Raw genomic sequence first — 50292 nt, forward strand, 5'->3', positions numbered from 1 at the left:
GTTTCTATATCTTCTGATCCTGCCAACGTCTTATTGTCATACCCAAACGCATGTTTATCTAACATATGTTCGATGAACATGCGTTCTTTTTTTGACTGCTCCAAAAACGCAATTTCCTAGAAAGTGAAAAAGGTATCAACGAGCTTGTCATTGATACCTAAGACGATTATATCACTCAAATTGAGATACCCATTAAAACGGAATAGTGCGGGCTACTGTCTTTCCAGCAATGTTTCCCGAGCATACGACAGGCAAAATTAAAGTCCTTGCTCTCAAGATATTGAACGGCCCCTTCTGCTGTTTTGACAAAATGGGCGCCTTCTTCTGCTTCTTTGAAGCTCAGCACAACAACCTCCAGGTTTTCAAATACATCTTTCATAAAAAGAACCTTTGGAAAGCATGGCATCCATGGCAGTAACCCTTATTTGTTCCGGTGTGTCCGGAATGCTCGACTCCCCTCGTTGATATTGACAACCCTCCCCTTAAATGCTAATATTTTTCTGGTAAAAATGCCTATAAAAAGGCGCTTGGTTCTCCGCGCCGGAAAGGATCAATTGTCATGAATACTCTAAAGAAAATATATTGCAGGACGTTTCAGACCGGATTAAAAATTGCCCTTCCGTTCCTGCCTTACCGGACACCAAAGGTTGTAGGAAGTGTGACTGCCCTGCCGGAAGTGATCCGCAGAAAAAACTGCAGTAAAGTCCTGATCATCACAGATGCAGGCATACGGAAGCTCGGCCTGACTGTGCGCCTGGAAAAGGCGCTGGATCGTGACGGGATTCCTTACTGTATCTACGATAAGACCGTAGCCAATCCTACTACTGTGAATGTGTCCGAGGCCATCGATCTTTATAAAACAGAAGGCTGTGACTGTATTATCGGGTTCGGCGGTGGTTCCAGTATGGACTGCGCCAAGGCAGTCGGAGCCTGCATCGCCAAACCAAAGCAGACGCTTGCAAAAATGAAGGGAATTCTGAAAGTCCACAAAAAGCTGCCGCTTCTGATGGCTGTTCCGACTACTGCCGGTACCGGAAGTGAGACGACGCTAGCTGCAGTAATCACAGACGCCCAGACACGTCACAAATATGCGATCAACGATTTCCCGCTGATCCCGCGGTATGCGGTTCTGGATCCGAAAGTCACGTTAAGTCTGCCTCCATTTATCACCGCAACTACCGGTATGGATGCTCTGACCCACGCTGTGGAAGCATACATCGGCAATTCCACTACTTACGGAACACGCAAAGACGCTCTTATGGCTGTTAAACTGATTTTTGAAAACATTGATACGGTATATGAAGATGGAAGCAACGTGGAGGCACGGCGTAACATGCTGCGGGCTTCTTTCTATGCCGGATGTGCATTTACCAAATCCTATGTAGGATATGTCCATGCCATTGCCCATTCTCTTGGCGGGGAATACAATGTACCACATGGTCTTGCAAATGCAGTCATTCTTCCAATGGTGTTAAAGGCCTATGGCGAAACGATTCATAAAAAGCTTGCACGTCTGGCTGTCGCCGCCGGTCTGGCCGACAAGGACACGCCTTGTGACGAGGCCGCCGAACGCTTTATTTCGGCCATTCAGGATATGAAAAAGAGATTTGGCATCGGTGATTATATTCCGGAAATCCGGGAAACCGATGTTCCTAAGCTGGCGCATTACGCCGACAAGGAGGCCAATCCGCTCTATCCGGTTCCGGTACTGATGAATGCGGCAGAGCTTGAGACCTTTTACTATATGCTGATGCCTGAGCCGGCAGATTCAGCAGAAGATTTTGAAGAATCAAATGAACCTGTTGTTGAGGAAGGAGTGACAAAACATGACGGAACAGGAAATTAAAGACCTTGTTACCAGACAGAGGAAATACTTTCAAACCGGAGCGACACTTCCGGTCAGTGCGCGGACTGCTGCACTTCGCAAACTATATGCTGCCATCTCTTCCAATGAAAAAGAAATTCATAACGCACTGAAAAAAGATCTTGGAAAAAGCGCGTTTGAAAGCTACTTGTGTGAAACCGGACTCGTTCTGGAGGAAATCAGCTACATGCTGAAACATGTACAACGGTTTGCAGGCGAAAAGAGAGTTCGTACTCCGCTGGCTCAGTTTCATTCCAGAAGTTATCAGAAACCGTCACCTTACGGTGTTGTACTCATTATGAGCCCATGGAATTATCCGTTTATGCTGACGCTGTCCCCGCTGGTGGATGCCCTTGCTGCAGGAAATACCGCTGTCGTAAAACCAAGCGCCTATTCTCCGTACACAAGCGAAGCGCTTCAAACCATCCTGTCGCAGTGTTTTGATCCTCAGTATGTGTCTGTTGTAACCGGAGGCCGGGCTGAGAATACCTGTCTTTTGAAGGAACATTTTGACTATATTTTCTTTACCGGAAGTCAGGCTGTTGGAAAAGAGGTCATGCGAAACGCGGCAGAACATCTGACGCCTGTCACCTTAGAGCTGGGCGGAAAGAGCCCTTGTATTGTAGATCAGACTGCCGATATCAAACTGGCAGCAAGACGAATCGTATTCGGAAAATATCTGAACTGCGGACAGACCTGTGTTGCACCGGACTATATTTACTGCCACCGTGCTGTTAAGGACAGGCTGATCAAAGAAGTGCAAAAGCAGATTCAAAAGCAGTATGGAAAACAGCCGCTTCGGAATCCAAATTACGGTAAAATCATCAACGAAAAACATTTTGACCGGATTCTTGGGCTGATTGACGAGAAAAAGGTTGTGCATGGTGGAAACTTCGATCGGAAAACACTCCGCATCGAGCCTACGGTTCTGGATCATGTGACCTTTCAGGATGCAGTCATGCAGGAGGAAATCTTCGGACCTCTCATGCCGGTTCTGACATTTGACAACCTGGATGACGTGATCCGTAAAATCAATTCCATGCCTCATCCGCTGGCGCTGTACTTCTTTACTTCCGACAAAGCGGCGGCAAAAAAAGTGACTTCCCGCTGCGGATTCGGCGGAGGCTGCATCAATGATACGATCATCCATCTTGCCACTACCGAAATGGGATTTGGAGGATTTGGTGAAAGTGGCATGGGCGCTTACCATGGAAAGATCGGCTTTGACACCTTCTCCCACTATAAGAGTATCGTAGATAAGAAAACCTGGATTGACCTGCCGATGCGTTATCAGCCATACCAGAAGCTGCATGAAAAAATGGTACGCTTCTTCCTGAAATAGCCTTTCCGGGAACAAGATTTAAAATCACAACACTTTTTCTATATTCAAAAACCTGCCGCACGCTATGATGTGCGACAGGTTTTTTCATCATCCGAACACTCTTCGGGTGTGCTTATTTTACCTCAACCAGTTCGATCCGGAAATTCAGTTCTTTTCCTGCCATCTCATGGTTTGCGTCAAATGTGATAGATGTCTCATCTTTTTCAACGACAGTCACCGGAATTGGCTGGCCATACTGACCGCTGAGGTAAACTTTCTCACCCGGCTCCAGATCTTCTGATCCCGGCAGCTGTGCCATTTCAATCATGAAAATGGCATTTGGATCCGGCATGCCGTATGCTTCTTCCGGCATGAGATGAATATCAACAATCTCTCCCACTTCCATATTAGCGACAGCAGCATCAAATCCACGGATCATCTGTCCTGCACCGCAGATAAATTCCAGCGGTTCTCCACGGTCATAAGAAGAATCAAACTGGGTACCATCGTTGAAAGTTCCTCTATAATGTGTTTTACAGATTTTACCTGTATTGCGTCCGGTAATCGGAGGCTGGTGGGATCCGCATCCGGCACAGCTTCCGCAGCTGCCGCCGCAGGAATGTTCTTCGTCATGCTGACCACAGTCATGTTCTTCTCCGTGATGTCCGCAGCTGTGTTCCTCGTCATGGTGGTGGTCACAGGTTGCACCGGAGGAAGTCAGTTCTCCCTTCAGATATGCTTCTACTGCCTGATCCACATCGCCTTCCGCTCCGGAACATAATTCGATACCTGCTTCTTCCAGGGCTGCCTGCGCTCCGCCGCCGATTCCGCCGCAGATCAGTACATTGACACCCTGTTCTGCCAGCAGGCCTGCCAGTGCGCCATGTCCTGTTCCATTAGAACCGATCACTTCACTGGAAACCACGTTCTGACCTTCTACTTCGTAAATTTTGAAATTCTCTGTTTTTCCAAAATGCTGAAAAATGTTTCCGTTATCATAGGTTACTGCTATTTTCATGTTTTCTTTTCTCCTCATTTATTTCTATTTGTAAATCTGGCTATTCTATTATAAAACATCATCCGCTGATTTCCAAGTCTTTATGCCAGAATCTGCTCCGGATGAAAATTCAGGTAATCTCCCGACACAAGGAAATAACGGACTCCCCGGTAAGTCCCCCGGATGCTGTCTCCAAATCTCTGTTCTCCATGGCAGTGGGAATACACGACCACTTCCACCCCGTACTCTTCCGCAATCCGGGTAAATGGCGAGGTCTTCTCCAAAACATTGGTCGGCGGATAATGCAGAAACATCACAAACTTCCGGTATCCGGCCTCTTCCGCCTGGCGGAAAGACTCCCGAAGCCGCTCCATTTCTCTTGCAACGAGCTTTTTCGCCTGCTCTTCGCGTTCCTCATCCCATCCAAGGATTCTCCCCTGAAAATCCAGATAGAATGGTCCTTCAAACGTATATCCCTTCGTCCCTACCAGCGCATAGTCCTGATAGGCGGCAAAATTATTCTGCAAAAAGAAGAGCCGTCCATCATATTCCTCATTCAGCCGTCTGGTCTTCTTCGCATCCCAGAACATATCGTGATTGCCCCGAAGCAGAATCTTCCGCCCCGGCAGCCGTTCGATGAAATCAAGATCCTCCCGGCATTCTGAAAGCTTCCTGCCCCAGGAATGATCGCCGGTCAGCACAAGGGTATCCTCCGGCCTCACGATGCGATTCACGTACTTTTCTATTTTACGTTCATGGTGTTTCCACACTTTTCCAAATGCGTCCATCGGCTTGTCTGCCTGAAAGCTTAAATGCAGATCCCCTAATGCATACAATGCCATCCGGAATCACCTCCCCCTGCCCAAATAAATGCTAGAAATCGTACCGGCGGATTTCGCAGTTTTTCACTCCAAATGTCGCGTATTCTTCGTTCGTCATGTCGGTAAAATACGACTGTACAACTCTGGCGATTCCGTTGTGCGCAACCAGAATGTACGTCTTTTCGTCTGACTCTGCCTTGATGTCATCCAGCAGATTATAGATTCTCTGGGCCAGCTGGAGCGTCGATTCTCCGTTTCCATGGTGGCTGGCAAACTGTTCTTTTTCCTTCTGGAAATCAGCGGCATTTCTTGGAGATGTACCCTCCCATTTGCCGAAATGCTGCTCGATCAGCCGCGGTTCTGCCTTTGCCGGAATCCCCATGATTTCAGAAATATGCCGTGCTGTCTCTGCTGCCCGGACAAGCGGCGAATACAGGATTTCATCCGCCCGGATGCCTTCTTCCAGAAATTTCCTGCCTGTCTCCACAGCCTGCTGATGACCGTACTCGGTCAGTTCACTATCTGTCCTTCCACAGATCTTACCTTCTACGTTCCAAACGGTCTGCCCGTGTCTTACAAAATAAAAATGTCCCATATCTGTTTCTCTCCTGTTTTATTTTCCATCTGAAAGGAACCGTTCCACTGCCCGGTTGAATGTCTCTGGATTTTTTGCCGCAATGAAGTGATCCCCTCTTATGCAGACGAATTTTGCCCCCGGGATACTTTTGGCGATCAGCAGGGAATGCCGATGCCGGATCATGTCATTCTTTCCTACAAGAACCAGTGTCTTAGAAGAAATTCTGCTCAGATCTTCCGGACGGATATACGGATCCTTCACCATAAGTCCCAGTAGCTCCTTTTGCTTTTTCGCCTTTTGGGAAACCGGCGCAAAAAGCGATGCCGCGCCATACCCCGCCCAGATCGGCAGTACAATCAATGTCTTCATTCCGGAAGGATAAAGATTTGCGCCGTTCAAAATGAGTCTTCTCACTTTCTGTGGATATTGAAGTGCAAACACCAGTGCCGTATTTCCCCCATCACTGAACCCGAGAATGTCTGCCCGCTCAATTCCCTTTTCTTCCATGAAGTCATGCAGATCCTCCGCAAACTGCCGAATGGTAAACGGGGCATTTCCTCGCGGACTTTGCCCGTGTCCTCTCGTATCGATTGCGATTACTTTTCGTGTTTTAGCAAAATGCCTGATCTGACGGGCAAAGTAGCGGCTTTCTTCCCCGTTTCCGTGCAGTAAAATCAGCGGTTCTCCTGTTCCTCTTTCGATGGAATAGAGCTGGATGTCACTCATCTTGTCCCTCCCGCTTTTATAAGCTGCCAAACAGTTCTTTTGCTTTTTCCATTCTTTCCACGACCGGAACATCGAACGGACATCGTGTCTCGCAGCCTTTGCAAGCAATGCAGTCTTTTGCATTGGCTGAAAGTCCTTCATAATGCGCCTTGACTGTTGCCGGCACTTCTTCCTGCATGGCAGCCAGATCATAGAGTTTGTTCACCATGGCAATATCGATCCCTGCCGGGCAAGGTGCACAGTGTCCACAATATGTGCATTGTCCACTGTAGGCATGATGCGGTGCCCTGGCCAGCACGCTTGCATAATCCTTTTCCTCTTCTGTGGCGTTCTCATAAGCAACCGCCTCCTTGACATGTTCTGTCGTATCATATCCTGCCAGCACACTTGCCACACCCGGTCTTGTAAGGGCATAGTGAATACACTGAACCGGAGTCAGGGCCACTCCAAACGGAGAAGTCTTTTCGGAAAAAAGACGTCCTCCCGCATATCCTTTCATAACAGTGATTCCAACACCCCGCTGTTCACAAATCTGATACAGCTCCGCCCGTTCCGGATCGATGCCCTGAAGATGTTCCTCATAAGACTCCGCAAAGTATGTATTCAGATCTTCGCTTGCCGGAAGCAGATCAAACGCCGGATTGATACTGAACAAAATCATCTCAATTTCGCCGCTTAATGCCGCAAGCTTTGCCACTTTCGGATTGTGAGTACTCATTCCAATATGGTGAATGATTCCCTTTTCTTTCTGTTCCTTTACATAAGCCAGAAATTCTCCTTCCATGATCCGGTGAAATTCTGCCTCTTCATCCACAAAATGAATCATGCCAAGGTCAATATAATCTGTCTGAAGGCGTGTCAGAAGATCCTGAAATGCTTCTTTTACCTTCGCAAGATCCCGGGTGCGGACATACTGTCCGTTCTGCCATGTTGATCCAAAATGCCCCTGAATGATCCATTTTTCTCTTTTCCCCTCCAGTGCTTTCCCGATATTGGAGCGTACATTCGGCTCCGACATCCAGCAGTCCAGAATGTTGATTCCATAGCTTTCGCAACAGTCAATAATCTCTTTTACTTCTGCTTCGTTGTGGCGCTCCAGCCACTCTGCTCCTAATCCAATTTCACTGACCTTTAATCCTGTATTTCCCAATTCACGATATCTCATTTCGTTTCCCTCCTGATGTTTCCGGCTTTTTAACCTATTCGTTTCCACTCCAGTAAATTCTTTTCTCAAACCCGCCTCGTTTTCTTCGTTTCTCATCTCGTACTTTAAGCAGATCTTCTCTGGAATATCCTCTGGCCTTACAGATGGCGGATAACACTTCCAGAATATCTGCCAGTTCTTCCAGAGACTTATCCGCCTGATACTCTGCCACCTCTTCCTGCAGCTTTCTATCCAGTTCATTCAGATACTCTTCCCGATTCAGAATACGGGTGACAGGCGTCTTTCCATCTGCCCGAATGATATCCGGGATGTTGTCCCGGACCAGTTTTCCTTCTCTCATTGTGTCACGTCCTTTATAATTCATCGTATTCACTGTTTCTTGCTTTTTCTGAATCATTTCATCCAGATCCAGTCCACTTACTCCATTATATCATTCCCACTTTCTTTATAAAAGACGAAAAGCTCCAATCCTTTAACAGTTCCCGGTATACACATACTTCAGGTATTTCTCTGCAATCTGCTTCATCCTGTACACCTGCCTGACCTCTGTTGCTTGCCGGTCGGTCATCTGATATCTTGGGAAAAATCTGGACACATGCAGTGGGATCTCCGTGCTCAGTGAGGCAATCCATGCTGCCTCCTGTTCCATTTCTTCTTTTGAATCATTTTCACCCGGCACAATGAGTGTCGTCAGTTCCACATGGCAGTCCTTTGCCGCTCTTTCAATAAACGCTTTTACCGTATTCAGATTTCCACCAAGTTTTCTGTAATAATCTTCTGTAAATCCTTTCAAATCAATATTCATCGCATCTATATATGGTAAAATTTCTTCCAGGATTTCCAGTTCCACTGATCCATTGGTGACCACTACCGTTTTCATTCCATTTTGTTTTACCAGACAGGCTGTGTCCCGGACAAATTCGTATCCTACAAGCGGTTCGTTGTAAGTAAATGCCACTCCGATATTTCCGGCATTTTGATACCCGGAAACAAGCCGGGCCAGCTGAGCCGGTGTCACGTCCTGCCATCCAATCTCCGTCTGTCCGGCCATGGAAATCTCATGATTCTGGCAGAACGGGCAGAAAAGATTGCACCCAAAGCTTCCTACCGAAAGGATTTTGCTTCCCGGATAAAACCGGGCCAACGGTTTCTTTTCGATCGGATCCAGCATTGCGGATGTTACTTTTCCGTAATTCACACTGATAATCTTGCCATTTTCGTTCTTTCTTGCCCTGCATCTGCCGTACTGTCCTTCCAGAAGCGCGCAATGATGCATACAGACCGGGCATACTTTCCTGCCATCGGATGAATTTCCCATCTCATTACGTTTTTCTTCTCTGCTCAAAAATGTCTCACCACCTCAAAGCGTTCCAGTTTGATATCTTCTGCCTCTTCCGGGATACCTGCTTTTCTTTTCGCAATGGCAATCTGCTCGTCTACGGTATCAACTCCTTCCAGATTCGGAAGCAGAAGTCCCCGTTTGATTCCTTTGCTTACGATAACGCCGTAGCGTTTCACATCCAGCTGTTCCGGCGAAGCAATTTCTTCCGTCTCTCCCAGAACATCCACACTGTACACAAGCCGGTCCAGTTCTTCTGCTTCTACTGCGTCAAATCTCGGATCTTTCACCGCTGCGCTGATAGCATTCTCAACAATCTCCTCCGCAAGCGTTCCCCGTACCGGCGCAATTGTCCCGATGCACCCGCGCAGTCTTCCCTCTTCTTTGAGAGATACAAAGGCTCCAGCCCTCTTGTGATACAATTCTTCCGGCAGACCTTCCGGAATGGAAATCTTCCTGCCGGTCCTCACATATGTTTCGATTGTCTGCCGTGCAAGCTTTACATAAGGATCTTCCTTTTCGCTCCGCTCTTTTGCTTCTTTTTTCACATTTTCCTCATGCTGATGCAAAAAATCTCTTTGCGGATCCATACCTTCTACTTCAAAGATGCAGATCCCATATCCCACTCCAAATGGGCCTTCATAGGAAAGTCTTTTCGCACGAACTTTTCTACGGTCCAGCGCTCCTGCCAGGATCAGGAACGACCGCTGTCCGCACTCTGCCGCCTGTCCGCAGAAATCTTCTGTAAAATCAAAGAGTTTTCCAAACTCTGCACTTCCCATCACCTGCATGATCCGCTCATCATATTCCGGTCCTTCTTTCCGGAAGCCATACGGACCGTCTGCCTTTAATCTATGAGACAGATCCCCGCTTCCGATCACCACAATTTTTCTGCCACACAGTTCCGCCGCTTTCTGAATACATTGCCCAAGCATGTAGTGCATTGAAAACGGGAGTCCGGAAAGGCCAATCCGAACCACCTTGTATTCCCGGTCATAATGATTGAGAAACCAGAGCGGAATCATAGTGCCGTGATCCAGCCTTCTGTCCTGCTCACCCAATGTTCCTGCCGGAATCTCCCTTGCCTGCGCTTCCTGCGACAGTACTTTCACAAATTCGGTATCATACTGCACCGGAATCTTCACTTGAGAAGCCCCAAACCTACCAAAGCTTCCTTCCGCGCTTTTCCCCGGCGAAATATGAAAATAGTCTGCATACATTACCGTGTGCGGTGATAACACCACAACAGTATCCGGCTTCCACTCTGCAATCTTTTTTACCGCTTTGTGGTATGAAGCAATCGTATCCTGAATTCCCCGTTCCTGTCCGCGTCCAACCTCCGGTATGATCAAAGGCGGATGAGGTACCATCACTGCTCCTGTTACTGCCATCGTCTCTCCTCCTTCCTTTTATTTTCCATGGCTGTTCTGTTTTTTCCTGTTTCAGCAAGCATTTCCAACTCTTTTTCAAGTTCCGGCGGAATGCTTCGGGCACTTCGCACCGGACCGACTCCATAAAGTTTCATCCGTTCTCTATTCATTTCATCCGGCATAAATCGATGCTTCAATTTCAGTTCCATGGTCCGGCTCTTATCCTGATTCCCTCCCGGATCTTCAAATCCTCCTGTACCGGTTACTTCACACTGATACAAAACAGCAGAAACCGGTGCTGCCATATAAATATAGACCAGATCTCCGGTATGAATATTGCCACGCTGATGCCAGTCAATAGTGCTGCTTTCTGCAAAAGCTGCTTCCAAATCAAAGTATCCGGGATTAGCAGGGATCAGCCAGGCCCGTTTCCTTTCACAGTGCAGCTTTTCTTTTGGCTTTTTACTCGCTGTCAGAAGATAGCTTTGATCCAGCAGTGCAAGAATCTGCTCTTTTTCTACCGTTCCATCAAGAAGAATGGAAATCCAGTTTTTCTTATTCATATGATACCCCGGCAGAATTCCCTTGCCTGACACCAGAAATCCAGCCATATCCGGATCACACTTTACATTCAGTACTTCGATATATCCTGTCCCGTGTAGTCCCATGCTCTCCTTTCGGACTTCCAGCATCACCCCGTACCATTTTCTATTATCATTATGACGCAGCACAAAATCCGGAGTTTTCCATGGATAATCCGGGCTTGTGCCGTAAGTATGCAGGACATAGTCCAGGATTTCTTTTTTCAGACACGCTTTTTGCGATTCTGCCCTCTTCATCTTGATCACCTCTTTTTTATTTTAACACTATGCTTCAGAGGTTTCATCTGCTTTCCAAAAGAAAATGACACAGAGTCCCGTTCTCTCTGTGTCATCTTGTACTGCTGTTTTTGTATGATCATTCCGGTATCAGGAAAGAATGGTCCGAACCATCTTTTCATCAAATTGAACCGATTTCACATGATCAACTTCAATCTGATAAAGTGCGTTTGCCGCAAGGTGCTCTGCCGCCTGCTCCAGATCCCGGATACCGCTTGTCTCTTTGTGCAGGTCGATGACTGCATCCAGACCATCATCCGTCAGTGTGCATTCATTCTCCTGCATGCCGATTCTTTTCAGTACCTTTGGAAGTGCATACTGAGAGAAAATCACCTTTTTCTCCTCCGGTGTGTAATCCGGAAGCTCAATTACCGCAAACCGGGACATGAGCGGCGCGCTGATCTGATCTTTATCGTTGGCCGTCGCAATCGGATAAACTCCTACGGTCGGAATCATACATTCGATATAATTATCTGTAAATCCAAGGTTATCAAGCAGTGTCAAAAGCACATCTGCCGGATTGCCGTTCCCTTTTCCGGATGCCGCCTTGTCAAGCTCATTGATGATAAATACAAGGTTGGATTCCCCTGCCATGGAAAAAGCATCCATAATGATTCCCGGCTTTGCATTGGCATAAATCCGTGAGCTCCCGGTCAGCTGTTCCGGATCGTTGATGGAACTCATATCCAACGTAGTCCATGGGAGTTTCAAAATCCTTGCTACCGCATAGGCAATCTGAGACTTTCCGGTTCCCGCAGGTCCTACCAGAAGCAGACCGTAGGCCGGAAGGGTGTGAGTCCGGTTGATCTGGATAATCGTTTCAATAATCCGCTGCTTTACCTGCTCCATTCCATAAAGTTCCTCATCCAGAATTCTCCTTGCTTCTTTCGGATCAATTGCCTGGAAATAATTTCCTTTCCACTGGATGTTCATCATAATAGAAAGCGCTCTCTGTGCATGCCGGCGCTCCTCCGCTGAAACCTCGTGAGAGCGGGCTACAGCAAGGTTTCTCCTTGCCCAGAGCCGGATATTATCCGGAAGCGTCCTACCGGCACAGGTGATAAAGTCCGTAATACTCTGGATACTGGTCAGCTTCATGCTGTCTCCTGTCTCCTCCTCATCTTCATCCGGGATTTCTTCGGACGGTGCATCACTTGTAAGAAGACGTTCAATCATAAACTGCAGGAAGCCATCCTCCGCTGAAAGCTTGGATCCTCCGCCAAAGGCAATCTCACGGATCTTATACACAGCATATCCGTCCTCCCGGTCCGCCCCGGAAAGCCGGACATTAATATGATTTTCTCCCATCCATTTGAGAAGACTTACAAAACGGGCATCAATCTGTAAAATATCGGCGCTGACCGTTCCTTCTTCTCCTTTGAATTCAAAGGCAGTCCGGCGGACCGGATTCGTAAATACTCCGATCGAATGGTGCTGAAGCTTTCCCTTACTGTTGTCAAGTACAAGCATCGGGTGCTCCGTCGATGCTTCCTGTTCGCTGGAATAAAATACTGTATAAGTACATTCCGGTGTTTTTCCCTCTTCCGGCGTATTATTAAAATCAAAAACTGGCATGGTGCATACTCCTGTCTTTTGTCGAATTTTCTTTAGTTTAGCATAAAATAGGAGATGGTACAATCCATGTTTCTTTTTCCATATATGGAAAAGTAATGATTCAGTATTTCCTGTTTTCTATGATCTCTTTGATTTTCCTCGCCTCTTCTGTCAATGGATGAATTTTCCCAAGAATGCCGCGGTAGAACTCCCTGATATCCGGATCCTGCAAAACGGAATAAACCTGACTGTTTTTCTCTGCTGTCTGCAAAAGCACTTCTCTTTCCTCCGGGGTCCAGTCATCAATTTTTCTGAGTTTCCGGATAACCGAGTGGGTACTGGCAAAATTCGGGCTGTTTTCCAGCTCCATGAGCAATCCGGCCTTTTCCCGGTCTTCTTCGCTGCTTTTTCTATCTGCTTCAATCCTTTCCCTTTTACACTGGTAATGAAGTGCTTCCAGAGATTCGTTGGCTGCTGTCCGGTCGATAATGGATTTTACAAGACGATCCAGCTCTGAATTTTCTGTGTAATCCGCCGGAGCGAAATATCGAATCCTTCCGTCACGCATCATTTTATATACTTTGGCTTTATCCTCTGTCTGTGCGTCATACACACCGATCGAGTGCCCGCCGTATGTCGTAACCAGTTTCATGCATGGAATATCCGTATCACTATCTCCGATATAAACAATGTTTCTGAATGGTACACGGATTTCTTCCGGTGAAAAAGATTCATTCACTGCCGGATCGTTAATGTCCAGCACTCCTTTCTCAATTCGGAACAAAAACTGTGTTTTACTTGTATAATTGATCACCTGGGCAGGCCAGACCGCTACGTCATGATCATTAAAGTAAAAGGAACTTGCATATATTTTTTCAAATGCTCCTGACCTGGCAACGGAAGTGCCTTCAATCATTTCTTTAAGTCCGGAAGAAATAATATAGTGTTCCACAATCACACCCTGTTCTTTCCCGTACTTGCGGATGCGCTCAAACCATTGTTCTACACCCGGGAACAGCTTTACATTGGCACCGTATTCTGCCAGCTTCCTGCGGGTGAAAAGCACTTTCCCTTCCGCCTCCTGTTTCATCAGATACATATATGCGAGATTCTGATCCATCTCATTTTCCGCAGCAAGGATATTGGATTTTTTCCAGAATTCCGGAATATCATAACCAACCGATTGGATATATCCCTGCGCCTGCATATCATCCGGCGACACTGTCTTGTCAAAGTCATAACAGATCGCAACAACCGGCCTGTCTTCTTTTTGTTTTCTTACATATTCTTTTTCTGACAAAAGTTCTTTCCTCCTCCTTTCATTAATTCCACCAGATATTTCTGCGCTTTTTCAGTATAGAAAAAGATCTCATACGGATTCCCTTTTTCACTGATCCGTTCTTCCGGCTCAATTCCGGCCTTTCTTCCTTTTTCTGTCAATACTGTTCTGGCATATCCGTTATGAAACTGTTGTTTCAGACAGCCTTCTGCCAGAAGTCTTTCTGCAAGCCATTTATTTGTCAAACGTTTCATCTGTTTTTCATCTCTTAATTCATTCACCTGCGAAACAAATTCGCTTAATGTCATTCTTGGTGTATACTGAATGCCAAGAAGAATCTCTTTCGTCAACCGAAAGTCTTCTTTTCGCCCTTTTCCCCGCCTTTCCGTCAATGGAATTTCATCTTCCGGACCTGAATTTTGATTTTCTGCTGTATCCCGCTGCCCTCCGGTTACGCTTTGAATTTTTTGTAAAATAGCTTCTCCGTACTGCTCTGCTTTCCGTTCACCCATGCCATTTACTTTCAGAAGTTCTTCTTTTGTAAACGGCATGCGTACGCACAGATCACGAAGCGTTTTATCCGAAGCCACCATATATGGAGGTATCGACCGTCTTCTTGCAAGTTCTGCGCGAAGTTCCCGCAGTGATTCAAACAACTCTTTCCCCTTTTCCGATAAATCCATCGCGAGAACGGATTTTTTACTGTCCCGCTTTTTCTCTTCTTCTTTTTTATATGCGATGATAAAAGGAGTATTTTGCTCCATCAATTCTCCAGAAGTTCCCGTCAGATGGAGGATGGCATACTTATCCTCCGTCTGTCTCAGATATCCTCGCTCCACCATTGTACGGATAATTTCCTTGATCCTCGTCTGTCCAAGCTTACTCTGTTTTCCATAAGCAGGGTTTTCTTCCATTCTGTAATTACGTATTTTTGCCGTGTTTTCTCCCAGAAGAGTCCCGGCGATCATGTTCATTCCAAACCTCTGTCCGGATGTCCTGACACATAGGATGACATCGGCTGCCGCTTCGGAAGCATCCATTTCTTCAAACTCTTCCTGACAGTTGGAACAGTTCCGGCACTGCTCTTTTGCCTTTTCTCCAAAATAATGAAGAATATATGCCCTGAGACATTTCGTCGTTGTGCAGTACATCTCCATCTTTCGCAGGCGGTCCATGTCCTGTGCCTGAATCGTCCTTAGTTCCTCTTCCGTATATTCTCTGTCCTGTTCCTTACTCTCCAGAAGGAATCGGTTAATGACCGTATCCTGCGGCGAATAATACAAAATACATTCTGCCGGTTCGCCGTCACGTCCTGCTCTTCCGGCCTCCTGATAGTAATTTTCCATACTCTGGGGCATATTGAAGTGAAGGACAAACCGTACATTGGATTTGTCAATCCCCATCCCAAACGCATTGGTGGCAATCATTACCTTTGTCCGGTCATAAATGAAGTCCTCCTGACTGATTCTTCTTGCCTCCGTGCTCATTCCTGCATGATAACGCCCGACAGAAAATCCAGCGTTCTCCAGCTCCAGATATAATTCATCCACGCCCTTTCTGGTAGCACAGTAAATGATCCCGCTCTCTTCTATGTGATCTTCCAGATAACGGCGTATCCTCTCCTTTTTCTGCTTTGTTCTCTGTACTTCAAAGTACAGATTTTCTCTGTCGAATCCGGTTACCGTCTCATAAGGATGTTCCAGCTCCAAAGAAACGCGGATGTCAGTTCTGACCCGCTCGGTTGCAGTAGCTGTAAATGCCGAAACAACCGGGCGGACCGGAAGCATATGTACAAAAGACAGAATTCGAAGATAGCTTGGTCTGAAATCCTGACCCCACTGAGAGATACAGTGGGCTTCATCCACCGTAATCATGGAAATCTTCGCGTGACAGGCAAAATCCAAAAACCGGGGCGTCTCAAGACGCTCCGGCGCCACATAGATAATCTTATACTGTCCGGTCTTTGCAAGTTCCATCGCCTTTGCAATCTGGTTTTCCGTCAGTGCACTGTTAATATAGGCCGCATGTACACCAGCTTCATTCAACGCCTTCACCTGATCGATCATCAGGGAAATCAAAGGGGAAACGACAATTGTAATTCCAGGAAGCATCAATGCAGGAAGCTGATAGCAAAGAGATTTCCCTGCTCCGGTGGGCATGACTGCAAATACATCTCTTCCAGAAAGGATCTGTCTGATGACCGTCTCCTGTTCTGGTCGAAATGTGTCATAACCAAAGTAGGTTTTGAGGGTGGAGTGCAGTTGTTGGTCAAGTAACTCTTGCATCTATAAAACTTCTCCTTCTTCGTAACATGCAGCTATATAGTCTCTGGACTGATAATAGAAATCTGTATTATAGTCTGAAATCCGGGCATCAATCCATGAATGATATACTTCCCATAATCCCTCCAGAATTTCTTCATCTTCAAAGCAGTCTTCAATCAGCCTTTCATAAACTTCTCCGATATCCCAATAATCAGGGACTGTATATCTGCATATTTTCTCATTATCAAAATCGCCTATGGAGATCTTTGCTTCTTCTATAAACTCATCCGCTGTTTTTGCAATAGGTTCGCAGTGAAAAACATCCGCATATTCATAGATTCTCCCAATTCTTTCTTTCCCAAGAAAATCTGTTACTTCTTTTCTTCTCCTTTTTACATTCCTTCCGATATATTCAATCAGACTGCATGTATAAAATAGAGCATCATTGTTTTTACTCCCCATATATAACCTCCCGATACCCCGGATATCCATACGCGCTTTCAGCACTCTTCACCGCTTTTATGATTGCTTCGCTCATGACTTCCGCCGCGAGTGTTCCGACCAGATCCTGATCTGCCAGGATTTCCCCTGTGGATACCGCATAGATACTGTCTCCATCTGCTGTCGTATGAACCGGACGGATGGATCTTGCGTAACCGTCATGAGCCATTCCGGCAATTTTGCAGAGCGCAGACTTCTCAAACTTTGCGTTGGTGATAATTACTCCGATTGTAGTATTTCCTGTGAATTTATTCTCCACCACTTCTGTGCTGGCATACATTAACTCTTCTGTCACACGGAACGACCGATGATCTTCCGAGAGAAGCCCTGCCAGTTTCATTCCGGTTTTCCAGTCATAGATATCTCCAAGGGCATTCACTGCAACAATGGCACCGACCTGTAATGCTCCGATCTGGACAGCATAGCTTCCGATTCCGGACTTCATGCAGCAATCCATTCCTGCAAATTTGCCAACGGTTGCACCGCATCCTGCTCCGAAATTTCCATCCTGATAATTTCCCCGTTCTGCATTCAGGCACGCTTTATATCCCATCTCTGCATCCGGACGGACCAATGCGTCTCCCACGGTCAGATCAAACAGATCCGCCTGACAGACCAACGGTACTTTCGTAACACCGACATCAAATCCAATATCATGTTCTTCCAGATAGCGCATCACTCCATCAGCCGCGCCAAGGCCAAAAGCGCTGCCGCCTGCAAGGACGATACCGTGAATCGCGTTTGCTGCCGCAAGCGGTTTCAGAAGCTCCGATTCTCTTGATGCCGGTCCTCCTCCCCGCACATCCAGTCCTGCACACATTCCCTGCCCGGACTCTGACAGAATGACCGTACATCCGGTTCCTGCTTCTTTGTTTTCCGTCTGTCCAATCCGGATTCCTTTGATATCTGTAATTGTTATTTCCTTTTTCATCATCTTCTCCTTTTACTGCGATTCCTGCTCCAGACCTGCCATAAACAGCTCGTAAAAATCGTCTTCACCCGCCAGCATCGGGGAATTTTCCCCTCCGCCGTTGGTACTTCGCTTCATTGCCGCATGGAATTCTTCTCCCGCACATATCAGATCCATCTCATAAATTTCATATCCCAGTTCCCGGCAGGTTCTACAGAACGCGCCAAAGGGATCTTTCTCCTGTCTCGTTGCGAGAAGCTGCCTCCGGACTTTAGGATCATGAAATGCCCGGTGCTGGAGTGCATCCAACAATTCAACACAACTTGCCATTTTATCTTTTCTCCGCCTTTATTTAGTACTGTCCCATCCAGCTTTCCAGATCAGACTGGTTTAAACGACCGTTCAGCAGTCTACCGTCTTCTACCTCGGCATCTGGAACTGCTTTTCGTATCGCTTCTGCTGCTTTTTTAATTCCGCTTCCGCCAGATGTTGCAAATGGAACGATCATTTTCCCTCCGAAATCATAGGTCTCCAGAAACGTATTGATAATGGTCGGTGCCGTATACCACCAGATCGGAAATCCGATAAAAATCACGTCATAATCAGAAACTTTCGCCTCCTTGTCCGCCAAAGCCGGACGGAAAGAAGAATCCTGCATTTCAATCGTGCTTCTGCTGTTCTTGTCTGTCCAGTCCAAATCTGCTCTTGTATACGGAACTTCCGGTCTGATTTCATAGAGATCGGCATTTCCTGCTTCTGCCAGTTTTCTTGCTACTGCTTCTGTGACTCCGCTTGCGCTGAAATAAGTTACTAACTTTTTACTCATACTGATTTCCTCCTTAATATATATCCTGTCATTCACTGGACACCGGGCCTTTGCTACAGAAAAGCTCCGGTCCGGCTGTCCGGATTGGTCTTTACATTTTCCGGTGTTCCGGCCGCTACAACCGTACCGCCGTCTTTGCCGCCTCCCGGCCCCATATCAATGATATAATCCGCACATCGGATCACATCCAGATCATGTTCAATAACTACGACAGTCGCCCCATGATCAATCAGGGTCTGAAACACATCCATCAAAGTATTTACATCCAGCGGGTGAAGCCCGATCGTCGGCTCATCGAAAATAAAAACCGAATCCGACTGGGCTCTTCCCATCTCACTTGCCAGTTTCAGGCGCTGCGCCTCCCCTCCGGAAAGTCCGGGTGTTTCCTCTCCAAGCGTCAGATATCCAAGGCCCAGATCTTCCAGTATCTGAAGGCGCTGATGGACCAGCTTCAAATCTTTGCAGGCTGTGAGAGCAGTATGAACGTCCATCGCCATCAGTTCCGGCAACGAATAGGATTCTCCGCTCTTTGTCTGATAGTGGATGGTTTCCGCCTCTTTTGCATATCGTGTTCCCCGGCAGTCCGGGCATGGAATGTCCACATCAGGGAGAAACTGTACATCCAGGCTGATGACTCCGGTTCCATCGCAGACAGGGCAGCGCAGCTTTCCTGTATTGTAGGAAAAATCTCCCGCCTTATACCCTTTCTCCTTCGCGTCCAGAGTTTTTGCAAAAATCTTCCTGAGTTCGTCATGCACATTGGCATACGTTGCAACAGTGGAACGTACATTGATTCCGATCGGAGCCGCATCAATCAGCTTGACATGACTAATCCCTTCTGCCCGGATTTTCTTCACATGTTCCGGCAGCTTTCTCCCCTGAATATTGGCCGAAAGTGCGGGAACAAGACTTTCCAGTATCAATGTTGTTTTTCCGGATCCGGATACTCCGGTGACTACCGAGAGTTTTCCTTTTGGAATATCCACTTCCAATGGCTTGACTGTATGAATAGCATCCGTTGAAAGATGAATGAGTCCCTGATCAAACAGTTCTGTTTCCGAACATTTTTTGGATCTACGGATTCCAGAACGGCCGGATAAAAACGGACCAATCTGAGATTTTGGATGATTCATCAGTGTGTCCGGTGTTCCCTGCGCCAGAATTTCTCCGCCTTTTGCTCCCGCCTCCGGACCCATCTCGATCAACCAGTCAGCCTGCTTCAAAATCTGAGTATCGTGATCTACAAAAACTACGGAGTTACCGTCCTCAATCAGATCGTGCATGACACCAGTCAGCCCGGCAATATTTACCGGATGCAGACCAATGGATGGCTCATCCAGTACATACAGAACTCCTGTCGTCCGGTTTCGAACCGCTCTTGCAAGCTGCATTCTCTGCCGTTCTCCTGTCGATAAAGTGGAAGAAGCCCGGTCCAGAGACAGGTACCCAAGCCCCAGATCCAGAAGACGTCTTGCGGAAGTCTGGAATGATTCACAGATGCTCCCCGCCATCGGACGCATGGATTCGGGCAGCGAATCCGGCACCTGCTCTACCCATTTCACTGCTTCATTCAGTGTCATGGTACAGACTTCATCGAGAGAATATCCATTCAGTTTTGGCATTCTTGCCCTTTCCGAAAGTCTGGTTCCATGGCAGTCGGGACAGATATCTCTTTTTAGAAATTTTTCCACCCGCTTCATACCTTTTTCATCTTTTACCTTCGCGAGGGCATTTTCTACCGTATAAACAGCATTAAAATAAGTGAAATCCAATTCACCGCCCTGATCGGAGCTCTTGGGCTTATAAAAAATATGCTTTTTCACCGCCGGGCCATGATAAACGATCTCCTTTTCTTCTTCGGTCAGGTCCCGAAACGGAAGGTCTGTCCGGACGCCCATAGCACGGCAGACGTCTGTCATCAGTGACCACATCAGAGATTTCCAGGGCGCCACAGCACCTTCATCGATCGAAAGAGATTCATCCGGAATCAGCGTAGATTCATCTACTGTCCAGACCACACCTGTTCCGTCACATTTCGGGCATGCTCCCTGGCTGTTGAAAGCCAGTTCCTCCGCAGAAGGAGCATAAAACCTTGTATTGCAGACCGGACAGGTCAGTTCATGTCCTGCTGCGACTTCCAGCGTTGGCTCCAGGTAATGCCCGTTGGGACAACAGTGTCTGGCCAGCCTGGAAAACATCAAACGCAGACTGTTCAGAAGCTCTGTTCCGGTTCCAAACGTGCTTCTGATTCCCGGGACTGACGGTCTTTGATGCAGCGCAAGAGCTGCAGGCACATACAGTACTTCATCCACCTGAGCCCTGGATGCCTGAGTCATCCTCCGTCTTGTATAGGTGGATAGTGCTTCCAGATATCTTCGGGAACCTTCCGCATAGAGAACCCCCAGCGCAAGGGAGGATTTTCCGGATCCGGAGACACCGGCAATTCCTACAATCTGATTCAACGGAACATTTACATCAATATTCTTTAAATTGTGCACTCTGGCCCCACGTATTTCTATATTCTGAATCATATACCGCTCCTTTCTGACATTTACGTTATCACCATTTTACTTTACCGTCAAGCGCATCAAAAATGCTTTCTTTTCTTTCATCATCAAAAAAATTTCTGCCGGAACTGCTCTTGACAAATCCGGACATAGGATACTATTATAAAGAAACTCATGATACCAAGGAGGGAAAGAGCATGACAGAAAAAGAACTGATGCTGTCAGAACATTTATACATTGCAAAGGATATAGAACTGGCAAAGGACAATAAAAAAGCCCGGAAACTGACCAGGCTCATCAATGCGTCAACAGAAGAAGATACTGATGAACGGCTGACGCTCTTCCGGGAGCTTTTTGGGAGTGTCGGCGATCATTTCTGGGTGGAGCCACCGTTTCACACGGATTATGGCTGCCATACCTACATTGGAGAAAACTTTTATGCAAATTATGACTGTATCATTATTGATGTGGCCGAGGTCCATATCGGGGACAATGTATTCTTCGGTCCAAGAGTCGGCATTTACACAGCCGGTCATCCGATTGATCCTGTCATCCGCAATAAACAGCTGGAATACGGAAAAGAGATTCATATCGGAGACAATGTCTGGGTCGGCGGCAACACGGTGATCAATCCAGGCGTCACCATTGGAAACAACGTGGTAATCGGTTCCGGTTCCGTTGTAACAAAAGACATTCCTGACAATGTCGTCGCCGCAGGCGTTCCATGCCGGGTAATTCGGGAGATTACAGAACAGGATACTGCATACTGGAAAGAGCAGGAAGCCTTTTACTACGAACATATTGACAAGAAACGGAAAGAAAGGGACTGACAAACAGTCCCTTTTTCTTAGCAGTCCAATATGGCCTTGGCTATGGATCCATGGTCGTTTGCACTGGTATCAAGCATGCACACACCAGACCGGCTGATCGGTTATTCCAGTGCAGAATGATGCGGCAGATTACGGCCTGCATCTTCCGCAGGGATCGTATCCCATTTGGATCACATCTTCCCTGCTTCCGCTGTACTCCCTCGTATTAGAGGCTTTCATATCCCCGACACTTGCACAGTCCGGCTCATGAAACTTCATTGTATTTGTATTGAGTATATAAGTTTCCTCTGCTGCCTGACCGTTTTCTGTCCCTGCCTCTGTCTGTGTATCCTTCGCTTCACGGCTTTCTCCCGTGGCATAGTTTATCTCAATTCCCGGCTGTACATTATACACATAGACGTAGAAAGAAATACCTGCCCCGTCATCCTCCACAGACTCTGCTTCCATCAGAACACCGGACGCCACCAGATTGTCATCTTCAAAAACCGGTGTCACTTCGTACAGAACATGGTTATCCGTCTCTTTGATATAATCTGCTACCATATTTTCAAACGGAAGCATTCCTTCCGTATTCATATATCTGGTACCGGTAATCAGATTCTCTTCGTTTGCATTCTCCGCGGTCAGCTGAAAACCGATCAGATGGCAGCGATTATAAAGATATCCTCCGTCCACATCATCGTATTCCTTATTGATCCATCCCGACGGTTTGATCTCCGAAATACTTTCCCGGTCTTCTGTCGGCATCAATTCCTCTCCGATATTGGCCTTTGCCGTCCCGCATCGGCCAAGCTCGTCCAGTTCACTGTATTCTTCGTAAGCTTCCGTCTGAAGTTCCGAATCTGAAAAATCCGGTTCATTGTCTGCCACAACAGTATAGGGCTCGCCGCTGTATTCCGGCAATTCTTCAACAAGCGCTTCCGCTTCTTCCCGGACGGCAGTATCGATCTGCTCTGTTTTGTTTTCCAGACCGCCGGCAGATTCCCCGTGGGAATTTTCTGAAATACTTCCACAGGATGAAACCGTCAAAAGAAATATCAGACAGAAGACCGGAAGAAAAATCTGTTTTAGTCGCTTCATGACTTCTGCTCCGGACAGGAAAGAACTGCAATCTGTTTTTCCATATCAGGACGGACGATCAGTGTATTGGAATCATATGTGACCACCGGATCTTCTTCTTGTAAAAATCCATCCAGTGTCCCAATTACATCGTAACCGAATGTCTCACTTCTGTAGTGCATCGGAATGATGACTTTCGGATCCAACTCTTTTAAAAGTTCTCTGATTTCATCCGGCTCCATCGTATAAAAGCCTCCCACAGGTATCATTACTGCATCCAGACCTGTAAGTACTTCCATCTGCTCCGGGGGTGGCATACATCCGATATCTCCCAGATGAGCGATCCGGATTCCTTCCGATTCCAGAACAGTCATGATGTTGAACCCTCTTTTCTCTCCGCGGCAGTCGTCATGGAAACTTTCCAGACGGATCATCTGAAACGGACTGTCTTTCTTCTCTCTCCGAAGCTCCACCTTTTTCCTTGCATTGTGGTCGCCATGTTCATGGCTTGCGATGACTTCATCTGCCTGCAATGTTTCCAGTGTCAGACCCGGTACATTGTTATCCTCGTATGGATCAAAAACAATTGCATATCCATCCTTTGTAATTCTGAAACAGGAATGTCCAAACCACTCTACTTTTATTTCACGCATGCTTCTTTTCTCCCTTCTGTCATCTCCCGGAACATCTGATCCAGTTCCGGAAAGCTTTTCTTCATCCGGATCGGTCTGCCGTCATGATCCAGGAAACAGTGTCCAGAATGTCCGACAGCAACCTGCTCTCCCCGGCAGCTCATCTCGTAGGCGATCTTCATTTTCACACCATTATACTCTTCAATGTGTACCATAATTTCGACTACATCCTGAAATGTCGTTGTTTTCTTGAAATCACAGTCCACGTGAATAACAGGAGATACAATGCCTTCTTCCTCCATCCGGTCAAATCCCCATCCCGCCTGGTCAAGAAAATCCACTCTGGCTTCCTCCATCCAGCGGATATAATTGGAATGGTGCGTGATCCCCATCCGGTCAGTTTCATAATAATGAACTTTGTGTACATATGCATTCATAATAATCCCTCCTGTTTCTAAACAATTCCAGTCTTTTTATGCTTGTAATAATAATACCCGATAAAAATCACAGCGGTCAGGATCCAGGTCACCGGATAGCTGAAAATAATTGCCGAAATCGTCGGACTGATTTTCAGTGCAACCGCAAGCCAGACGATACGAAGCACACAGATTCCTCCCAGCGTAATGATAACCGGAACAATCACATCTCCGATTCCCCTGAGTGCTCCTGCAAGAATCTCAATAAAAACATAGACAATATACCATGGTGCAATCAGAACAAGCATGTCGCTTCCAATCTGAATGACATTGGCATCTGATGTAAACATACGGAACAGAAATCCTCTTGTAACAATCAAAAACACGACCATCACGAAAGCTGTTACAAGTTCCATTCCAAGGCAGACTTTTACACTTTTTTTAATGCGGTCTGTCTTTCCCGCTCCATAGTTCTGACCGACAAATGTTGTAATGGAAATTCCAAACGCTGTATTAATCATCCAGAAAATAGCATCCAGCTTTCCATATGCCGACCACGCCGCCGTTGTATCTGTCCCGAAGGAATTCAGAGACGCCTGAATCGCGATATTGGTAATCGCAAACAGAATCGATTCTATTCCGGTCGGAATACCAAGTTTAATCTGTCCGATAAACGCGGTACGGTAAAAACGGATTTTGGAAAGCTTCAGCTGTAACATTCCCTCTGAGCGCATCAGCTTCAGTGTTACAAGCACAGCGCTGAATGCCTGTGCCAGCAAAGTTGCAAGGGCAACTCCAAATACACCTTCATGAAAAACAATCACAAAGACGAGGTCCAGAACAATATTTACAATACAGCAGGCAATCAGAATATAAAGCGGTGTTCTGGAATCCCCCACTGCCCGCAGAATACTGGAACCAATATTGTAAACAAAAGTAAAAACAAGTCCTGAAAAATAAACCCGGAGGTAGACAGTCGAGTCATGTACAATCTCGGACGGTGTATTCATCATGCTGAGCATGGACGGCGCCAGCACAATTCCCAGAATACTGAGTCCGATTCCCCCGACTATAGCGATAGCGTAGGCGTTATGGATTCCCTGCCGTACAAATTTTGCATCTCTGGCCCCATAATACTGGGCAATAATGACCGATGCTCCGGAAGAAAGCCCTGTAAAGAAACCGACAACAAGGTTAATCATCTGGGCTGAGGATCCTCCTACACTTGCAAGTGCCCTGGTCCCTACAAACTGTCCGACTACCACCGTATCGATGGTATTGTAAAGCTGCTGAAAAAAGGTTCCGATCATAATCGGAAAAAAGAATACTAAAAGCTGTTTCCAGATCACTCCCTCTGTGATCTGATTTTTCATCTGAACTGTGTTTTCCATTTCAATCCTCTCTTCCTTCCACACCATTTCATTCCACTAAAAAGGTCCGTATCCGATCTGATTGGCAATCACTACCAGAAGAAATGCTGCTGCCATCATAGACACGTAAATTTTCCAACAGAACTTCATCCAGGCGCCATATCCTACTTTACAAAGTGAAAGCTGCACAAGACTTCCTCCCGGCCAGAAGCTGTTGGTAATCCCGTCACCGTACTGGTAGGTCAATACAAGCACCTGTTGATTAATATGAAGAATCTTTCCAAGCGGCTGAAGAATCGGCATAACCATAACTGCTTTACCGCTTCCGGATACCACAAAAAAATTAAATAGCGTAACAAATACAAAGATGGTAAGCAGTGCAAAAAACGGGCCTTTGTTTTCCAGAAAAACAGACATCCCATGGACAATCGTATCCATAATGCATGCCTGATTCATCAGTACCATAACTGCCTGTGCAAGTCCTACCGCAAATGCAGCGCCAAACACACGGACAGCCCCCTGACAGAACAGGTCACATGCCTTACTTGGATTCATTCGGAAGATAATCACGAGCGCAACACCAAGTATAAGATAAACTGCCGCGACCTGAGGGAATGACCACCCAAACCGGGTACATCCGATCCCCTGAACAACAATGACAATTCCAAACGCAAGAAGTCCAAGAACTCTCGGAACAGTCATTTTCTCTTTGATTTCCTCTCTGTCTTTTCCGGACCGGCTAAGGTATTCTTCTTTTAAAATACTGGTGTTCGGATTCTTCTTGATCTTTCTGCAGTACCGGTAAAGACCGGTCAGACCGATCAGATAAAACACAAGAAGTCCCGCACACCGGTAGGCCATTCCGGAAAAAATCGGCAGCCCTACGATCTGCTGTGCGACTCCGGTCGTAAACATATTCATCAGACCGGCCGTAAATCCTACTGTACTTCCGACAATCGCAAGACCGGCTCCTACCATCCGGTCATATCCCAGAGCAAATCCGATTGTGATGGCAAGCGGATAAAACGGATATGCCGCCTCTCCATAACCCAGAACCCCGAAGATTACAAAAATTGTATAAAAAATGAAAACGACAGAAAACTCTTTTCCTTTTGTCTTTTGCAGAATCTTTTCGATGCCGGCCGCAAATGCGCCGCTCACTTCAAGAAAGTAAATCACCCCGGAACAGATAAAAAGTGTTCCCATAATCGACGCACCGTTTACAAATCCATTATAGACAGCCTCGAAATAGTTCATAAACGTAATCGGATTCTCATTTTCCACATATCGGAAAGTATCCGGATCAATGATGTTCATGCCGGAGAGTGTATCCTCAACTCTCTCGTAGCTTCCGCTTGGTATCATATAAGAAAGCGCTGTAATCATCAGCATAATAAAAAGTAAAATAATAAAGACATGAGGCATATGAAAGCCTCTTGATCCTTTTCTGGTCTGATTCATGTTTTACTCCTCGTTCCTTTTTTTCTTCAGCCATGACACAGCCGCATCCGCGTAGATGGCTGCCCCGATCGGTAAAACCTCCTCGTCAAGTACCATGTGTGCATTGTGAAGCGGGGCATTCCCCTCTTTTCCCGCCCCGATAAACACAAACATTCCCGGTACTTCTCTTGTGACATATCCAAAATCTTCTGTCCCGCTCATCGGCGGAATTTCCTCTACATTTTCTCTGCCTGCAGTCTCTTCTAGAAAAGGCAGCATTTCTTTTACAAATTTTCTGTCGCTGTATGTACACGGCGTCTGAAATGCTGTCATTTCATAATCCCCGTTCCAGGCCCGTACATAATGGTCAATGACCTCCGGAATCCGTCTGCGTAGATGCTCCGATGCTCCTAAATCCAGAGTACGGACTCCAATATGGAGTTCTGCTGTATCAGGAATGATATTGACAGCTGTTCCTCCCTTTACGACTCCGCAGGTCAGAGTTGCCATGGCAGCCGGATCCACCTCTCTTGTCACAAGCAGGTTGACTGCCTGATATACCTGATTCAAAATCATCAACGGGTCCACGCAGATCTGAGGCTGGGAACTGTGTCCGCCTTTTCCTTTGATTTTTACAATAAAGGTATCAAGCGATGCAGAATTTACCCCTCTGCAGTAACCGACCCGCCCTGTTTCCTGAAGAGGCTGCACATGCAGTCCGAAAGCCGCATCAACATCCGGATTTCTCAAGGCGCCTCCCGCGACCATCATCTTTGCCCCCGCGCCCGTCTCTTCTCCCGGCTGAAATAAAAGCTTGACGGATCCGCAAAGTTCACTCTCCATTTCTTTCAAAATTCCTGCGGCCCCAAGAAGCATGGCTGCATGACTGTCATGTCCGCACACGTGTCCGTATCCATTCGTAGAACAATACGGAAGGCCCGTCTCCTCACGGATCGGAAGTGCGTCCATATCCGCCCTTAAAAGAATACACGGACTTCCCTGTCCGATCACTGCCGTAATTCCTACTGCTTTTTTCATCTCCGGAAATCCTGCTTCCATATAATCTGCAGTCATTTTTTCCGAAAGTTCTCCTCCACAGAAGTTCCATTTAATTCCCATCTCTGAGAGACGTTCACCGATATAGGAAACCGTCCCGGGAAGATCCATTCCGATTTCCGGATTCTGATGCAGGTATCTTCTGTCCCTGCAGATCTCTTCCCTCTTCTCTTGTGCACGCTTTCTAATCTGATTCATTCTTTCACTACTCCTTTTTTCTGGCGTTTCCCATATCTCCCATACATCCATCTTTTATTCTACACGATCCGGGCAAAATGTAAAATGTTTTTTTCTTCCGAAGACCATACTCAGAACAGAAGATCTCATATTGTACTTTTCTTTGGTCCATGTTATAGTAAAACAAAAAAGGAGCATATACGGTATGAAAGTCATTATTTATGGTTCTGATATTTGCGGAGACTGCCTTGATACAAAAGCATACTTAAAAGAGCATGCAGATGACAGTATCCAGTACAATTATTTTGATATTACAAAGTCAACAGCAAATCTGAAACGTTTTCTGAAGCTTCGCGACACAATGGATCTTTTTGAAGAAGTCCGGAACGGACATACGATCGGGATTCCTCTCTTCCAGTTCGAAGATGGAACCTACACATTGGATCCTGAAGAGGCTTATAAGAAAATGGAGATCTGATTTTCTTTCGCTGCGATTGTAAAGACAAACAAAACAGACTGCCCCGCAGTCTGTTTTTTATCGTTACGAACAGGAAACGGAATCCTGCTCCCGTGTATATGCTTTTCCCCTCACATCCTGAATCACAAGGAGCACTGCCCCTGCCAGAAGAGGAATGCTCCCGAACCAGACACTGTGAATTCCATACTGCAGCCATATCAGATAACAAAACCCGACACCAATATGAAAACTGAGAAGCGTACCTCCAAAAACAAGAGCCTTTTCCGCTTTCTCTTTACGGACTTTCTCTTCTTTTCTATATAGGAAGTATTCTGTTATGGCAAAGACGGTCTGTTTTAGATTATTTGTAGAAAAAATCGTGGAGCTTGTATATCCTTTTGCTCCCTGAAACACACACCACTGAAAAGCCGTGACAAAAAAAACCGGATAAAGCGCCATCACCGGATCCATATTCTCCGGAAAATATCCAACTGCCAGAATTGCAGAAGCGTCCAGAAAAATTGCCAGATACTTCAGATTCCATTGTACTTTTTTTGCGAGAACCGCCGCAACGACCATTGCGCTCATGTATACCAACAGTGCCGCCACCCTGGTCAGCACCTCCTCCGGATTCCTTCCCAGAACACTGCACACCAGCTCAATCAAGTTTGCTGTCTGCGCAGATCCGAACACCTTCATCCTTGCAAGTATGGCATATGCACCTACAAATCCTCCGAATACCGCCATGATAAAATGTACCGGCAGCTCAAACTCATTTGCTCTTTCCACAAAACCGCCCCCTGACTTCCACCTATTATAATCATCTTTTTTCTATTTGTAAAGCGTCCACCCTCCATTTAGAATAATTTTGGGGACGTGTACCGTTACACCGGAACACGTCCCCAAATATGATGTATGCGATTCTTTTAGTCCTTATCCCTCATCAGCTATGAGTTTTGATGTAGAAGGCGAACATGTCTATAAACTCTGCATTTGTTGGAATTCTTGTTATATTACAGCCCGCAATTTTGCTGAAGCCTTCCGGCCCGCTCTGCCTCCAGCATACTTCTATCGCTGTCCGGATATTCCGCTCTACACTCTGCGGAGTCACCTTCATCCTGAATGCCACCTCCGGATAAATATTCTTCGTTACATTCAGCATGAGGTTGTCGTTTTCCAGTACGATCTTTGTTGCCTCGGCCAGCTGCTGATATCCCTGATATTTTGAAGTCAAACCCAAACTTCTCAATGTTTCGTAAATCAGCTGCATGTTTTCCTCCTTCCAACCTCTGCTACTATCATAACGACTTTCTTTGAAAATAACAGGAAAAACTACACTTATCGACAAAATGCTGCTGAAAAACGACAAAAAGCTACATTCCTTTTTTCCATCGCTTCAATAGTCCGGTACCAAGAGGATATGGTCCGGTATGTACACCAATGGTGGCACCGATCTGAATATCTTCCCACTGTGCCACATGAAAACCGGCTTCTTCCAGTCTTTCCGCCAGCTGTTTTTTAAACTGCTCATACTCTTCCACCCACAGTCCGACTCCTGTCACAATATAATAATCCTCCGTATGAATGTCATGCTCTTCCATGTATGTCTCCATTTTTTCGATGAGCTTTAAAATTGATTTCTTCCTCCCCCGGCAAAGCTCTGCCGGTCCGAGCTCTCCGTCATAAAACTGCAGAAGAGGCTTGATCTTCAGCACGCTTCCTGCGACAGAAGCAGCTTTTCCGATTCTTCCACCATGTTCCAGATATTTTAAATCATCTGTTGTAAAGAAAATATGACCGCTTTTACGAATTTCCCCCAGACATCTGACTGCCTCATCGAGGGATTCTCCCGCATTACGGATTTCCACAGCTGCTTTTACAAGCATTCCCTGTAATGCAGTTGCAAGGGCCGAATCCAGAATCTCAATTCTTGCCCCCTCATACTGCTCTTCCACTACCTGTTTTGCATTGATGGCAGCCTGCATGGAGCCGCTCAGCTTCTTGGAAAGGCAGATACATAGTACCGGCATTCCGTCTTTGACAAATGGGACAAATGCATCCACATAGTCCTGAACAGATGGCATGGATGTCTTTGGAAAGCAGTCCGGATTGTCTGCCATCTTCTGATAAAAATCCGGAATAGAGATCTGGTTTCCCTCCTGATAATAATTTTCTCCGTCAAAAGAAATATAAAATGATACTATCTGTACCTGTTCCGCCTGCAAATATGCCTCAGGCAGATCACAGGAACTGTCACTTACAATACCAAACTGCATGATCCATCCTCCCGTATCTCTTGCTTTTCCCCAGTTTTTCTGCTAAACTACTGGCATATTACTAAATGTTACAATTGTAACATTTGCTTTTAGGGAAAGCAAGATACTTTTACATTTTTGTTACAAATCAGGAGGTTTTGTTCATGAATTCATCCAGCCGGGTACGCAAAGGCCCTTCTTTTACAAAACGCTGCATCATGGATGCGCTTTTGCAGCTGATGCACACAAAGGATTATGACGACATCACCATTACCGATATTACTGAAAGAGCCGGTGTATCCCGGATGTCCTATTACCGCAATTATCATTCCAAAGATGAGATTCTGATGGACTATATGTTTCGCATCATTAAAGAATATGCTTTGTCGCTTGCCAATGATTTTCCAGAACTTCAGAACGGCTTTCAGACTTATGATCACATTCTCCACGGTCTGCGCTATCTTCAGAAATATGCAGACTATGCGCTTTGCCTGAAAAAATCAAACCGCTCCGAAATCATCCTGCACGGTCTGGACTTTTATATGCTGACCATTGCGGGTATGGCAGATTCGGATTCCCCGAGGAAATACGAGCTCTACTACTATTCCGGAGCGCTTTATAATATTTTTCTGCACTGGATTGAGGATGGTATGAAGGAGGATATCGAAGTTATTGCTTCACTGATTTACCGTCATATTCAGAAAAACCCGTTTCTCTCCTCAGCTAATCAAGATTCTTCAGGACATCCTTCAGATCAACCGAAATAATCCGGTCGACACAGTTGACCGGGATGCCGCGGTAAACATAAGCACCGGATTCAAACAGCATATAGAGCCGTCCATCCTGAATACAGATCTGTTCCATACGGTTGGGAAGCGAAAAGCTTTTAATCTCTTCTTTCTTCTTCAGACTGTATTTCTCTGATTCAATGACAGATCTTTCATAAATACGGAGTTTGGAATCTGAAAATCCGTAGGACTGGGAAAGGAACAGATAGTTTCCGAACACCTCCAGTCCCTGAACCTGAGAAAGAATATCCGCCCATTCCTGGTCAATTGCAACATTGCTGAACAGTTCCCTCTCTCTGTTCAGCTCCTCATATTCCTCCTTATTCTGTTCATTGATTTCAAAATCCACCGAATACCGATTGATGATGCTGTCCCCGGAAAGAGAAAAATATCCAGCATAAAGGCTCCCTCCCCGAAATGCCATGAAAGAATTTCTTGCAAGCCCCTCCAACACATGGGTTTCCAAAAATGGAAGGGGCTTTTTTGTCTTGTCATACTGATAGTTTTCCAGAGCTTCCATTGTATACAAGCTTACCGCTGCCTCCCCGTTTAGCATATCTGAAACCCACAGCACCTGATTCAGGTTGTCATATGCAATGCCGCCGGCATGAGTCCTGTTTGGCATAATAATTTCTTTTACAAACCGCCCGGATTTTTTGTCAATCTGATACAGTACGGAATTGTGTTTTTTAGTATGGCAGTACGCGCTTACAAAAATAGAGTCTTCCGTCACATCCATTCCCTGCGGCGTCATGGAAGTGCAGATGTCTGACTGACCTGTTTTACTGTTTACCGTTCTGGTGGATTTCAGGCCAGGAATAATATAAGTACCAAAATTCTGTTCGAGAGAGAGGTGTTCCACCATCTCTTCTGTAAAGAAATCATCATATTGCATAAGAATTTCGGTCACTTCTGATAATGTATGAACGGCGGGAGCCGCATTGGTCCGATCCAGTACGGCAACCGGTTCATTCGCCTTGCGGTAAACACCAAAATAAAACACGACACAGCCAATCAGAAGAACAGCCGCTATCAGCAGGTTTTTCCAGGTGACTCCTTTCGCTTCTTGTGGTTTCATTCTTTTCACTTCTTTATTTTATCCACCATTCCAGAATCGTCTGAATCTGCTCATCCCAGTATTTCCACTGGTGATCTCCGCTGGAACTTGTGGTTGTAACTTCATATCCGAGCCGCTTCATTTCTTCCCACATATCCAGGTTGTTCTGATACAGGAAATCCTCCGTCCCGCACCAGGCAAACAGCCTTGGCTCCGGTTTCTGTTCTTCTTTCAGTTTCTTTGCCAGATATTTCAGATCATTTGACGATCCGGCAATCCTGTCCGGATTTCCAAAGATTCCTTCCCAGAAACCGGACGGTTTTCTCGCAATGTCCGCAGCCTCTTCTTTTACCCTTCTTGCTACATCCAGTACTCCGGACATAGATGCCGCTGCACCGAATGTCTCCGGTGCTCCAAGGCCAAGTTTCCACGCTCCGTATCCTCCCATGGAAAGTCCGGCTGCCAGCGTATCCTCCCTCTTTTCCGACAACTGTGGAAAAAATTCACGGCAGATTTTTGGAAGCTCCTGTGAAAAAAAAGTCCAGTAAGGAAGTCCGTATTTCGTATCTGTATAAAATCCAAGCCCTGCATCCGGCATAACTACCGCAATCCCGTATTCACTGACATATCGTTCAATGGACGTCCTCCGCTGCCAGGTTGTATGATCATCACTCATTCCATGGAGCAGATAGACTGTTTTGTATTTTCCAGCCTTTGCATTTCCTTTCATTCCAATCTGACTGGTCGTATTCTGCGGAAGGATCACATCCATATTCATACACTTTTCCAGAACTTCCGAGAAAAAATCCACATGTAATAATGCCATTTCCTTCTTCCTCCTTTTCCTCGCTTTTCTTACTTTTAATTATAGCTTAAAAACAAGAGCAGGGACACAGTAAAATACTGCATCCCTGAACTCTTCTCCTTCATCCTTAACAGGTTGCTCCGCCTTTCAAATGTTTCTGTGCAGCCAGATTTTCCTGCTTTCTTTCAAGAAGTTCATCAGAAAGAAGCTGACTCTGTACGTTTTCAAATCCGAGACGTTCAATCGTATCGGCAAAACGCTCTCCGGTAATTCCCTGTTCACGGAAGAGAAGAATTGCCTTTTCTACAACATCCAGTACTTCTTCTTCACTTGTAAATACCCTTTCCAGAGCACGTCCGTGAGCCACTTTCTTGCCCCATCTTCCTCCGATGTAAACTCTGTATCCTTCCGTCTCCGTATTCACTGCGCCAAATGGGCATTTCCCCACACAACGTCCGCAGTGATTACACTGACTTCCATCGATCCGGATCTTTCCGTCTTCCATCCTTGCCACATGGATCGGGCAGTTGTTTTCCACCTGGCAGACTTTACAGCCGCGGCACCTGGAGAGATCCACAGCCGGAACTCTCTGCCCGATAATTCCAAGATCATTAAGATCCGGTTTCACACAGTTATTCGGACATCCGCCTACCGCAATCTTGAACTTGTGCGGAAGCTTCACCTGATTGTAGCCGTGATAAAACCGCTCATGGATCACTTCCGACAGATGGAAGGTATCAATCAGTCCATACTGGCAGGTCGTTCCTTTACAGGATACCACCGGACGTACCTTCGATCCGGTACCGCCCGTTTCCAGTCCTGCATCCGCCAGGAATTCCCGCAGCGGTTCGATATTCGCATATGGTACTTTCTGAATCTCAATGGTAAGCCGGGAGGTCATGGTGATTTCCCCGCTTCCGAACTTCTCTGCCGCCTCGGCAATTACACGGCTTTCCTCCGCGGTAATCTTTCCGTTTCGTGTGATGACGCGGGCGTTAAAGCAGTCCTCGGTCCGCTTATCCTGAAGAAATCCCAGAGCCTTTACTCTCGTAATATCTTCCGGGGAAACCTTGAATTTTACCCCTTCTACTTTGACATCATTAAAGTACTGGGCACCTTCAAGCACGACTGTGTTTGTATATCCATATGCCTTTAACCGGTTCTGAAGGAAATAGCTTCTTTTGCCTTTCAGGCAGACAAGCAGCAGCTTTTCGTCTTTGTCAAGCCCGTCAATCGGTCCGTTGACTGAGGAAAGATTCACATAAAATGCTCCTGCAATCTGCGGATTCGGGCAGACATCTACCACCTTATAGCCTTTTGCTTTTCCTTCGGCATACTCCGCCGGAGTCATGCTGACCATTTCTCCGCTGATTTTGTTTTCCAGAATATACGCTGCCTGTACAAGCGGATGGATCGCCGTGGAAAACGGCGGCGCATAGGCCAGATCCAGATTTTCCAGATCTTCCAGCCGGGCATCCATCGCAATTGCCGTTGCGGCAATATCTGTCATCTTATCTGCTGCTCCGGCCCCAAGCACCTGGATTCCAAGAAGTTTGTGGGTTGTACGGTCTGCAATCATCTTTGTCGCAAAGGAATCTGCATCCGGATAATAATGGGCTTTATCATCTGTCACGGCAAGAACCGTTTCTACATCATACCCTGCTTCCTTTGCCTGCACCTCGGTAAGGCCGGTTCTTCCTACATTCATTCCCGGGAGCTTTACGACGCCTGTCCCAAGTACGCCCGGATAGTTCTTTTCTTTTCCGGCAAGAATCTGTGCCAGTGTTCTTCCTTCATAGTTTGCGGAAGATCCCATGGCTGACCACTGCGGTTTCCCGGTAATTCGGTTCTTTACGACAACGCAGTCTCCTGCTGCGTACACGTCCGGAAGGTTCGTCCTCATCTGTCCGTCCACTACAATGGTTCCTCTGTCCATCTTAATTCCGCTGTCTTTCAAAAATGCAGTATTCGGACGGATTCCGATTGAAACAACGACCATATCTGACTGAATCGTTCCCTGATCCGTCTGAATACCGGACGCCTTTTCCCCGCCAAGTACTGCTTTCAACGCAGTGCCTGTCTGAATCCGGATTCCCTTCTTCTGAAGATGGCGCTTCGCATAGGCCGCCATTTCCGGGTCCAGAACATTTGGCATGATCTGAGGCGCCATATCAATGACCGTCACTGCAATTCCTTTGGCATGCAGGTTTTCCGCAATTTCCAGTCCGATGAAACCGCCTCCTGCCACCACCGCACGTCTGACCTCATGCTCCTCCATATAGGACCGCATATTTTGGGCATCCTCCGGTGTCCGCATCTGAAATACCCCCGGAAGGCGGATTCCCGGCACATCCGGGACAATGGCAGACGCTCCGACAGCAAGAATCAGGTTGTCGTAGGTATACTCCTCTTCCGTGCCGTCATCCAGATTTTTTACATGTACGGATTTCCGTTCCGGATCAAGACCAACCGCCTCTCTCCCGGTCAGCACCTGCACACCTGTCAGACCTGCAAATTTTTCCGGTGTATTAACAATCAGCTCCTCTTCTGTTTCAATCAGTCCTCCTACATAATATGGAAGACCACAGCCTGCATAGGAGATCTCTCTGCTTTTTGTAAGCAGGGTCACCTCTGCGCTGCGGTCTTCTCTTTTCAGTTTTGCAGCAGCCTTAGTTCCGGCCGCGACACCTCCGATCACGAGTGTTTTCATTTCTTCTTTTCCTCCTGTGGATGAATCTCTTTCTTTTCCAGTGTTACATCCATTATATACCCGAATCACACTCGTGACATATTATGATTTTTAATTATATTATAAGTATTTTTTATGATCTTCCTTCTATCAGACACTCAGCTTCTCATCTGCAATCCATCCGGTCAGGAAAAATGCCAGGACTGTCATGACAATATAGAAAATGTAGTCAAATAGGCTGACTCCGCCCATCCCGCCAAGCGGTGCCATATCAATGAGGGAATCGAAAAGTACATAGATCCTCTCAATCCCGATGTTGATCAGGAAGAATACGATCACTGCAATCACTCCTCCAAATCTTGCATTCAGCAGCACCGTTCTTGTCAGAATGATTGCGAGAAAACCTACCATCATTACATTAATCCAGGAGATCAGAAGAAGCAGGCAGACTCCGAAAAAAGCCCCCCAGTCAACATTACTGTTTGTGACTTCCTTAAAGAGCCGTCCCAAAGATCTCAAAAGATCTCCCAGAGATCCTTCACTTGCCGCTGTCACAGTGACGGTTACCACTCCTGCAGCAAAAAATGCAAGAAAGACAAATACCATCTGAAGAATTCCTGCAATCAGTTTTGCTCCAAGAATCTCGTATGTGGAATGCGGTACCATCCAGAGCATATAACTCTGCTTTGTCTTCAGGTCCCTGTTTAAAATCACCAGATTTTCAATTCCTACGTAAAAGATGCCAAACATCCCTGCGAATGTGATAATTAAAATACTGACCGCAACTATGGTTTCATTTTTGATCAGACCGCCGATTAAAAAAAGTACAATAAAAGCCAGAAGGCAGGCCAAGATCAAAATTCTAGTCAGTCTTTGCTTTCTCCATTCATACTTAATCAGATTTCCCATTTTCCTTCCCCCTTTACATCAGTTCCCTGTACAGATCAGCCGCGCTTCTTCCGGAACGCATTCGTTCTTCTTCTACGTCACATTCATAAATCACACTGCCGTCTTTCATAAAGATGGCGTGGTCGATAAAGGACTCAATCTCCTCAATCAGATGTGTAGAAATGATCACTGCATTTTTCTCGCTGACTGTTGTCAGAATGACATCAATAATCTCTTCTCTTGCCTTCAGATCGATACCATTTAGCGGTTCATCCAGCATGTACAGCATCGCTTTTCTCGAAAGCGTTGCGATCACCTTCAGCTTTGCCATCATACCGGTGGAAATCTCCCGCATTTTCATTTCTTCCGAGAGACCTACTTTAGCAATCAGATCGTGGAACTTTTTCTGATCAAATTCTTCAAAAAAGTCGCTGTAGTATTTTCCTACCATGCCGATATTCATAAAATCGTAGTAAAACGGCTCTGTTGACATGTAGGCAACCTGATTCTTCGCCCGGTAATTCCATGGAGCCCCGTCAAAAACAACTTCCCCCTGTGTCGGCTTGATAAATCCTGTCATCATCTTCATCCAGGTTGTTTTCCCGCTTCCATTCGGTCCAAGAAGCCCGTAAATTGATCCACTTCGTATCTTCAGCGAAACATCCTTTACCGCTTTCTTTCCCATAAATGCCTTGGTCAGTCTTCTGCTTTCTGCAATCATAACTCTTCCTCCTCATCAAATGCTTCTATCCGGGTAATGATTTCGTTTTTACTAAATCCAAGATCCAGCATTTCTTTTATAAATCCACTTAATAGTGCCTCTGCCATCTCTTTCCTTAACTCTTCCTGCATCTTTTCGTCCTCCGTAATGAAAGTTCCAAGTCCCCGCTTTGTATAACAATATCCTTCCGCTTCCATCTCTTTATAGATTCTTGCCGCCGTATTCGGATTCACCTTATAAAGAACGGCAAGCTCTCTGTTGGACGGAAGCTTTTCTCCGGGAAGCAGCTGTCTGCGGACGATCCGCTTTTTAATATCTCTGATAACCTGCATGTAGATCGGTGCTTCAACACGATATTCCATTTTTGTCCTCCTTTCTGTATCAGTGAACTAGTTAAATAGTACACTAGGATATTATGTTTGTCAATCTGCTTCGACCAATCTTTCGTTTTTCTTAATAATCTTCATAAATGCGCAAAAAAGCTCCGGTCTGAATGTCCTGTGTATCGGACAGTTCAATACCGAAGCTCTCTTTGTCTTAAAAGGCATACAGCCAGTTTGCCCTTTTATAGTAGATAAAAAATGCGACAGAACTCAAAGTCCATGTCAGCGGATAGATCCAGTAAACTACCGCAATGGACGGAATCAAAATCGACACGCCTGTCAGCACCGCCACACGGATCACGCACCAGAAAATCATCATGACAATCATAGGTATAACTGATTTGCCGGCTCCTCTCAGTACCGCCGCTATAGAGTGCGAATACGCCAGCAGGAAGTAGAACAGCGCAGATGTCCGTGCCCTCTCGGTTCCAAATACAATCACTTCCGGTGTCCGGTCAAATGCCCCAACAAAAACAGGGGCAGCAAGAAAGATCACGATTCCTACTATTTCCGCAAGGATCATGGCACAGGCAATACCGAATCTTGCACCCTTTTTCGTGCGCTCATAATTCTTCGCTCCCAGATTCTGACTGACAAATGTGGTAAGTGCCATTGTGAAGCTGGTGATCGGCAGGAATCCGAACCCCTCGATTTTGGAGTATGCTCCGCATCCTGCCATGGCCATTTCGCCAAAGGAATTGATATTGGACTGTACTACAACATTTGCAATGGCGATGATGGAATTCTGAAATCCGGATGGAAGACCGAACTGAATCACCTGTTTAAAGATATCCCATTCAAACCGGATTTTCCGCAGGTTCAGCCGGTATTCCGCTTTGGACCGCATCAACTGGATCATACAGAGTACAGCGCTGACCACCTGAGAAATATCGGTAGCAAAGGCAGCTCCGCCCACTCCCATATCAAATACCGTAATAAACACAATATCCAGAACTACATTAATTATGGATGACAGAATCAGATAATACAATGGATGTTTGCTGTCTCCCACTGCCTGCAGGATTCCTACGAACATATTGTACATGACAAATCCCGCGGATCCCATAAAGTAGACCCGGAAATATTCCGTTGACTCCGGCATGACATTAGCCGGCGTCTGCATCCAGACAAGAATCTGAGGGGCAAAGAATACTCCGACAATCGTCAGGACGATACTTGCCACGATTCCGAAAGCTACCGTTGTATGTACTGCCTTCTCCACGTTCTCCTGGTCTCTTGCCCCAAAATATCGCGCAATCACAACTCCTGCTCCAAGTGCGATTCCATTGAAAAATCCGATCATCAGATAGATCAGATTTCCTGACGAGCTGACCGCAGCCAGCGCATTGCTTCCAAGAAAATTACCGACTATCAGCGAATCTGCTGTATTATACATCTGTTGAAACAGATTGCCCAGAAAAATGGGCACTGCAAAAAAAGTAATCTTCTTCCAAATTGATCCCTCAGTCATTAGTGTGGCGGAATCACTCTCTCTCATACCATCATTCCCCTTTCTCTTTCCATATTCTTTCGTATGACTGATACTTCTCTTCCATCTCAGCACGTCTTGCTTTCGGCATATGAGGAATTGCCTCTTTCAGTTTTCCAAGCGTCTCTTTCAGGGCACCCCAGTCCTCTTTTGCCTTCAGCGCTTCTGCCTCCCATACAAGATAATACGCCTCTTCCTCCGGCCGTTTCTTCATACACGCAAGCAGGTCCAGCGCTTTATCGTATTCCGAGCTCTGGCAGAGTGCAATCGGAAGATAGATCTGCAGTGTCGGAATCATGCTTTCCCACCGTCTTTTGGCCCTGCTGTAGTAGCACAGGAAAAAAATAATCATCTCTCTGCTCTGCTGCCTTTCCACAAATTCTGACAGAATTCTTGCCGTGTGGATACTGTCTCTTCCGCAAAGCCACGCAAATCCCACTGCAATGACCAGTCCAAGGAACCAGATCTGCCAGTTCCCTCTAATATTCGCCGCCAGGCCTGCAATCAGTCCCACGGCCAGAAGTCCAATACACCATCTAAGCTCCCAGATCTGCATTTTTACCAGAAGAGTCTTCTGCACCTGCTCATCAATCCGGGGGGCTTCTGTAAGCTGAGTCTGATCGCGGCATTCAGGGAACAGCCCCATCAGTGTCTTTTTCATCTTTTCTTCCTGCAACCGTCTGCTTTTTCTGCTGAACAGGCTCTGCCAGATAAAAACCAGAGCCGCACACAGTACAATTCCGGCAGTCCTGAACTGAAAACCCAACGGCTGATACCGGAATACATAAAGGGCCACCCCTGTGGAGACAAGTGCAGCACTCCCTTCCGCAAGAGCCATCTTCCAGGTTTTGTATTCTTTCTGTCCTTCTTCTCCAAAGCTTCTCACAAATGCAGTCATGAAAAACAGTGCGGCACATCCTCCTGCAAAAGCGGAGTAAAGGCCTTCCCGTCTTGCCCCATACTGAAAAAACAGGATTCCTCCTTCAAATAAAAGCATTCCCGCAAGAAACAGCGAAAGAATGCAAAGTAATCTCCAAATTTTCTTCGTCATCTTGTCCTCCTATCCTGCTTCCTGCAAAGAATCTGTGATTTCTTTTTCAAATGTAAACTGTTCTCCATCCTCGGACCGGAACAATGCTTTGATCAGATTTCCCTGATCCGTATAATCTCCATCGTCCCCCTGCCCAACGACCATATAATAAACACCGTTTTCCAGATAGAACTGCTCCACCTGGTCAAATGGATTGTATCCCATCTTTTCGATAACCGCATCCGCCTGAGGAAGCGTGATTTCCTGCCAGGTCTGTCCCTGATCGACAGTCCGGTAAAATACACTCTGCTCTTGTCCGGATGCATAATATCCTGTCTGAGCATCGACCCAGAACGCGGCACTTACATTGGTCATCATGCTCTCGCCAGTGGAAATCTGTCTCCATGTTTTCATATCGTCCGTCATCCAGATCCCATAATAATCCGTTCCGAGCGACCGGTCCATAGCAAAAACCGCCACACAGCCATCTCCGATTCTTGACAGGTACGTACCCGCTTTATATCCCAGATCTGTGATCCTGCTCTCCTGCCAGACTGCTCCCTGATCGATACTGTAAATCATAACAGTCCCCTCACTGTCAAATCCGAGAAATGCGGTAAACTCCGGAGATATCAGATAACTTCCATCCTCCAGGTTTTCATCATACAGGCCGTTTGTCTCCCGGCAGACTCTTTCATAGCCATCCGGTACCTCTGAAAAGGTCTCTCCGCCGTCATAGGTAACATAAAGCACTCCGTCATCAATATAATAGGTCTCTTCTCTGTCTGTCCGCATCGCATAATGCTGGGTTTGAGGTGTCCGGATCTCCTCCTGAAATTCCGGAGACTGAATCTGATAATCCACCGGACGCATTTTTTCCGTAATCTTATAGATTCCGTTTTCCTCCTCCAGTCTTACTACCATCTGTCCCAGGTAAAGATATCTTGAATCAATACCGGACAGGGCGTGGTCCGCTCCCTGACCACCCAGATACACCAGTTCCAGATTCTGAATAATTTCACTGTTCACAGCGGCCGGTACCATGGTGTAATCCAGCTGCACATAACCATTGCCGTCCAGCACTTCCACCTGATTCAGAACGGCATCGTAAATCCGGTATTCGTACGGCACATTCATTCCCTGAAGCGCATCTGTATAATCTGAAAACCATTCCCGGCATGCTTCATCCTCGGATTTTCCAACACCGGCAATTTCCGAACCAATAATCTCAGGTATCTCAAACTGATTCCAGCGAAATTGCGTCCAGGCTCCACAAAGGAGCACCGCTCCTGCAAGGCAGAGAATCCCCGCAGCCAATCGTTTCATCCTTCATCTCCTTTTTACTTTAAGTCGCTGTCACTTTAAGTCACTGTCTTGGAACATTATATCACCTTTTGTTGTGTTATAAAAGCGGTCAATTTTATTCGATACAAAAAAGCCCTTGAAAATCCCGCAAAACGGGTATCTTCAAGGGCCTTAATACTTTTTAAAAATTACATACCAGCCTGAGCTGCTACTTCTGCTGCAAAGTCGTCAACTTTCTTTTCGATTCCTTCGCCTGTTTCAAAACGAACGAATTTCTTAACAGTAACTTCTGCGTTGTTCTCTTTTGCAACTTTTTCTACATATTTTCCAACTGTCAGGTCGCTGTCCTGAACGTATACCTGATCTAACAGACAGAACTCTTTGAGTTCTTTGTTGAGACGTCCGATGATCATCTTTTCGATAATGTTGTCCGGCTTGTTCGGATTTTCTTTCTTAGCCTGAGCAAGAAGGATTTCTTTTTCGTGATCCATGAATTCCTGAGAAACTTCATCACGGGATACATACTTCGGAGACATAGCTGCTACCTGCATTGCTACGTTCTTTAAGCATGCTTTGATTTCATCGTTTACAACGTTTGTATCAGCTTCTACAAGAACACCGATTCTTCCGCCGCCGTGAATGTATGCAACAACGCATCCTTCAGATGTGATTTTCTCAAATCTTCTGATGTTCAGTTTTTCTCCGATCACAGAGATCTTTTCTGTCAGAGCATCCTGAACTGTCTTGGACGGATCTGCATTCCATGCCTCAGCCATGAATGCGTCCATATCAGCTGCATCTGTATTCAGAGCCTGATTTACTACAGCATCAACAAATCCCTGGAACTCTGCGTTCTTTGCAACGAAGTCTGTTTCAGAGTTTACTTCTACGATTGCTGCTACCTTGTCATCTTTTACAGCTGCTTTAACAAGACCTTCTGCTGCAATTCTTCCAGCTTTCTTTTCAGCCTTTGCCTGACCATTTTTTCTTAAATATTCAACGGCTGCGTCCATATCGCCGTTTGTTTCACTAAGAGCTTTTTTACAGTCCATCATTCCTGCGCCTGTCATTTCTCTTAATTCTTTTACCATGCTTGCTGTAACTGCCATTTTGCTTTCCTCCTGAATCTTAGTCGAAATGGATTATTCTTCTACAGTTTCTTCTGCCTCTTCAACTGCCTCTGTATCTTCGCCTTCGAATACTTCTTCGCCAGTTGCTCCCTGATTTGCTTCTACAACAGCGTCTGCCATCTTGGAAACGATCAGTTTAACTGCTCTGATTGCATCGTCATTTCCCGGGATTACATAATCCAGTTCTTCCGGATCACAGTTTGTATCAGCGATACCGATCAGCGGAATTCCAAGTGTATGTGCTTCCTGAACACAGATTCTTTCTTTCTTAGGATCTACTACGAAAATAGCGTCAGGCAGTCTCTTCATGTTCTTGATACCGCCAAGGTTTTTCTCAAGTTTTTCCCATTCTTTCTTTAATGCGATAACTTCCTTCTTCGGAAGCACGTCAAATGTTCCGTCTTCAGCCATTGCTTCGATCTCTTTTAAACGCTCGATTCTGCTCTGGATTGTCTTGAAGTTTGTCAGCATACCGCCAAGCCATCTTTCGTTTACATAGAACATTCCGCAGCGCTCTGCTTCTGTTTTGATAGCATCCTGAGCCTGTTTCTTTGTTCCTACGAAAAGGATTGTGCCGCCTTCTGCTGCGATATCGGATACTGCCTGATAAGCCTCATCTACTTTTCCAACGGATTTCTGTAAGTCGATGATGTAGATTCCGTTTCTCTCTGTGTAGATGTACTCAGCCATCTTAGGGTTCCATCTTCTTGTCTGATGTCCAAAGTGAACACCGGCTTCCAAAAGTTGTTTCATTGAAATAACGCTCATGTTTCTTCCTCCATATTTGTGGTTTTTTACTTCCGCATGTTTCTGCCTTCCGGAACCGCGCTTTTGCCGGCACCGCCGAAAGTAACCGCATGCGTGTTTTTTTGCAACATTCGTAGTATAACATAGAAAAAACGGCCATGCAAGCCGTTTTTTCATGAATTCTTATATTTTACGTTGATTTTACCAGTATCTTCTGTACCATGGGCTTCCGTAAACGCTCTGAACCTTTACGACATCTCCCGGCTGCGGTGCGTGAATCATCTGTCCGCCTCCGATATAGATACCAACATGTCCAACATAGCATACGACATCTCCCGGCTGCGGGCTGGATACCGCCTTTCCGCCTGCTCCAAGAGCAGAAGATGTTCTCTTTACGCTGATGCCAGCCACACTGTGGCAATATTTTACAAGACCGGAACAGTCAAGTCCTGATCCCGGTGTGTTGCCGCCCCATACATACGGTGTACCAAGACAGCTTCTTGCAGCGCTTACAATCACACTTGCAGCACTTGCATTGCTTGTGCTGGATCCGCCTGAACTGCTGGAACTGGATCCGGAACCTGTACTCGGTTTTGATGTGCTGCTTCCGCTGTTAGATGTTCCACTATTAGAACTTCCACTGCTGGAACTTCCGCTGTTAGAACTTCCACTGCTGGATGTCGTATTCCCCGAGGATGAGCCAGAGGATGTATTGCTGTTCTGGTTTCCCGATGAACCTGACTGGCTGGAAGTCGTATTGGAACTGGAAGAGCTTTCCGCCGCTGCTGCAGCCGCTTCCTCCTGCGCCTTTCTCCGGGCTTCCTCTTCCGCCTTTCTTCTTGCCTCTTCTTCTGCTGCTGCCTGCGCAATCGCTGCCTGAAGCTCCTGATCAAGATTTTCTACTTCTGCCTGTTTCTCAGCCAGTGTCTGACTTAATTGTTCTTTCTGGCTTTCGAAAGATGTCTGCATCTCTTCCAGATTTGCAAGATCTTCTTCCAGGGTCTTTTTCAGGTTTTCAATCTTTTTTGTTGTTTCTACATATTCCTGAAGCTTTTCTCTGTCGTAATTATGTACGGTTTCAATATAGTCTGCCTGATTCAGAAAGTCTGCAATGCTGTTTGATGTAAACAGATCTTCCAGAGCTTTCGTATCGCCCTGTTCATACATATATTTAATCCGGACTTTCATCGACTCATACTGCTGCTGCTGTTTTTCCTCAGCTGCGGCGAGATCTTCTTTCGCCTTCTGGATTTCCTCTCCTTTGCTGACCAGCTTTTCTTCTGTCTCAGAAATCTTGGAAACCATCGTCTGAAGCTGTGCCTGTACAGACTCGACTTCTTTTTCTTTCTGTTCCTTTTCAGCTTTGATTTCATCGGTATTCGGTGCCGCATAAACCGGAGTTGCAAGCATTGAGCTAGCCATCAATGCTATCACCAGTCTCTTCCCAAATTTGTTCATTCTCTTCTCTCCTGTCTAAAACTGCATGTCCGAACTCTTTCGGTCCTTCTTTTTTCACTACAAGGTCTAGTATATCTTATTCTTCTATTCTTTGCAATGTTTTTTAATAATTTTGTAACATTTTTTATGACTATTCCTTCATACAGCCTGAAATCAATGAAATACGTCCAATTCGCACGCCTGAAATCTATGGCTGGCCATGCCCGCTTTTTTTTGTGTTCTCCATATTTCGAATCTGTACAAAGAACACAGACGCCGCAAATGCACAGACAACAGTAATAATTCCCATCCTCAGCGGTGTCTGGAATATCCATTCATACGCATTCGTTTCCGTCAGAAGCACTGAGCCAAGATTTGCTGCACAGTGCAGCAAAACCGGTGCTTTGATACTTTTGTAAGTCTCATAGGCATATGACAAAAGCAGTCCGAATACAAACGCATACAGAAACTGTACAATATTTCCATGCACAACGGCAAAAATCAGCGCGGAAAACAAAATGGCTTTTCTGGCATCTACCATGTCCCGGATTCTTCTGAAAATAACTCCTCTGTACAGGCACTCTTCAAGAACCGGTACAATCACTCCGAGTCCAATCACTTCGATGATCACCGGTGAAGCGTAAAGTCCTGCTGACGTTGTCTGATAAGAAGCGCTGATGCTGCTGATATTGCTCAGAATCAGGATATTGTTCAGCGCAACTCCGGCTGTCACTCCAAGCAGAACTGCATACAGATAGGTCCATGCCGGTGTTTTGCCGGAATCCGGATCCGGTACCGTAAACAACCTTCGGTATTTCTCATCCTTTCTCATCATGTAGATATAAATTGGAAGCGCCAGCACTGCCGCCGCCGACGTAATTTCCGTCGAATGGCTCAGCGCAAATGTCAGTGTTTCTTCCATAAATGTCTGAAACGCAGTCTGGCTTTCATAGGCATGCAGCAGATCCTGTGCACGCGCAGCCAGATAAGCCGCGACAACAACAATATCCACAAGGAAATTGATCGCCCAGTAAATCAAAATCGGAATAATGATTCTCGCAAACGGATTTCCCGGCTGTCTGTTTGGCTGATTATTGAACATTGATTATCTCCTCAAAATATGCTTTGATTTCCTCTTCCTCACCTGTAAGAGAGCCCTGGATCATGCCCGGCTTTCCGCCGCCCCGTCCATGAAATCTCTCGTTCAGCTTTTTGCCCAGATCACGGATATCCCTTTTCTGGCTTCCGATTACATACTGGTACTGCTCGCCCCGTTTCAGGAAAACAGCGCACACAGCAACACTTCGTTCCAGAACGTGATTCATCAGTTCCCGGATGCTGGTCTGATCCAGATCCGTCTCAAACAGGCACTGGCTGTATGTTCCTTCCGGAACCTGCTGTGCCTTCAGGGCAGTCATTTTTCTCTGCAGTTCAATGATCTGATGCTTCTGGTTTTCATTTTCATCCTTCAGTCTCCTGACTGCCTCCGGAAGTTCATCTTCTTTTGCAGAAAGCATCGCCGAAATCTCTTTCATATCTTTTTCGCGTTTTTCATGATCTGCCAGAGCTCTGTCCCCGCTTACCATTGTCACGCGGACTCCACCCTTATAATTCATCATGGCGATCACTTTGATCTGTCCGATTTCTCCGGTAGAGCCGACATGGGTAGCGCAGCAGGCACACCGGTCATACCCCGGGATCCAGACAATGCGCACCTGACCGTCGATTTCAATCTTGCTTCGGTACTCCATTCCTTCCAGTTCTTCTTCGGACGGATAGAGAATCTGAACCGGGATATTCTGGTAAACAGCCCGGTTGGCCTCCTGTTCAATCTCTTCCATCTGCTCTTTTGTGACCGGTCCGTTAAAGTCCATGGTGCACAGATCATCTCCGAGATGAAATCCTACATTCTGATATCCGAACCGTTTATGTACCAGCCCGGACAAAATGTGCTCTGCTGTATGCTGCTGCATTCTGGAAAACCGGATCTTCCAGTCTATCTCTCCGTCGATCGTGCTTCCTGCTTCCAGCGGCTCTTCCGTATAATGGATGACTTCCCCGTCTTTCTCCTGTGTATCCGTCACCCGGATCCCGGAAAGCCATCCGATATCTCCATACTGCCCTCCGCCTTCCGGAAAGAAGGCGGTACGGTCCAGAATTACTTCATATCCATCCCTGCCGGATGCTTCCTGGCAGGAACGAACCGTTGCAGTAAAGGTTTTTGTATAGACATCCTGATTATACAGTCGTTCTGTCATAGTCCTACATCCTTTCCGGCGCTTCAAATCCAAGCAGATCGATGGAGGTCTCCAGAATCGTCCTTACCAGATCAAGCAGTGCGATATATCCCTGCTTCTTTTCTTCATCCTCTTCGCCAAGGATTCTGTTATCATGGTAGAAACGGTTGAAGCTGTTTGCCAGATCGTAAATGTAACCGCAGATCTTATGAGGAGCAAGCTCTTCATATGCCTGATCCAGGACTGCGGTAAATTTCGCTGCTTCCAGCATCAGCGCCCGCTCAGAATCAGAGTGCGGTGCTTTCACGGAACATGTATCCAGATTTCCTCCGTTTTCGGCGTATTTATTCAGGATGGATTTGATCCGGACAATGGTGTACAGAATGTACGGTCCTGTATTTCCTTCAAAAGAAGAAAATTTGTCCAGATCAAAGACATAGTCTTTGGATGCCTGGTTGGAAAGGTCTCCGTATTTTAATGCTGCAAGTCCGACCATCTGAGCTGTCTTTTCAGCCTCCTCCGGAGCAACTGTCCGGTTTTCCGCAATCTTCTGGGACATCTCTTCGTTGATTTCACGAATCAGATCGGAAAGACGCATGACACCGCCTGCTCTTGTCTTAAACGGCTTTCCGTCTTTTCCATTCATTGTTCCAAAACCGATGAAAGTCAGCTTGGTATCCTCCGGAACAATTCCCGTTTTCTTTGCGCAGCGGAATACCTGTACAAAGTGAAGTTCCTGACGCTTGTCTACCACATAGATTACTTCATCCGGCTGATAGAGTTCTTCTCTTTCCACAAGTGTGGCAAGATCTGTCGTATCATAGAGGGCTGCTCCGTCTGACTTCAGAATCATGCACGGCGGAATTTCCTTCGTATCTGTTTCTTCCTTGACATCTACCACGAGAGCACCCTGATCCAGATGGGCGAATCCTTTTTCTTTGAGCATTTCCACCATATCCGGAATATACGGCTGTGCATCTGCTTCTCCTTTCCAGAGGTCAAATGTTACATTCAGGTTTTCATAATTCTTTTTCAGATCGGCAATCGATACGTTCATGATGTGCTTCCAGAGTGCACGGTATCCTCTTCTGCCGTTCTGAAGCTCAAATGTCGCTTTCAGCGCTTCTTCTTTATACTCCTCGTGCTCCTTTGCATAGGCACTTGCATATGGATAGATCTCTTCCAGGTCATTGATTGTAAACGGTGCTTCTTCCGGATATTTGCCGGTGAACTGTTCGTCAAAATACGGAAGATCCGGATTCCGTTTCTGGAGTTCGGTAATGACAAGTCCCATCTGGTATCCCCAGTCTCCAAGGTGAACATCTCCGATAACCTCATGTCCTTTAAACCGCAGAATCCGTTTTAAACTTTCCCCAATTACTGCTGAACGAAGATGTCCCACATGAAGCGGCTTTGCCACGTTTGCGCCTCCGAAATCCATAATGATGCGTTTCTTCTGAGCTGCATGCTCTACGCCAAGCTGCCCGGACTTTCTCATCTCTTCTGCATAGGAAGAAAGAAACTCTTTTTTTACTTTCATATTGATAAATCCCGGATTTACCGCCTGTACATCCTCCAGTGCTTCACTCTCTTGAAGGTGAGTCAGTACGTCCCCTGCAATCATAATCGGAGCTTTGTGGTAGGTCTTAGCCGCTGCCATCGCTCCATTGCACTGATATTCACATAAATCCGGACGATTGGATAAGGTCACTTTCGCAAAGCTTCCGTCATATCCTGCTTTTTCAAATGCTGCTTTCATTTCCTCTTCCAGAAAATCTACCAGTTTTTTCATCTCATTCGTCCTTCTTTCTTTATTTCTCTGATTTTTATATAAAATTACGTTCCTTATATTCTAACATAGGAAAGAATCTCCAACAACCATATTTTTGAGCTCTTGCGCTTTTTTCTCTTTTAGTATATAATAACAGAAATCATTATTGTTTTGAGAGGAAATCACTATGACAAAAGAAAAAAGACAAACTCCGCTTCTCGGCTCCCATGTCGGGATGAGCGGAAAAGATATGCTGCTTGGTTCAGCCAAAGAAGCGGCCTCATATCAGGCCGATACCTTTATGTTTTATACCGGCGCGCCTCAGAATACAAGACGGAAAGACATCAGCGAGCTTCGTATCCCGGAAGCGTGGGATTTTATGAACTCCCATCACATTTCTGATATTGTCGTTCACGCACCTTATATTATCAATCTTGGAAATTCTGTGAAACCGGAGACCTTTCAGCTTGCGGTCGAGTTTCTCGCTCTGGAAATCGAGCGAACTTCCGCCTGCAGAAGCCACACACTCATTTTACATCCTGGTGCCCATGTCGGCGCCGGTGTGGATGCCGGGATTGCTCAGGTCATCAAAGGGCTTAATGAAGTACTGACAAAAGATACCCCTTGTCAGATCGCGCTGGAAACGATGGCAGGCAAAGGCTCAGAGCTTGGCCGCTCCTTTGAAGAGCTGGCCCGGATTTATAGCGGCGTCACCTATAATGAAAAGCTTCGTGTCTGCTTTGACACCTGCCACACACATGACAGCGGATATGACATCCGGAATGATTTTGACGGTGTCATCGAAACCTTTGACCGGATTCTCGGAAAAGACCAGATTGCTGTCTTCCATATCAATGACAGCAAAAATCCGCAGGGCGCACAAAAAGACCGCCATGCCAATATCGGTCAGGGCGAAATCGGATTTGAGGCTCTTGCTTCCATCGTACACCATCCGGATTTCATGGAAGTACCAAAGATTCTGGAAACACCTTATATCCCTTCCGTCGAAAATCCAAAGAAAACGCTCCCGCCTTACCGCCGCGAAATTGAGATGCTCCGAAACCGCAAGTTTTCTGAAGAACCTGCGTAACATTTCCCGGACAACAATAAAAAAGTGTCTTCGACACTTCAGCCCCCTAGCCCCCATTCATGGGGGAATTGGGGGTTTCTTTTTATGTGTTTTTCCTGCATAATAGACTTATGAATATATTACAAACCATTTTT

The 50292-nt window shown here is 46.2% G+C and carries 48 protein-coding genes; 6 read left to right on the plus strand and 42 right to left on the minus strand.

Going from position 1 to position 50292, the window contains the following annotated elements:
• Positions 1 to 175: 175 nt before the first annotated feature.
• Positions 176 to 379, minus strand: coding sequence for a hypothetical protein (locus B5G11_RS14555; protein WP_087255081.1), 204 nt, complete (start codon positions 377 to 379; stop codon positions 176 to 178).
• Between the two features lie 180 nt (positions 380 to 559).
• On the opposite strand from B5G11_RS14555, the gene B5G11_RS14560 reads away from it, so the two are divergent.
• Both B5G11_RS14560 and B5G11_RS14565 read left to right on the plus strand, forming a co-directional pair.
• On the plus strand, positions 560 to 1846 hold the full coding sequence (locus tag B5G11_RS14560) for an iron-containing alcohol dehydrogenase (RefSeq protein ID WP_087255084.1): 1287 nt from the start codon (positions 560 to 562) through the stop codon (positions 1844 to 1846).
• A complete protein-coding gene (locus B5G11_RS14565; protein WP_087255087.1) occupies positions 1827 to 3206 on the plus strand; it encodes an aldehyde dehydrogenase in 1380 nt (459 codons plus the stop codon). The genes B5G11_RS14560 and B5G11_RS14565 overlap by 20 nt, the downstream gene beginning before the upstream one ends.
• Before the next feature lie 112 nt (positions 3207 to 3318).
• Here the strand turns inward: B5G11_RS14565 and B5G11_RS14570 are convergent, their stop codons facing one another.
• From B5G11_RS14570 to B5G11_RS14650, 17 genes are all read right to left on the minus strand, one after another.
• The gene (locus B5G11_RS14570; protein WP_087255090.1) at positions 3319 to 4203 is read right to left on the minus strand and encodes a NifB/NifX family molybdenum-iron cluster-binding protein; all 885 of its coding nucleotides are present in this window, start codon (positions 4201 to 4203) and stop codon (positions 3319 to 3321) included.
• A gap of 80 nt (positions 4204 to 4283) precedes the next feature.
• The gene (locus B5G11_RS14575; protein WP_087255092.1) at positions 4284 to 5024 is read right to left on the minus strand and encodes a metallophosphoesterase; all 741 of its coding nucleotides are present in this window, start codon (positions 5022 to 5024) and stop codon (positions 4284 to 4286) included.
• A gap of 31 nt (positions 5025 to 5055) precedes the next feature.
• Positions 5056 to 5598: a histidine phosphatase family protein gene (locus tag B5G11_RS14580; protein ID WP_087255095.1), complete on the minus strand. Its 543-nt coding sequence runs from the start codon at positions 5596 to 5598 to the stop codon at positions 5056 to 5058.
• Between the two features lie 18 nt (positions 5599 to 5616).
• Positions 5617 to 6306 carry an alpha/beta hydrolase gene (locus B5G11_RS14585; protein WP_087255098.1) on the minus strand — a complete coding sequence of 230 codons (690 nt, stop codon included), beginning with the start codon at positions 6304 to 6306 and terminating at the stop codon, positions 5617 to 5619.
• Between the two features lie 16 nt (positions 6307 to 6322).
• On the minus strand, positions 6323 to 7471 hold the full coding sequence (locus tag B5G11_RS14590) for an aldo/keto reductase (protein ID WP_087255101.1): 1149 nt from the start codon (positions 7469 to 7471) through the stop codon (positions 6323 to 6325).
• Positions 7472 to 7505: 34 nt separating this feature from the next.
• Positions 7506 to 7835, minus strand: coding sequence for a nucleoside triphosphate pyrophosphohydrolase (locus B5G11_RS14595; protein WP_242959076.1), 330 nt, complete (start codon positions 7833 to 7835; stop codon positions 7506 to 7508).
• Between the two features lie 108 nt (positions 7836 to 7943).
• Complete coding sequence (gene amrS, locus B5G11_RS14600) at positions 7944 to 8789, minus strand: AmmeMemoRadiSam system radical SAM enzyme (protein WP_087255186.1); 846 nt, start codon at positions 8787 to 8789, stop codon at positions 7944 to 7946.
• Between the two features lie 23 nt (positions 8790 to 8812).
• A complete protein-coding gene (amrA, locus tag B5G11_RS14605) occupies positions 8813 to 10201 on the minus strand; it encodes an AmmeMemoRadiSam system protein A (RefSeq protein WP_087255104.1) in 1389 nt (462 codons plus the stop codon).
• Positions 10192 to 11019, minus strand: coding sequence for an MmcQ/YjbR family DNA-binding protein (locus tag B5G11_RS14610; RefSeq protein WP_087255107.1), 828 nt, complete (start codon positions 11017 to 11019; stop codon positions 10192 to 10194). Before B5G11_RS14610 ends, amrA begins: the two co-directional genes overlap by 10 nt.
• 129 nt (positions 11020 to 11148) lie before the next feature.
• Complete coding sequence (locus B5G11_RS14615) at positions 11149 to 12633, minus strand: AAA family ATPase (RefSeq protein ID WP_087255110.1); 1485 nt, start codon at positions 12631 to 12633, stop codon at positions 11149 to 11151.
• Between the two features lie 100 nt (positions 12634 to 12733).
• Complete coding sequence (locus tag B5G11_RS14620; RefSeq protein WP_087255113.1) at positions 12734 to 13912, minus strand: HAD family hydrolase; 1179 nt, start codon at positions 13910 to 13912, stop codon at positions 12734 to 12736.
• The gene (recQ, locus tag B5G11_RS14625) at positions 13891 to 16176 is read right to left on the minus strand and encodes a DNA helicase RecQ (protein WP_087255116.1); all 2286 of its coding nucleotides are present in this window, start codon (positions 16174 to 16176) and stop codon (positions 13891 to 13893) included. The genes B5G11_RS14620 and recQ overlap by 22 nt, the downstream gene beginning before the upstream one ends.
• Positions 16177 to 16617, minus strand: a complete 441-nt coding sequence (locus B5G11_RS14630; protein WP_087255119.1) for a hypothetical protein — start codon at positions 16615 to 16617, stop codon at positions 16177 to 16179.
• On the minus strand, positions 16607 to 17587 hold the full coding sequence (locus B5G11_RS14635) for a P1 family peptidase (protein WP_087255122.1): 981 nt from the start codon (positions 17585 to 17587) through the stop codon (positions 16607 to 16609). Before B5G11_RS14635 ends, B5G11_RS14630 begins: the two co-directional genes overlap by 11 nt.
• Before the next feature lie 12 nt (positions 17588 to 17599).
• A complete protein-coding gene (locus B5G11_RS14640; protein WP_087168568.1) occupies positions 17600 to 17896 on the minus strand; it encodes a hypothetical protein in 297 nt (98 codons plus the stop codon).
• Positions 17897 to 17918: 22 nt separating this feature from the next.
• Positions 17919 to 18392: a flavodoxin gene (locus tag B5G11_RS14645; protein WP_087255124.1), complete on the minus strand. Its 474-nt coding sequence runs from the start codon at positions 18390 to 18392 to the stop codon at positions 17919 to 17921.
• 53 nt (positions 18393 to 18445) lie between these two features.
• Positions 18446 to 20923 (minus strand): excinuclease ABC subunit UvrA, encoded by a 2478-nt coding sequence (locus B5G11_RS14650; RefSeq protein ID WP_087255127.1) that lies wholly within the window; start codon positions 20921 to 20923, stop codon positions 18446 to 18448.
• 173 nt (positions 20924 to 21096) lie between these two features.
• Here B5G11_RS14650 and B5G11_RS14655 point away from each other — a divergent pair, with 173 nt between their 5' ends.
• Positions 21097 to 21729, plus strand: coding sequence for a sugar O-acetyltransferase (locus B5G11_RS14655; protein ID WP_087255130.1), 633 nt, complete (start codon positions 21097 to 21099; stop codon positions 21727 to 21729).
• Between the two features lie 129 nt (positions 21730 to 21858).
• Here the strand turns inward: B5G11_RS14655 and B5G11_RS14660 are convergent, their stop codons facing one another.
• The 6 genes from B5G11_RS14660 to B5G11_RS14685 are packed head-to-tail and all read right to left on the minus strand — an operon-like array spanning position 21859 to position 27900.
• Positions 21859 to 22809 (minus strand): DNA/RNA non-specific endonuclease, encoded by a 951-nt coding sequence (locus B5G11_RS14660; RefSeq protein ID WP_087255134.1) that lies wholly within the window; start codon positions 22807 to 22809, stop codon positions 21859 to 21861.
• Complete coding sequence (locus B5G11_RS14665) at positions 22806 to 23441, minus strand: MBL fold metallo-hydrolase (RefSeq protein WP_087255137.1); 636 nt, start codon at positions 23439 to 23441, stop codon at positions 22806 to 22808. The genes B5G11_RS14660 and B5G11_RS14665 overlap by 4 nt, the downstream gene beginning before the upstream one ends.
• Entirely contained in the window at positions 23429 to 23857 is a 429-nt protein-coding gene (locus B5G11_RS14670) for a thioesterase family protein (RefSeq protein WP_087168574.1), read from the minus strand. The genes B5G11_RS14665 and B5G11_RS14670 overlap by 13 nt, the downstream gene beginning before the upstream one ends.
• Before the next feature lie 17 nt (positions 23858 to 23874).
• Positions 23875 to 25209, minus strand: coding sequence for an MATE family efflux transporter (locus B5G11_RS14675; protein ID WP_343215520.1), 1335 nt, complete (start codon positions 25207 to 25209; stop codon positions 23875 to 23877).
• A gap of 54 nt (positions 25210 to 25263) precedes the next feature.
• The gene (locus B5G11_RS14680) at positions 25264 to 26667 is read right to left on the minus strand and encodes a TIGR00366 family protein (protein WP_087168576.1); all 1404 of its coding nucleotides are present in this window, start codon (positions 26665 to 26667) and stop codon (positions 25264 to 25266) included.
• 3 nt (positions 26668 to 26670) lie between these two features.
• Positions 26671 to 27900 carry a M20 family metallopeptidase gene (locus B5G11_RS14685; protein ID WP_087255143.1) on the minus strand — a complete coding sequence of 410 codons (1230 nt, stop codon included), beginning with the start codon at positions 27898 to 27900 and terminating at the stop codon, positions 26671 to 26673.
• A gap of 184 nt (positions 27901 to 28084) precedes the next feature.
• Here B5G11_RS14685 and B5G11_RS14690 point away from each other — a divergent pair, with 184 nt between their 5' ends.
• The gene (locus tag B5G11_RS14690; RefSeq protein WP_087168578.1) at positions 28085 to 28357 is read left to right on the plus strand and encodes a hypothetical protein; all 273 of its coding nucleotides are present in this window, start codon (positions 28085 to 28087) and stop codon (positions 28355 to 28357) included.
• A 63-nt stretch (positions 28358 to 28420) separates the two neighbouring features.
• Here the strand turns inward: B5G11_RS14690 and B5G11_RS14695 are convergent, their stop codons facing one another.
• From B5G11_RS14695 to B5G11_RS14705, 3 genes are all read right to left on the minus strand, one after another.
• Positions 28421 to 29125 (minus strand): YoaK family protein, encoded by a 705-nt coding sequence (locus tag B5G11_RS14695; RefSeq protein ID WP_087168579.1) that lies wholly within the window; start codon positions 29123 to 29125, stop codon positions 28421 to 28423.
• Between the two features lie 154 nt (positions 29126 to 29279).
• Positions 29280 to 29606 (minus strand): sporulation initiation factor Spo0A C-terminal domain-containing protein, encoded by a 327-nt coding sequence (locus B5G11_RS14700; RefSeq protein ID WP_087255146.1) that lies wholly within the window; start codon positions 29604 to 29606, stop codon positions 29280 to 29282.
• A gap of 103 nt (positions 29607 to 29709) precedes the next feature.
• On the minus strand, positions 29710 to 30612 hold the full coding sequence (locus B5G11_RS14705; protein ID WP_087255149.1) for a DegV family protein: 903 nt from the start codon (positions 30610 to 30612) through the stop codon (positions 29710 to 29712).
• Positions 30613 to 30755: 143 nt separating this feature from the next.
• Here B5G11_RS14705 and B5G11_RS14710 point away from each other — a divergent pair, with 143 nt between their 5' ends.
• Positions 30756 to 31358 carry a TetR/AcrR family transcriptional regulator gene (locus B5G11_RS14710; RefSeq protein ID WP_087168581.1) on the plus strand — a complete coding sequence of 201 codons (603 nt, stop codon included), beginning with the start codon at positions 30756 to 30758 and terminating at the stop codon, positions 31356 to 31358.
• Here the strand turns inward: B5G11_RS14710 and B5G11_RS14715 are convergent.
• The 15 genes from B5G11_RS14715 to argS all read right to left on the minus strand — a co-directional run bounded on the left by B5G11_RS14715 (position 31315) and on the right by argS (position 49089).
• Positions 31315 to 32457: a hypothetical protein gene (locus tag B5G11_RS14715; RefSeq protein WP_087255152.1), complete on the minus strand. Its 1143-nt coding sequence runs from the start codon at positions 32455 to 32457 to the stop codon at positions 31315 to 31317. The genes B5G11_RS14710 and B5G11_RS14715 overlap by 44 nt on opposite strands.
• 13 nt (positions 32458 to 32470) lie before the next feature.
• Positions 32471 to 33262 (minus strand): alpha/beta hydrolase family protein, encoded by a 792-nt coding sequence (locus B5G11_RS14720; RefSeq protein ID WP_087168583.1) that lies wholly within the window; start codon positions 33260 to 33262, stop codon positions 32471 to 32473.
• 106 nt (positions 33263 to 33368) lie between these two features.
• Complete coding sequence (locus tag B5G11_RS14725) at positions 33369 to 35951, minus strand: FAD-dependent oxidoreductase (RefSeq protein WP_087255155.1); 2583 nt, start codon at positions 35949 to 35951, stop codon at positions 33369 to 33371.
• Between the two features lie 129 nt (positions 35952 to 36080).
• Entirely contained in the window at positions 36081 to 36839 is a 759-nt protein-coding gene (locus B5G11_RS14730) for a hypothetical protein (RefSeq protein WP_087168585.1), read from the minus strand.
• A gap of 13 nt (positions 36840 to 36852) precedes the next feature.
• The gene (locus B5G11_RS14735; protein ID WP_087168586.1) at positions 36853 to 37539 is read right to left on the minus strand and encodes an ABC transporter ATP-binding protein; all 687 of its coding nucleotides are present in this window, start codon (positions 37537 to 37539) and stop codon (positions 36853 to 36855) included.
• Positions 37536 to 37901 (minus strand): GntR family transcriptional regulator, encoded by a 366-nt coding sequence (locus B5G11_RS14740; protein WP_087168587.1) that lies wholly within the window; start codon positions 37899 to 37901, stop codon positions 37536 to 37538. The genes B5G11_RS14735 and B5G11_RS14740 overlap by 4 nt, the downstream gene beginning before the upstream one ends.
• Positions 37902 to 38076: 175 nt before the next feature.
• On the minus strand, positions 38077 to 39420 hold the full coding sequence (locus B5G11_RS14745) for an MATE family efflux transporter (RefSeq protein WP_087255158.1): 1344 nt from the start codon (positions 39418 to 39420) through the stop codon (positions 38077 to 38079).
• A gap of 4 nt (positions 39421 to 39424) precedes the next feature.
• Complete coding sequence (locus B5G11_RS14750; RefSeq protein WP_087255160.1) at positions 39425 to 40462, minus strand: hypothetical protein; 1038 nt, start codon at positions 40460 to 40462, stop codon at positions 39425 to 39427.
• A gap of 9 nt (positions 40463 to 40471) precedes the next feature.
• Entirely contained in the window at positions 40472 to 41767 is a 1296-nt protein-coding gene (locus B5G11_RS14755; RefSeq protein ID WP_087255162.1) for a hypothetical protein, read from the minus strand.
• A 167-nt stretch (positions 41768 to 41934) separates the two neighbouring features.
• The gene (gene tsf / locus B5G11_RS14760) at positions 41935 to 42855 is read right to left on the minus strand and encodes a translation elongation factor Ts (RefSeq protein WP_087255165.1); all 921 of its coding nucleotides are present in this window, start codon (positions 42853 to 42855) and stop codon (positions 41935 to 41937) included.
• Between the two features lie 33 nt (positions 42856 to 42888).
• Entirely contained in the window at positions 42889 to 43644 is a 756-nt protein-coding gene (rpsB, locus tag B5G11_RS14765) for a 30S ribosomal protein S2 (RefSeq protein ID WP_087169689.1), read from the minus strand.
• Positions 43645 to 43824: 180 nt separating this feature from the next.
• The gene (locus tag B5G11_RS14770) at positions 43825 to 45081 is read right to left on the minus strand and encodes a C40 family peptidase (protein WP_087255168.1); all 1257 of its coding nucleotides are present in this window, start codon (positions 45079 to 45081) and stop codon (positions 43825 to 43827) included.
• Positions 45082 to 45268: 187 nt separating this feature from the next.
• Positions 45269 to 46162: a CPBP family intramembrane glutamic endopeptidase gene (locus tag B5G11_RS14775; RefSeq protein ID WP_087255171.1), complete on the minus strand. Its 894-nt coding sequence runs from the start codon at positions 46160 to 46162 to the stop codon at positions 45269 to 45271.
• On the minus strand, positions 46152 to 47318 hold the full coding sequence (locus B5G11_RS14780) for a DHHA1 domain-containing protein (RefSeq protein WP_087255174.1): 1167 nt from the start codon (positions 47316 to 47318) through the stop codon (positions 46152 to 46154). Before B5G11_RS14780 ends, B5G11_RS14775 begins: the two co-directional genes overlap by 11 nt.
• Positions 47319 to 47322: 4 nt before the next feature.
• The gene (gene argS, locus B5G11_RS14785) at positions 47323 to 49089 is read right to left on the minus strand and encodes an arginine--tRNA ligase (protein WP_087255177.1); all 1767 of its coding nucleotides are present in this window, start codon (positions 49087 to 49089) and stop codon (positions 47323 to 47325) included.
• 166 nt (positions 49090 to 49255) lie between these two features.
• Here argS and B5G11_RS14790 point away from each other — a divergent pair, with 166 nt between their 5' ends.
• A complete protein-coding gene (locus B5G11_RS14790; RefSeq protein WP_087255180.1) occupies positions 49256 to 50158 on the plus strand; it encodes a deoxyribonuclease IV in 903 nt (300 codons plus the stop codon).
• Positions 50159 to 50292: the final 134 nt, after the last annotated feature.

The sequence above is a fragment of the Drancourtella sp. An57 genome (assembly GCF_002161525.1).
GTDB lineage: Bacteria > Bacillota > Clostridia > Lachnospirales > Lachnospiraceae > Sellimonas > Sellimonas catena.

Coding starts and splice junctions, on each gene's coding strand:
- B5G11_RS14555 (WP_087255081.1), bottom strand. CDS start 379: ATGAAAGATGTATTTGAAAACCTGGAGGTTGTTGTGCTGAGCTTCAAA.
- B5G11_RS14560 (WP_087255084.1), top strand. CDS start 560: ATGAATACTCTAAAGAAAATATATTGCAGGACGTTTCAGACCGGATTA.
- B5G11_RS14565 (WP_087255087.1), top strand. CDS start 1,827: ATGACGGAACAGGAAATTAAAGACCTTGTTACCAGACAGAGGAAATAC.
- B5G11_RS14570 (WP_087255090.1), bottom strand. CDS start 4,203: ATGAAAATAGCAGTAACCTATGATAACGGAAACATTTTTCAGCATTTT.
- B5G11_RS14575 (WP_087255092.1), bottom strand. CDS start 5,024: ATGGCATTGTATGCATTAGGGGATCTGCATTTAAGCTTTCAGGCAGAC.
- B5G11_RS14580 (WP_087255095.1), bottom strand. CDS start 5,598: ATGGGACATTTTTATTTTGTAAGACACGGGCAGACCGTTTGGAACGTA.
- B5G11_RS14585 (WP_087255098.1), bottom strand. CDS start 6,306: ATGAGTGACATCCAGCTCTATTCCATCGAAAGAGGAACAGGAGAACCG.
- B5G11_RS14590 (WP_087255101.1), bottom strand. CDS start 7,471: ATGAGATATCGTGAATTGGGAAATACAGGATTAAAGGTCAGTGAAATT.
- B5G11_RS14595 (WP_242959076.1), bottom strand. CDS start 7,835: ATGAATTATAAAGGACGTGACACAATGAGAGAAGGAAAACTGGTCCGG.
- amrS (WP_087255186.1), bottom strand. CDS start 8,789: ATGGGAAATTCATCCGATGGCAGGAAAGTATGCCCGGTCTGTATGCAT.
- amrA (WP_087255104.1), bottom strand. CDS start 10,201: ATGGCAGTAACAGGAGCAGTGATGGTACCTCATCCGCCTTTGATCATA.
- B5G11_RS14610 (WP_087255107.1), bottom strand. CDS start 11,019: ATGAAGAGGGCAGAATCGCAAAAAGCGTGTCTGAAAAAAGAAATCCTG.
- B5G11_RS14615 (WP_087255110.1), bottom strand. CDS start 12,633: ATGCCAGTTTTTGATTTTAATAATACGCCGGAAGAGGGAAAAACACCG.
- recQ (WP_087255116.1), bottom strand. CDS start 16,176: ATGCAAGAGTTACTTGACCAACAACTGCACTCCACCCTCAAAACCTAC.
- B5G11_RS14630 (WP_087255119.1), bottom strand. CDS start 16,617: ATGGGGAGTAAAAACAATGATGCTCTATTTTATACATGCAGTCTGATT.
- B5G11_RS14635 (WP_087255122.1), bottom strand. CDS start 17,587: ATGAAAAAGGAAATAACAATTACAGATATCAAAGGAATCCGGATTGGA.
- B5G11_RS14640 (WP_087168568.1), bottom strand. CDS start 17,896: ATGGCAAGTTGTGTTGAATTGTTGGATGCACTCCAGCACCGGGCATTT.
- B5G11_RS14645 (WP_087255124.1), bottom strand. CDS start 18,392: ATGAGTAAAAAGTTAGTAACTTATTTCAGCGCAAGCGGAGTCACAGAA.
- B5G11_RS14650 (WP_087255127.1), bottom strand. CDS start 20,923: ATGATTCAGAATATAGAAATACGTGGGGCCAGAGTGCACAATTTAAAG.
- B5G11_RS14655 (WP_087255130.1), top strand. CDS start 21,097: ATGACAGAAAAAGAACTGATGCTGTCAGAACATTTATACATTGCAAAG.
- B5G11_RS14660 (WP_087255134.1), bottom strand. CDS start 22,809: ATGAAGCGACTAAAACAGATTTTTCTTCCGGTCTTCTGTCTGATATTT.
- B5G11_RS14665 (WP_087255137.1), bottom strand. CDS start 23,441: ATGCGTGAAATAAAAGTAGAGTGGTTTGGACATTCCTGTTTCAGAATT.
- B5G11_RS14670 (WP_087168574.1), bottom strand. CDS start 23,857: ATGAATGCATATGTACACAAAGTTCATTATTATGAAACTGACCGGATG.
- B5G11_RS14675 (WP_343215520.1), bottom strand. CDS start 25,209: ATGAAAAATCAGATCACAGAGGGAGTGATCTGGAAACAGCTTTTAGTA.
- B5G11_RS14680 (WP_087168576.1), bottom strand. CDS start 26,667: ATGAATCAGACCAGAAAAGGATCAAGAGGCTTTCATATGCCTCATGTC.
- B5G11_RS14685 (WP_087255143.1), bottom strand. CDS start 27,900: ATGAATCAGATTAGAAAGCGTGCACAAGAGAAGAGGGAAGAGATCTGC.
- B5G11_RS14690 (WP_087168578.1), top strand. CDS start 28,085: ATGAAAGTCATTATTTATGGTTCTGATATTTGCGGAGACTGCCTTGAT.
- B5G11_RS14700 (WP_087255146.1), bottom strand. CDS start 29,606: ATGCAGCTGATTTACGAAACATTGAGAAGTTTGGGTTTGACTTCAAAA.
- B5G11_RS14705 (WP_087255149.1), bottom strand. CDS start 30,612: ATGCAGTTTGGTATTGTAAGTGACAGTTCCTGTGATCTGCCTGAGGCA.
- B5G11_RS14710 (WP_087168581.1), top strand. CDS start 30,756: ATGAATTCATCCAGCCGGGTACGCAAAGGCCCTTCTTTTACAAAACGC.
- B5G11_RS14715 (WP_087255152.1), bottom strand. CDS start 32,457: ATGAAACCACAAGAAGCGAAAGGAGTCACCTGGAAAAACCTGCTGATA.
- B5G11_RS14720 (WP_087168583.1), bottom strand. CDS start 33,262: ATGGCATTATTACATGTGGATTTTTTCTCGGAAGTTCTGGAAAAGTGT.
- B5G11_RS14725 (WP_087255155.1), bottom strand. CDS start 35,951: ATGAAAACACTCGTGATCGGAGGTGTCGCGGCCGGAACTAAGGCTGCT.
- B5G11_RS14730 (WP_087168585.1), bottom strand. CDS start 36,839: ATGGGAAATCTGATTAAGTATGAATGGAGAAAGCAAAGACTGACTAGA.
- B5G11_RS14735 (WP_087168586.1), bottom strand. CDS start 37,539: ATGATTGCAGAAAGCAGAAGACTGACCAAGGCATTTATGGGAAAGAAA.
- B5G11_RS14740 (WP_087168587.1), bottom strand. CDS start 37,901: ATGGAATATCGTGTTGAAGCACCGATCTACATGCAGGTTATCAGAGAT.
- B5G11_RS14745 (WP_087255158.1), bottom strand. CDS start 39,420: ATGAGAGAGAGTGATTCCGCCACACTAATGACTGAGGGATCAATTTGG.
- B5G11_RS14750 (WP_087255160.1), bottom strand. CDS start 40,462: ATGACGAAGAAAATTTGGAGATTACTTTGCATTCTTTCGCTGTTTCTT.
- B5G11_RS14755 (WP_087255162.1), bottom strand. CDS start 41,767: ATGAAACGATTGGCTGCGGGGATTCTCTGCCTTGCAGGAGCGGTGCTC.
- tsf (WP_087255165.1), bottom strand. CDS start 42,855: ATGGCAGTTACAGCAAGCATGGTAAAAGAATTAAGAGAAATGACAGGC.
- rpsB (WP_087169689.1), bottom strand. CDS start 43,644: ATGAGCGTTATTTCAATGAAACAACTTTTGGAAGCCGGTGTTCACTTT.
- B5G11_RS14770 (WP_087255168.1), bottom strand. CDS start 45,081: ATGAACAAATTTGGGAAGAGACTGGTGATAGCATTGATGGCTAGCTCA.
- B5G11_RS14775 (WP_087255171.1), bottom strand. CDS start 46,162: ATGTTCAATAATCAGCCAAACAGACAGCCGGGAAATCCGTTTGCGAGA.
- B5G11_RS14780 (WP_087255174.1), bottom strand. CDS start 47,318: ATGACAGAACGACTGTATAATCAGGATGTCTATACAAAAACCTTTACT.
- argS (WP_087255177.1), bottom strand. CDS start 49,089: ATGAAAAAACTGGTAGATTTTCTGGAAGAGGAAATGAAAGCAGCATTT.
- B5G11_RS14790 (WP_087255180.1), top strand. CDS start 49,256: ATGACAAAAGAAAAAAGACAAACTCCGCTTCTCGGCTCCCATGTCGGG.